Below are 50754 nucleotides of genomic sequence, written 5' to 3' on the forward strand. Positions count from 1 at the left end.
CCTTGAGCCCCCTGAAGGGTCGTTCGAGACCAGGACGTTGATAGGCTGGGTGTGGAAGCGCGGTAACGCGTTAAGCTGACCAGTACTAATTGCCCGTGAGGCTTGACCCTATAACTTTGACGAAGCAGTCAAAGACGAGAATTTGAAGTTGTTGCCCCAAGACGGCGACGCAATCAATAAAGCTGATAGACTCTGTGAATTGGCTCAACTGCTGAACGAAGCAGTTGGGCAAAAAGTTCAAGCCTGATGACCATAGCGAGGTGGTCCCACCCCTTCCCATCCCGAACAGGATCGTGAAACACCTCAGCGCCGATGATAGTGCGGATTCCCGTGTGAAAGTAGGACATCGTCAGGCTAATATCTGAAGCAAACGCCCCGACCAACATATGGTCGGGGCGTTTTGCTTTTGGGCTTGGAAATCCGTCAAAACGCTTCCGCAATTCAGGCACTGCATCAGGCGCCTGTGAGCACGGGATAGCGTTTCAGTCAGCGCCCCTCCTTGTCTTCGAATTCTGGTACCAGCGCTCGCCCGCGACCGCCGCTCGCCGCGTACGCCGGCAGCACCGTGCGCGCCACATCTTCCTGCATCCCGGCTTGGCACAGCGCCACGCAGGCGCCGCCCCAGCCTGCGCCAGTCATGCGCGCGCCGAACACGGCCGGGTGCTGCTGCAGCAGTTCCACCAAGCGGTCCACCTCGGGAACTGAGACCTCGTAGTCGTCGCGCAGGCTCGCGTGCGAGGCGTTCATCAGCGTGCCGAAGCCGCGTGCGTCGCAGCCCGCCGCGGCTGACAGCACGCGCTGGTTCTCACTCACCACATGCCGCGCGCGGCGGCGCAACGTCTCGTCGCCAAGCTGCTCCACGGCCGAAACGTATTCCACGTCGCGCAGTGCCGGCACCCCCAGCGCCGCGGCGGCGGCTTCGCACTCGGCCCGGCGCTGGTTGTAGCCACTGGTGGCCAGCGAGCGAGCGACGCCCGAGTCCATCACCAGCACCGAGCTGCCTTCGGGCAGCGGTATCAGCTGGCGGCGCAGCGTGCGCGTGTCCAGGAACAGCGCGCTGCGCGTGTCGGCCAGGCTGGACGCCATCTGGTCCATGATCCCGCAGCGCACGCCGGCATGCTCGATCTCCGCCCGCTGCGCCACCTGCGCGATGCGCACGTCGTCCAGGTCCAGCTCCAGCAGCTCGCGCAGCGCGCGCAGCACCGCGACCTCCAGCGCCGCGCTGGAGGACAGTCCCACCCCGATGGGCACGTCCGACGCCACCAGGATGTCCAGGGCCGGCACCTGGAAGCCCTCGTGCGCGGCCTCGATCAGCGTGCCGCTGACGTAGCGCGCGAAGGGGTTGTCCTCGCCCGCGGGCGCGTCAGTACCGGGTGCGAACTCCACCGTGCGGTCGTAGGCCACGGCATGCACCCGGCTCCTGGCGCCGGCGCTGCGCCGCATCGCCACGCGCGTGCTTTGCGGGATGGCGATGGGCAGCACGAAGCCATCGTTGTAGTCGGTGTGCTCGCCCAGCAGATTCACGCGGCCCGGGGCGCGCGCGTAGACCTCGGGGCGGCTGCCGAAGACGTCTTGGAAAGTGGTCATCAGAACCTCGCTTGCATTTGATGCAGCTTCGTCGCTTTGTCCTCCGGCAGCGCGTCCATGGCGAAGTAGCAGCCGGCGGCGCTCACACTACGCCGGGGATGTGGGTGGCGGAGATTTTCGTCGCCGCCGCGATGCGCTCGACCGGGATCTTGGGCGTGCGGTCGGCCGTCAGCAGCCCGTTGGCTTCCTGGAAGGTGTCGGCGAACTGCGTGTAGCAGAAGCCGCTGAACAGCGCCGTGTGGATGATGGTGTGCAGCAGCGCCTCGTACTGGCGCGCGAAAGTTTCCTCGTCCATGGCCGAGCTGTAGCCCCAGGTGGAAGTCACGCCGGCCTCGGGCTTCTTGATGAAGCGGATGCCGCCGAACTCCGTGAGCATGATCGGCTGGCCGCGGTGCGGATAGCCGTCCAGCGTGAGAATGCGCCCGCCGGGGCGGCGCCGGTCGAAGAGCTGGTCGGTCTTGTTCTCGCCGCCGTAGCGCAGGCGGATATGGTCGAGGTTGGCGTCGTAGTCGTGGATGCCGATGATGTCCGTGGCGCTCGATTCCCAGCCGTCGTTGCCGATCACCGGGCGCGTGGCGTCCAGCGTCTTGGTCAGGTGGTAGAGCGCCTCCACCGCGTGGCGGTGCTCGCGCACGGCGGTGAGGTCAGGCACGCCCCAGCTCTCGTTGAAGGGCACCCATACGATGACGCAGGGGTGGCTGTAGTCGCGGTCGATCGCCTCCGTCCACTCGCGGATGAGCCGCTTGATGGCAGTGCGCGTGAAGCGGTAGGGCGAGGGCATTTCCTCCCACACCAGCAGTCCCAGCCGGTCGGCCCAGTACAGGTAGCGCGGGTCCTCGATCTTCTGGTGCTTGCGCACGCCGTTGAAGCCCATGGCCTTGGCCAGCTCCACGTCGCGCTTGAGCGCCGCGTCGTTGGGCGCGGCCAGCAGCGTGTCGGGCCAGTAGCCCTGGTCCAGCACCAGGCGCAGGTTGTAGGGCCGGCCGTTGAGCATGAAACGGTCGCGCAGGATCGTGACGGTGCGCAGCGCGGTGTAGGAGGCGAACTCGTCGACAACCGTATCGCCGTGCAGCAGCCGGATGCGCGCGTCGATGAGCGTGGGCCGCTCGGGGCTCCACAGCAGCTCGTTGCGGTAGTCGTCGATGCCCGGGTCCGACAGCACCACGAAGCGGTCCACCTCGTGCTGCACCACGCGGTAGCGGTCGCGCGCCAGCAGCCGCTCGCCGTGGCTGAGCTCGACCTCGACCGAGAGGTCGTCTCCGAGCTCGTCGCCGACGATGCGGGCCTCGAAGCCGATCATGTAGCCCTCGACCTTCGGGGTCCAGCGGATCTTGTCGACGTAGACGCGCCCCACGCGCTCGATCCACACCGTCTGCCAGATGCCGGTGGTGCGCGGGTACCAGATGGAGTGCGGCTCCAGCTGCCAGTCCTGCTTGCCGCGCGGCTTGGTGAGCTCGTGCGGGTCGTCGATGACCTGCACCGTGATGCGCTGGCGGCCGTCGGCGGCGAGCATGCGCGTGATGTCGGCCGAGAAGGGCGTGTGGCCGCCCTCGTGCATGACGGCCAGGCGGCCGTTGACCCAGACACGGGCCTGGTAGTCCACGGCGCCGAAACGCAGGATCACGCGGTCGTTGCCGGGCGCGACGTCCACCTCGCGCTCGTACCAGCAGCTCTTGTGGAAGCCGCGGTCGCCGATGCCGCTGGCCGCGGACTCCGGCGGGTACGGCACCTGGATCTGCATTGGCCAATCGCTGATGTCGGTCGGCGAGGCGTAGCGGCCCTCGTCATCCCAGCAGAAGCGCCATGGGCCGTTGAGGGACTGCCATTGCTTGCGCTGCAGCTGCGGTCGGGGATAGCCGAAATCCACGGGATGCTTCTCCGTCTGGGCAGGAACTCGGGCCGCCCGGCTGGGCGGTGGCGGGTCCCGGTCGCGGCAAGCCTTATGCCCAGCTTCGTGGCGGCACCGGATCGGCACGCGCCGGGCACGGTGCCTGCCTACGCGGCGCAAGCCTTGCCGCAGTCTTCCAGCCTTCACAAGCGCACCATGCCGGCCCCGAACCTTATCGATCTCCTGCTGGGCCTCATCCTGCTGCTGGGCGCGTGGGGCGGCTGGCGTCGCGGCTTCATCGTGTCCGCGCTGGAGCTGGTGGCCCTGAGCGCGGCACTAGCGGCGGCGTTGTGGGGCTACGCGCGCGTGGCCCCGCTGCTGCAGCCCATGCTGGACGAGGTGTGGGCTCGGCCGCTGGCCTTCGTGCTGCTCTTCGTGGGGGTGCGGCTGCTGCTGGGGGGGCTGCTGATGCACCGGGCGCGGGCCCTGCCGGGGCAGGCGCATGTGCACCAGCTGAATCGCACGCTGGGCCTGCTGCCGGGGCTGGCCAACGGGCTGATCGACGCCACGCTGGCCGTGCTGTTGCTCCTGGCCCTGCCGCTGCCTGGCGACCTGGGCACGGCGGCGCGCGACAGCCCCCTGGCGCAGCGGCTGGCCTTGCCGGCGCAGTGGGTGGAGGCCCGGCTGGGACCGGTCTTCGACGAGGCCGCCGGCCGCACCTTCAACCTGCTGACGGTGCGGCCGGAATCGGACGAGCGCATCGAGCTGCCGTTCCGGGTGAGCGATCCGCGCCCGCGCCCCGAGCTGGAGGCGCGCATGCTGGAGCTGGTGAACCGGGAACGCGAGAAGGAAGGGCTGCGCCCGCTGCGCGCCGACCCCGAAGCTGCCGAGGTGGCGCGGGCCCACTCGCGCGACATGTTCGCCCGCGGCTACTTCTCGCACGTCGCGCCCGAAGGCGCTGACCCGTTCGACCGCATGCGCCGCGGCGGGTTGCGCTTCCTGCTGGCGGGGGAGAACCTCGCGCTGGCGCCGACGCTGGAGCTGGCCCACCGCGGGCTGATGAACTCGCCCGGCCACCGCGCCAACATCCTGCGCCCGGGTTTCGGGCGCGTGGGCATCGGCATCCTCGACGGCGGGCGCCGCGGACTCATGGTGACGCAGAACTTCAGGAACTGAAGGCCGTGCGTTGACAGTTGCCCGTACATCGACGCCACCGGCCGCGTTGCCGGCACCCGGGCGCACCGGGACAATGGTCCACATGCCTGCTTCATCCGCTCCCGTACTGATCGTGGTGGCCGTGGCGGCCGCGCTGCTGCAAGGCTGCGCCACCACGCCGGCGCCTTCCTCCTCTTCCAGGGCCGTGCCCGGCTCGCCGCGCGTGCTGCTGCCCTCGGCGGGCACTTCCAGACTCAGTGCCGATCAGGCGCGCGATGCCACGGTGTACGCGCTCGGCCTGGTCGGCACGCCGTACCGTTACGGCGGCAACACGCCGGAGTCGGGCTTCGACTGCAGCGGGCTCATCGCCCACGTGTACCACCATGCCGCTGGCGTGGCCTCGCCGCGTTCCACCGCCGGGCTGCAGAACTGGGGCAGCGACGTGCCGCTGGAAGAGCTGCGCAGCGGTGACCTGGTGCTCTTCGGTGCCTCGCGCACGGTCACGCATGCCGGGATATTCGTCGGCAACGACCGCTTCGTGCACGCACCCTCGACCGGCGGCCAGGTGCGCCTGGAGCGCTTCAGCATGCCGTACTGGTCGCAGCGCCTGCTGGCCGTGCGCCGGCCCTGAGACGGCGCAACCAAGGCTCTTTGACTGAAACCAGCTACAACATACACGCGACTGTCGGTCGTCCTGCCGAACCCTGACTAGCGACTCCCGAACTTGCCAAGATCCGGGGCCTGTTTTTCCTGATTTGCCCTTGTGCTTCCTTGCATGAGCGGACTGCGTTCGGGAAGAGGGGGATTGGGATCGATGGAAACTTGTATGTGGTTTTGCGTCGCCGGAACACTCTTCCGCCGGCATGCGACAGCAGCAAGTCGCCGAAGTCGGCAAAGCTACCGGTATGCGTCTGGAATCGGGCTCAGAGGCCCCAGTCGCGTGAGCTATCCTGCTTCGTTCCAATCCGAGAAGTTCCGGACATTCCATGCACATCGGCATCGCAGAAGACGACCCTGACCAGCAGGACCTCTTGCGCCTGTGGTTGGAGAGCGCGCAACACAGCGTCGCCGCTTACGGCACCGTGGCGCAGTACATCGAAGCGCTCAAGCGCGAACGCTTCGACATGCTGCTCATCGACTGGATGCTGCCCGACGGCACCGGCGCGGACCTGCTGCAATGGGCCCGCGGCAACCTGGGCTGGGAAACGCCCATCCTCGTGCTGACCGCGCGCGACGACGAGGAGACCGTGGTGGAGGCGCTGCAGGCCGGCGCGGACGACTACGTCGTCAAGCCGCCCAAGCCCGCAGAGCTGCTGGCGCGCGTGGCGGCGCTGGGGCGGCGCGTGCGCTCCAACGCGCTGCCGGTGCTGCGCCTGGGTGCCTTCGAGATCGACATCCAGCGCCAGCGCCTGTCCATCGACGGCGATCCCGTGGTGCTGACGCAGAAGGAATTCGACCTCAGCGCCTACCTGTTCCAAAACCCCGGCAAGCTGCTCTCGCGCGATCACCTGCTCAACAAGATCTGGGGCCTCAACGCCGAGGTCGATACCCGCACCGTGGACACCCACGTCAGCCGCCTGCGCAAGAAGCTCGGCCTGGACGGCAGCAAGGGCTGGAAGCTCGTGCCGGTGTACGGGGTGGGCTACCGCTTCGAGCGCATCGAGATCGCAGCCTGAAGCGGCCGCGCGCCTCAGCGCCTTGCGTCCGGGCTGGCTGTGTTCGACTCGGAATCGTTCCAGTCCGGGCGCACCAGCACCGCCTGGGCCGCCGCGACCCAGCGCCGCAGCTGCCGCGCCTCCTCGGCGTCGAGCTGCTCGAAATGAGCGCCCACGGTGCACTGCTGCGGACTGTGCGTGCGGCAGTACACCACCTTGAGCGCCGGCACGGCGATCGTCATCTCATCGAGCCGCAGCACCGCGTTGCGCACCACCGTGCCGGCGGGCAAGCAGCACTGCTCCAGTTCGAAGGCCACGCCCTCCTCGCTCAGGTTGCGCAGCCGGGGCGCCTTGCCCAGCTCCGGCAGCTCCAGCACGGCGTGGCCATGCTGGCCACCGAGCCCCGTGACACGGAAATGGCGCCGCGCCTGCACTTGCACGATCTCCCGCGGCAGCGGCGCCTGCAGCCGTCGGCCATGCCGCGTCGCCTCCTCCAGCGAGAACAGCAGCACGCCCTTGTCGGAGCAGGCCGTGGCGTGCAGCAGCGCCGGCATCGGGCCGGGCACGTCGTCCGCGCCGGTGGGCAGCAGCAGCGTCATGCCGTCCTCCTGGTCCCCCACCAGCCTGGCCGGCTGGTCGAAGGCGCCGGCCTCGTCCTGCAGCGACAGGATGCAGCCGCCGCGGGCGAGCCGCTGCAGCGCGCGGCGCACCTGGGCCTCGCCGCGAATCGTGTCCTCCTCGACCACGTCCACCGGCGCCTGGGACGGCGGCGCCCACAGGCGTCGAAGGGCGGCCCAGACATCATCGGTATTCATGCGGCGGATCTTGAAGTGCTGGCTGGCTTGATCACCTCAAAGGATACGACGGGCCAACCGCTGCAGAATGCCCGCCACGTCAGGCAACACGGTAGCCTTCGGACAAGGCCATGCCGTTGAGCGGGCAACCCGCATCGCTGCATCGCGGCGCCACGGGTCACAATCGCACCATGGACGAACTGGCCGAGCCGGGCGGGGCCCTGATGCCGCCCATTCCCCCGGACGATGCCGAGCGCCTGGCCGCGCTGTGGCGCACCGGACTGCTCGACTCCCCACCCGCCGAATGCTTCGACCGAATCACGCGCTCTGTGGCGGCGCTGCTGCGGGTGCCCATGGCCGCGGTGTCGCTGGTGGACCGCAATCGCCAGTGGTTCCTCTCCCGCGTGGGCCTGCCGCTCGCGCAGACGCCACGCGACATCGCTTTCTGCAGCCATGCCGTGGCCGAGCGCCGCCTGCTGCGTGTGTGCGACGCGCAGCTTGACCCGCGCTTCGCCCGCAACCCGCTGGTCACCGGCGAGCCGCATGTGCGCGCCTACCTGGCCGTGCCCCTGCTGGACGCCGCTGGCCACGCCCTGGGCACGCTGTGCGTGCTGGATCGCGAGCCGCGCGAGTTCGGTACCGAGGAGCAGCAGCTGCTGCAGCGCTACGGCAAGGCGCTGGAGCGGCTCATCCGGGGCTGAAGCCGCGCGGGTCTTCTCAGCAGGCGAGGGACTCCAGGAAGCGCAGCCCGTCCGGCGCTTCGACACAAGCCGAAGCAGCGCGCACCGCCAGGCGCTCGCCGTTCCTGAACTCGAAATGCGCCTCGACGGCGCCGGGCGAGGCGTAGGGCAACGGCAGCGAGCGCCGCGGCCCGGCCGTCTCCTCACACCATTGCACCTGCGCCAGTGGACCGATGCACGCCTGCAGCCGGCCGCCGTCCTCCCAGCACGCCCGCTCGAAATGCAATTCCAGGGCCGGCACATAGCCCTCGTCGGCGCCGGCACCTGCCGGACGGAGCAGGCGGCGCACATGCGCGGCTGAAAACCGCACGCACAAGCCATCGCCACGCACCGCGACGGCAGCCACTTCGGAATCGGCAAACACGAGCTCATGCAGGACCATGCCGGCACTCTACGCCCGGGCAGGACAAAACGACGGGGCCCCCCAGGAGAAAGCGACCGTGCGCGCCGCCCTCGGCGCTTGCTACCGTGCAGTCGCCGGAGCCCCTCGCGGCACGCAAGCTCCGGCACGGGACGCCAGGGCCGCGCGGCGCGCGCCCGTAGGGTTGAGCACGAAACGGGACCAGAAAGGAGAAGCAGCCGTCATGAGCAAGGACGTCATCCGACTCGGCGACCCGACCAGCCACGGCGGCGCGGTCGTCTCCGTCACCGCCCGGCACTTCACCGTGGACGGCCTGCCCGTGGCCCGCGTGGGCGACCGCTGCACCTGCCCCGTCAAGGGCCACGGCGTGTGCGTCATCGCCGAGGGTGATCCCAACTTCACCATCGGCGGACTGCCGGTGGCCCTCGACGGGCACCGCACCTCCTGCGGCGCCACGCTGCGCAGCACGGCGCGCGGCTTCGGGCGCGGCTGACCCCTTCAGCCAGCCGCCGGCAACGCCTCGCGCGGCGGTGCCACCCGGCGCCCGCGCAGCCACTGGCGCAGCGCCTTCATGGGCATGGGGGGCGCCAGCAGGGGGCCCTGCGCCTGGGCGCAGCCGGCCGCCCAGACCGCTTGCAGCGCCGCCTCGCTCTCCACGCCTTCGACCGACACGCGCAGGCCCAGGCTGTGCGCCAGGCCGGCACAGCAGGCCACGAGCGCCTGCCGGCTCGCATCGCCGTCGATGCCGGCCACGAGCGAGCGGTCGATCTTGATTTCCGAGAACGGCAGCTGCGACAACTGCAGCAGGCTGGAATGCGCGCTGCCAAAGCCGTCGATGCACAGCCTGAAGCCCAGCAGCCGGTAGCGCGAGACCGTCTCGATCAGCGTGCCCAGGTCCGAGGCCGCATCGCTTTCGGCCATCTCGATGGTGATGCCGGACGGGTCGATTCCGCTGTCGCGCACAACCTGCTGCAGCCCGGCGCAAAAGCCCGGCTTCGCGAGCACGTGCAACGGCACGTTGATGGAAGCGCACAGCGCCAGTCCCGCCTTCAGGCACCGTGCCAGGAACGCACAGGTCTGCCGCGCCTGCGCCAGCAGCGCTGCCTCCAGCAGGCGATGCCGCCGCAGCGCGGGCACGAGCTGGGCGTCGCCGAGCACCGTGCCGTCCGCGGCCTCGGCGCGCATGAGCGCCTCCACGCGCACCACCTCACGGCTGTCGATGCGCAGTTGTGGCTGCAACCAGGTCTGCAGCCGCTCCTGCTCGATCAGGGCCTGCAGCTGCCGCACCGTCAGCTCCGGCACCTCAGTCCGTGCGGGGTACATGACGGCTTGCCGATGCGCGCGCAGCGCCAGTGCGGCCTCGCCCTTGGCAGTGGGCTGTTGCACCCAGCCTGCCACCTGCAGGCCGCACGCCCGCGCCATGGCCTGTGCGCTGTGAAGCATGGCGCGCGGCTGGTGCGAGGAGAAGAACAGCGCCGGCGCATGCGCATCGCCCGCGAGCAGCCGCATCAGCTGGAACGCGTCGCCGTCTTCGAGGCCCAGGCTGCACACCAGCACGTCCGGCGGTGCCGCCTCGCAGTACAGGCGCAGCAGCAGCACCTGCACGCTGCCCGGCACCACTTCCACCTCCCAGCCCTCGGCGGCCAGCTCCGCCTTGAGCTGGCCGGCATGCCCGGCGTTACCCACCAGCACCCAGGCGCGGCCTGGCCGGGCCGCGGAGGACGCGTCTTCGTCAAAGGGGGCGAACATCAACACTAACTTGTCTTTCACCGCCAGGACGGCGGGTACTGCGTTCATCAAAAGCGTCAGGGCTCGGTGTCCCCCGTGCCGGCCGGCCCGACGCGGAAGGTCGAGGCAGAGGCCGTGGCGGCCACTTGTGCGCGCTGGGACGGCAACCGCAGCCGGGCCCGCGTGCCATGGCCGGGCTGCGACTCGATGTGCAGCGAGCCGCCCAGCAGCTCGGTGAGTTCCCGTGCCAGCGGCAGCCCAAGGCCCGGGCCCGGGCTATGGCTGCCCAGCGCGTCGTCCACCACGGCTTCGGCGGCCGAGCGCGTGAAGATGGTGGCGAGCTGCGCCGGCGCCATGCCGGTGCCGCTGTCCTCCACCAGGATCTGCACGCCGGCGTCCTCGGCCGAGAGCGAGACCCGGACGACGCCGTGCTCCGTGAATTTCAGCGCGTTGGTCACCAGGTGGTTGAGCAGCTGCAGCAGCCGCGAGCGGTCGGTGACGATGCTTTGCTCCGCATCACTGTCCACGTGCATTTCCAGCGCCAGGCCACGGCACTCGGCCGTGGGCTGGTGCACGCGGATCAGCTCCTGCAGCAGCGCGGGCAGCCCCACCGGCTCCAGCTGCAGCCCCAGGCGCCCGGACTCGATGCGGGCCAGCTCCATGAGCGTGCTCAGCAGCGCACGCAGGTGCTCGGCGTTGTGATGCACGATGGCGCCGAACTCGCGTGCCTCCGGGTCGGTGGAGGTGTCGCGGATGAGTTCGGCGTAGTTCAGTACCCCGTTGAGCGGCGTGCGCAGCTGGTGCGAGATGCTGCGCAGCAGGCGGCCCCGCATCTCGTTGGCTGCGGTCGCCTGCTGCTCGCTGCGGTGCAGCCGCTCCACCAGCGCCTGGCGCCGCCGCTCCGCGCGCAGCAGCAGCCCCATGAACGCCAGTAGCACGGCCGACAGCAGCGCCGCCACGGCAAACAGCTGCATCCGGCGCTCCCGGATCTCGCGCTCCAGCACGTCCAGGCGCAGGCCGCTGAAGGCCACCAGTCCGTAGGCATCGAGGGTGTGGAAGGCGTAGAGGCGGTCTTGGCCGTCGATGGGTGAGCGCGCGACTATCGTGCCGCTGCTCTGGCGCAGTGCCTCGCCCATCAGCGTGCTGCCACCGATGCTGTGGCCGATCTCGTGCTCTGTGCCCGCCGTGCGTGCACGCACCACCCCGTCGAAGCCCGCGAGCATCACGTCGCCGCCGGCATCCTCGGGCGTGCGTCTAAAGTCCGTGAACACCTCCGGCGCCAGCGATGCCACCACCACGCCCATGAAGCGCCCGTCATCGTCGGCCACGCGGCGGGTGATCTGGATGGAGGTCTTGCCCGAGATGCGGCCGACCACGGGACGGCTGATGACCAGCCGGTCGGCGCGGCCCTCGGTATGCACGCGAAAATGCTCGCGGTCGCGCAGGTTGACGCGCTGGAAAGGCTGCGACGCATCTACCACCTCCCCATCGGCGCCGGCCACGGTCAGCAGGTGGTTCTGCGCGTCGATGAGGTCACCGCGGCGCAGACTGGCGGCAATGTCGATCCGGGAGCCTTCGCGCTGGAACTCGCGGCGCACGAAGCGCAGCACCTGGTCCGCCCCCGCCAGCGTGAGCTCGGTGTGCGCGGAGAAGTTGCGTGCCAGATGCTCCATGCGTGAGCGGGCGCGCTCCATCACGGCCTGCGCCTGCGTGCCCGCTTCGATCACGGCCCAGGACCACACTCCCAGCACCAGGCAGATGAAGAAGCCGATCAGCGCGCTGCGGAACGACATCCGCACCCCTCTGCTCGGCACCTCCTTGCCCATCCCGGCCGCGACCGCGGTCGCGGCTGCCGGCGCAGACGCTGGCACGGAAACGCCGGCGGGGGAAAGCAGAACGGGAGCACTCACGGGTGGATACGGCGCGGCACCGGCATGGTCGGCACGGTGCGGTCAGCCAACGCGCGCCGGTGAGCTTGCGCAAGTCGTATCGCCGTGCCAGGAACTACAGGCCGGCGCCATGCCAGCCACTGGCAGGCACTGTAGAAAGGGAGGACGTAATAAATCGTTGCGAGACTGTGACGCCTGCACTTGCGCCGACGGCCGTGGCGCAGGGGTCGGGCGCTAGCGCCGGGACTTCATCGCAGGCTCCGGCGCGATCTGCCGGCACGGTCCGGGCGGACGCCGATGCGTCAGCCGCACGGTGTTGAGCCCGCGGTCGTGCAGGTGCTCCACCTTGTCGGTGGCCGAATGCATGATGTACATGCCGAAGCCGCCCTCCGGGTAGTGGTCGAGCTCACCCAGCGGCAACGGATCGGGCGCATCGAAGGCCTCGCCCAGGTGCACCAGCTCCACCACCAGCGTCTCCTCCTCGATGCGCACGACCAGCTCGATGGGCGTGTCGCTCGGCCGGCCACGGCCATGGCGCACGATGTTGGTGAAGGCCTCCACGCAGGCCACCACGAACAGCGACGCCTCCTCCTCGCCCAGCCCCGCCTGCCGCGCACGGAACTCCACCAGCCCGCGCACGTGATAGAGCGCCTCCAGCTCCGCCGGCAGCTCCCGCCGGCTGCGCAGCGGGTCGCCCAGCGTGCGCATGGCCAGCGCCATGGTCAGGTCGTCCTTGAACACCGCGCCCAGCTTGTGCAGCCGCTGGCGCAGCAGGTGCAGCAGCGCCGCGGGCGTGCGCACGAACTGCAGCAGCTCCGTCACCAGGGCCGTGATCTGCTCGCGTCCCATGCGGCTGCCATCGGGCAGCAACGCGTCCACGGCGCCGTCGGAGCACATGAACAGCGCCTCCTCGGGGCCGATGTCGATGGTGTCCTGCTGGAAGCTGTCCTCGTCGAGCACGCCCAGCGGCGGGTGCTGGTTGGACAGCAGCCGCAGCGAGCCCTGGGCCGACACCAGCATGGGCTCCTCGTGGCCGCAGCCCACCCAGGTCAGCTTGCCGGCGCGGCTGTCGATGCGCAGGTGGCACAGCGTCACGAAGGCTTCGAGCTGCTGCAGGTTGGGCGTGAGCGCGCGGCTGACCGCACCCACGATCTGTGCCGGCGAGGGCAGCTCGTCGCGGTGCTCGGGCCGGGCCATGAGCTCGGCCAGGCAGCGGCTGATCTGCATCTTGGTGGCCGCACCGATGAGCGCCGCGCTCACGCCCTTGCCCATGACGTCGCCCACGACGATGTCGATGCCGCGGTCGCCCAGCGGCAGGAATTCCACGAAGTCGCCGTCGATGCCCTGCGAGGCCTGGTTGAAGGTGCTCAGCCACAGCCCGGGCACGCGCTGGTCGGGCGGCTGCACCAGCAGCGTCTGCTGGATGCGCGCGCCGATGCGCAGCTCGCGCTGGCGCGCGCGCTCCAGCTCCTTGAGCGCCAGGCGCCGCGACGACACGTCTTCCACGATGCCCAGCATGAACGCGGGCTGGCCATCGGCCGCGCGCGCCAGCGAGGCGTTCAGGCGCACCCACACGTAGCGCCCGTCCTTGCGCCGGTAGCGCTTCTCCTGCGTGAGGCTGCCGATCTCGCCGTTGAACAGGCGCTGGATGTTGAGCAGGCTCGTGGCATGGTCGTCCGGATGCACCATCGCCTCGGCGTTGAGCGCCAGCATCTCGGCCTCGCTGAAGCCCAGCAGCGTGCACAGCGCCGCGTTCACGCGCAGCAGCCGCCCCTCGGGGCTGCGTTCGAGCATGCCCACGGCGGCCTGCTCGAAGGTGGCGCGGAAGCGCTCCTGGTTGCGCTCGATCTCGTCATGCGCGGCCAGCAACTTGCGCTGCGTCGCGCGCTCGCGCCGTATGCCGCGCTCGGCCACCAGGCCCAGCACCGTCAGCAGCAGGCACACGCACACGCCCACGACGCCGAAGATCATGGCGCGCTCCAGCCACTGCTGGCGCAGCTGCGCGTAGGGCTGTTCCACCAGCACCACCAGCGGCCAGTGGCGCGAGGTGCGGAACGCGCCCACGGCGACCTGGCCGTCGCTGCCCAGGTCGATGTAGCTGCCATGCTCGCGCCGCGGCAGCCACTGGCGGAAGGGCGGCAGCTGGGCCAGCGACTGTCCCGGGCGCAGCTCGGCCTCGTTGGTGCTGATGAGCTGGCCCTGCAGGTCCGTCACCAGCGGGCGCAGCGGGGTATCGGCCACGGCCAGGTCGTGCTGGGTAGCGAAGTAGTCGCCATTGAGCAGCGCCACCAGCCACAGCTCGCGCCCGTCCTCGCGATCGACGCGGCGCACCAGCGGCAGCGCCACCGCGCCCAGCGTCAGGGGCTGGCTCAGGCTGAGGTCACCCAGGTCGCGCACGGGCAGCAGCGGGCCCAGCCACTCGCGCGCCATGCCGCTGGCACCGGTGGTGCCGCTGCGCACCAGGCGCAGCAGATCGACGTGCCGCGTCAGGTCCGAGGCCGTGGAGCTGCTGAGGATGCGACCCTGCGTGTCCACCACCGAGAGGCTGCGCAGCGAGGGCTGCCCCGGCAGCTGCTCGCCCAGCAGCTGCGACACGGCATGCGCGTCGTACTCGGACGCGCGCAGCAGCGAGGACTCCGAGAGCACCCGCAGCGTGCCGCTGACGCTGCCGATGGTGCGCGTGGCGTGGCCCTCGATGACGCGGGCGTAGAGCTCGGCCTGCACCATGGCACCGCGGCGGAACTCGACGCGCTCGTACAAGGACAGCCCGAACACCACGCCCAGCACCAGCGTGCACAGCAGCCACACCGCCGCGCGCAACTGGCGCCGCCGTGCGCTGAGCATGCGCGCCGAGGCCGCCCACGAGGCGGGCTCGGCAGCGCCGCCGCCCAGCAGGAAACGCCAGCCGGACGCGGCGTCCTCCGCGTCGGCAAGGGGCGGCATATCGGCCTGCGGCGGCGGCGCCGGCGCCGGCCGGGCCGTGCGCGAACGGCCGCGGCGCGGAAGCAGGGAGCGCGGGGACAGAAGCACGCGCTTACCTGGTGATCACGATTTCGCCCAGGCCGTAGCGCCGCGCCGCAGCCGCCAGCCGCCCGTCGCGCTTGATCTGGGCCACGAAGCGGTCGACCTCGGCCAGCCACTCCTCGTCGCCGGGCTTGACGGCGTAGGCGTAAGGCAGCGGATGGAAGGACCGTGGTGGCATCACCAGGCGTGCCCAGTCGGCGTTGTCCAGCAGCCGGCGGCTGTAGGGGTAGTCGGTCATGAACACGTCCACGCGCCCGGATTCGAGCTCCTGCTCGCGCGTCTGTGGCGGCCGGATCACGACCAGCCGCGCCTGCTTGAGCGCCTCGGCCATCACCGGCTCCATGAAGGTGCCCGCCTGTACCGCCACCTTCACCCCAGGCTGGTCGATGTCGCTCCACTGCCGCACCGCACGGTGCGTGCGGGTGGTGACGCCGTAGATGTCGCTTTGCAGGTACGGCTGGGAAAACTTCAGCTCCTTGGCCCGCTGCGGCGTCACGCCCACGGCATGCATGGCGACGTCGCAGCGGTCGCCTGCGAGGTTGTCGACGAGCTTGGCGAAGGAGGACTCGACGTACTGCAGCTTCGCGCCCAGCGTGCGGGCGAGCTCGGCCGAAAGCTCGATGTCGATGCCCGAAAGCACGTCGCTGCGCGGGTCGCGGAACGTGATGCCGTAGTAGTCGGGCCAGATGCACACGCGCACCGTGCCGGTGGACTTCACGCGGTCCAGCACCACGCCGGCCGTGCAGGCCGCGGCACACAGGCTCAACGACAGCGCGACGCAGGCGCCTGGAAGACGTTGGAGATTCATCGGACGGGAAGGGCGGCGGCCCGGCGCCGTCCCGAGGGCGGCGCGGCGGCGAGGCTGCCGGCAGCGACGGCCGGCAACCTCTGACCATAGCCCAGATCGGCCGGGCCGCCGCCGCGGCCCAGGGCTCGCGCAACCTGCATCGAGTGCAAAGTTCACGCGGCGCAGGCAGCCTCCGGCACAGCCGCCTCAGGGCGGACCCGGCTGGAACAGGCTCAGCCGAACCCGGTACGCCACGGACTCGCCCGGCGCCAGCCACGCCATGCCCTTGCCCCGCGGCTCGTTCCACAGCGGCCCGAAGGGATCGGCCCAGTTGAGCTGCGGCTCCAGGACCACGAAGGCGCGATCGGGCGGCGCGAAGGTCTGGATGGCGCTGACCTGCGGCGAGGACGTGGCCACCCGCAGGCCGTAGCCCGCCTGCGCGTCGATCAGCTCCACCACGGTCTCGCCCGCCGGGGTCTTCTGCAGGTCCACGAAGCAGTCGTCCAGGTACAGCCCGCCCAGGGCCGCGCCCCCCGGCGCCGAGAAGTCGTAGGGCGTGCCGGCCACGGGCAGCAGCCGCCCGGTGGGCAGCACCTCGTCGTAGTCGTTCACCTCCAGGCGCGTGCGCGCCGGCAGGTACAGCCGTGCCTGCTCGCGCGCCCCACTGGGCAGCGCGAAGTAGGGGTGCCAGCCGATGCCCATCGGCTGCGCCTCCTCGCCCGCGTTCGTGGCGGTGATGTCGACCTCGAAGGCCGTGGCGCCCAGCCGCAACCGCAGCTCGACGTCCGTGTCCGAGGGCCAGGAGCCGCCGAAGTCCCCGGCGCGGATCACGGCGCGCGCGGTGTCGGCGTCCGCGCTGCTCAGGTGCTCCAGCTCGTCCACCGCCCGGTCCAGGATCAGCCCGTGGATCGCGTACTGCTCGGCCCCCGGGGCCTGGCCGCCCCCGTTCGCAAACAGGCGCCGCTCCTGGCCGGCGATGGTGGTGTCCAGGGTGCGGTCCGCCGCGGAGAAGCGGCCGCGGATGCGGTTGGCGAAGGGCAGCAGGAACGCGCCGCCGTACTTGAACGAGTTGTTGCCGCTGCGCCCGGGCGGCCCGCCATCGAGCGCGGCCCGCGCCTGCTCCAGCGGCGGCGCATGCAGCAGATCCACCTCGCCACGCCCCGGCAGTGCGGCGCGCAGCTGCCACACCATCAGGGCGCGCCCGGGCAGCAGCTCGGCCCGTGTGAAGCGGGGCGCCTCGGCCCCCGCGGATGCTTCGGCGCCGCCGGGGCTGCGCAGATGCAGCACGGCCAGCCCGTTCACGTCACTGGAATTGCCCACAGCCTCTCCTTCTCGGCAGCGTGATCCGAGCGGGCGGGGGCAAGCGCAGTGCCGCGGGCAGGCCGGCCTGCCGCCGCGCTCAGCTGAAGGAGGCGACGGCTTCGGCGCGGGTCTCGTGGATGCTGAAGACGCGGTGCATGCGCATGAGCTCGAACAGCGCACGCACGGTGCGTGACATTTCGCACAGCCGGAAGTCGCCCTTGCGGCCGTTGAGCTGGCGCAGGCAGGAGATGAGCGCGCCCAGCCCGGAGCTGTCCACGAACTTCACGCCCGCCATGTCGAGCACGACACGGGTGCGGTCCTGCATCAGGGACTGCACGGCATCGCGGAACTCGCGCACGTTGCTGGCGTCAAGGTTGTCCTCGCGCAGTTCGATGACCAGCACGTCATGGCCTTCGACTCGTCCGTTCAGTTCCATGGGGTAGAGGAATACTGCATTGGTAAGGGGTCAGGCGCCGTCGCAAGCGCATGCAGCCATTGTGACGCTCACGCCAGGGTGATACCCGCGGCCACGAGGCAGCCCCGCAGCCGCTCCAGCGCCTGCGCCAGGGCCACGGCGTCGCCGGCCGCCACGGCGTGCTCGCCCTCGCGCGCAGCCTGGCCCAGCGCATGCAGCCCGAAGCTGCCGGCCACGCCGGCGAGCTGGTGCAGCACGGCGGCCTGGGCGGCGGCATCGTGGGCCTCCTGGATGTCGCGCCAGCGTTGCGGCAACCCCGCCATGAAGCGCTCGCGCAGCCGCTCTAGCGCGGCCTGTACCGACGGCGGGGCTTCGCCCGGCTCAGGCAAGGACATGGCAGCCCCTACCGTGTTCCCAGTACGGCAGGATGTCCTTGGGCAGCGTCATGGGGTCGAAGGGCTTGACGATCAGCCCCGTGGCGCCGTGCTGCAGCAACTGCTCCAGTTCGTCGGGCATGGCCTTGGCCGTCATGAACACCACCGGCACGCCGCGCATGCTCGGCATCTCGCGCAGCGCGGCCAGGGTTTCGGGGCCGCTGAGGTCGGGCATCATCACGTCCAGCAGCACCAGGTCGGGCCGGAACACCGCCGCCTGCTGCAGCGCGTTGCGCCCGCCGGGGCACATGCACACCTCGTAGCCGCCCACGGCCGCCAGGCTGAATTCCAGAATCATGCGGATGTCGGCGTCGTCCTCGACGCACATCACGCGGCGCAGCTCGCTCATCGGGTGCCTCCCTCCTGCTTGCTCTGTCTATGTATGCGGCACCGGCGGTGCCGCGGCCTCGTCCACCGGGAACCAGATGCTGAAGGAGGCCCCGCTGTCCACTTCGTCGGCGGCAATGCGCCCACCCATGCGCTCCACCAGCATGCGCGTGATGTACAGGCCCAGGCCCGTGCCGCCCTGGGCACGGCGGTCGGTGCCGTCGGCCTGGGAGAACTTCTCGAACATGCGGGCGCGAAAGCGCGGGTCGATGCCCGGGCCGCGGTCGCGCACCGTCACGCGTGCGCCCTGCGGCGAGGTCCAGAGCTGCACCTGCACCGTCTCGCCCGCAGGCGAATGCTTGATGGCGTTGGACAGCAGGTTGGCCATCACCTGCTGGAAGCGGTCGGCATCGAGCCGCACCTCCACGGCCGCCGCGTCCAGGCCCTCGGCGGCGAGCTTGACGCCGGCGCGATCGGCATAGCCCTGGTTGGCCGTGAGCGCCTCGCGCAGCAGCGGCGCCAGCAGCTGCGGGCGCTGGTGCAGCACCAGGCGGTCGCCTTCGAGCTTGGTCAGGTCCAGGATGTCGTCGATGAGCCGGCTCAGCCGCGTGCCGTTGCGCCGCGCCACGTCCAGCAGCGACAGCGCCGGCGCGGGCAGCGCGCCGGCCGCGCCGCCGGCCAGCAGCCCCAGCGCGCCCAGCACCGAGGTCAGCGGCGTGCGCAGCTCGTGGCTGACGGTGGCCAGGAACTCGTCCTTCATGCGCTCGACCTGCCGTTGCTCGGTGAGGTCGCGCAGCACCAGCGTGAAATGCACGCGCCCGTGCTCGCGCCACTCGCTCAGGCCGACTTCAGCCTCGAACTCCTCGCCGCCGACGCGGCGCAGCCGGCACTCGCGCTGCGCCAGCAGCGCGTTGAGCTCCATGCCGAAGAGGGCGCTGCACGGCGCCCCGTTGTCCAGCGGCTCGCCCTGCAGGTCCGCCAGCGTGCGCGCGGCACGGTTGAACTCCTCCACCCGGCCGGCCGCGTCCAGCGTCAGCACGGGGTCGAGGATGTTGTCGAGGATGTCGCTCTGGCGCTGCGCCAGCGACGAGAGCTGGCCCTGCAGCGCCAGCACGTCGCCGTAGTGGCGCAGCTTGGCCTCCAGCAGGCCCGGGCTCACCGGGCGAGCCAGGAAGTCGTCCGCGCCGTTTTCCAGCGCGTGGATGAAGTGCTCCTCGCCCTGCAGCGAGGAGGTCACGATCACCGGCATCCAGCGCCCGCCGTCGAGCTCGCGCATGCGGCGCGTGACCTCGAAGCCGTCCATGTCGGGCATCAGCAGGTCGAGCAGCACCAGGTCCGGGCGACAGTGCTGCAGCTGCGCCAGCGCCGCCTCGCCGCTGTCGGCGCCCACCGCCACGTGGCCCAGCGTCACCACCAGGTCGCACAGCGAACGCCGCGACTCGGCGATGTCGTCGACAACGAGGATCTGCAATTGCATGGAAAATCTGGAACGTGCGGGCAAAACAGGCCCGGCCGGGGGGCCAGGATGGGGCGGCATCCTAGGCGGGCCCGGCGGCGCGGCACCGTGGCGCGCGCACATAAAGGCCATGTTTGACAAAGCTGTCACAACTCCGGGGCGCTTTTGGCCTCTAATGACATACATCGCAGGCCCCGGGCAGCGTCACTGAAGTGACCAAGCTCCCAACGGCTTGCAGCCCGTCACGCAGCTGGACAGATCCACCTGCCGGGCTCACCCGTTTTCCTCCCTGGCGCCCAACGGCGCTTTGCCCGCCCGATGATCCGACGATCATCGGGCGGTTTTTTCTGCCCCGCCCACGCGCGCCGGGTGCAGCCGCTGCCCCGCATCCCGGCTTTCAGCGCCGCGCGCTTAGCGCATCCCGGGCGCACGCCATTCGATCCAGATCAACAAGCATCGTCGCGAGCCTTGTCGCGATTGTTCGAATGCTCACATCCGCGCTACGCGCTAAGTCTTTGATTTGATTGTGTTTGCGGCCTGGCACGGCTCTGGCAATGGAAGGCTCACTTTCCGGCATCCCAGAGGCCCGTCATGTCCGACAGCACCACATTCGTTTCCATCGAGGGACTGAAGAAAGGCCGCAAGGCGCTCAGCGACGTCCAGGAAACTGCCGCCAGCGGTTGCGGCAGCACCGGTGGCTCCGGCAAGTCCAGCTGCGGCTCCTCCGCCGGCCCCGAGGACATGCCTGCGGAGATCTGGGACAAGATCAAGAACCACCCCTGCTACTCCGAAGAGGCCCACCACCACTTCGCCCGCATGCACGTGGCCGTGGCCCCGGCCTGCAACATCCAGTGCAACTACTGCAATCGCAAGTACGACTGCTCCAACGAGTCGCGCCCCGGCGTCGTCAGCCAGAAGCTCACCCCTGAGCAGGCCGTCAAGAAGGTGCTGGCCGTGGCCAGCGAGATTCCGCAGATGACCGTGCTGGGCATCGCCGGCCCCGGCGACGCGCTGGCCAACCCCAAGAAGACCTTCGACACCTTCCGCATGCTTGCGGAGAAGGCCCCCGACATCAAGCTGTGCCTCTCGACCAACGGCCTGGCGCTGCCGGAGATGGTCGATGAGATCTGCAAATACAACATCGACCACGTCACGATCACCATCAACATGGTCGATCCGGCCGTGGGCGAGAAGATCTATCCCTGGATCTTCTGGGATCACAAGCGCGTCACCGGCTATGAGGCCGCCCGCATCCTGCACGAGCAGCAGATGAAGGGCCTGGAGATGCTCACCGCGCGCGGCGTGCTCACCAAGATCAACTCCGTGCTCATCCCCGGCATCAATGACGAGCACCTGCTGGAGGTCAACCGCGAGGTCAAGAAGCGCGGCGCCTTCCTGCACAACATCATGCCGCTGATCTCCGAGCCTGAGCACGGCACGTACTTCGGCCTCAATGGCCAGCGCGGCCCCAGCGCGCAGGAACTCAAGGCCGTGCAGGACGCCTGCATGGGCGGCGCCAACCTCATGCGCCACTGCCGCCAGTGCCGTGCCGACGCCGTGGGCCTGCTCGGCGAGGACCGCTCCGACGAGTTCACGCTCGACAAGATCGAGCAGATGGAGATCGTCTACGACCTCGACAAGCGCCGCGCCTACCAGCAGTCGGTCGAGGCCGAACGCCAGGCCCAGCACGACGCCAAGGAGGCCGCGCTGGCCGCCAGCGCCCAGGACGACGGCGTCGATGCCGGCATGAAGGTGCTCATCGCCGTGGCCACCGAGGGCCATGGCAAGGTCAACCAGCACTTCGGCCACGCCACCGAGTTCCAGATCTACGAGGTCTCCAGGGCCCAGGCCACCTTCGTCGGCCACCGCCGCGTGGACCTGTACTGCCAGGGCGGCTTCGGCGAGGACGAGCAGCTGCCCTCCATCGTCAGCGCCATCAACGACTGCCACGCCGTGCTGGTATCCAAGATCGGCGCCTGCCCGCGCGACGAGCTCACCGCCGCCGGCATCGAGCCCGTGGACCAGTACGCGCACGAATTCATCGAGAAGGCGGCCCTGTCGTGGTTCGCCGAGTACCGCCAGCGCATCGCGCGCGGCGACATCACCCACCAGCCGCGCGGCGACGCGCGCATCCGCCAGGGCGCCTACACGGGCGGCGCCGAAGCCGCGGCCTGACCTCCACCAGCCCCGTTACCCAAGCAGGAGCTACACCATGGCCTACAAGATCATTGCTTCCCAGTGCTCCGGCTGCTCGGCCTGCGAGCCCGAGTGCCCCAACACGGCCATCCGCGAGAAGGGCGGCACGTTCATCATCGACCCGGCCAAGTGCACCGAGTGCGAAGGCCAGTACGACTCGCCGCAGTGCGTGGCGGTGTGCCCGGTGGACGGCTGCATCAAGAAGGTCTGAGGAGCAACCAAGATGATGCAACCCAACTTCTCCGTGTCGCCCGCGGCATTGAAATTCATGCGCCGCATGGTGCGCTTCTCCGAGACGCCCGCCGGCGGCTTTCGCCTGACGGTGGCGCCGGGCGGCTGCTCGGGCTACAGCGCCGAGTTCAGCGTGGAAGCCACGCCGCGCGACGGCGACGCTGAACAGTCGGTGGAAGGCCTGCGCATGTTCCTGCCCGCCGAGAGCCGCCTGCTGCTCGACGGCGTGACCATCGACCACGTGGACACGCCGCTGCAAAGCGGCTTCACCTTCGCCAACACCAAGGGCGGCGCCTGCGGCTGCAGCTCCAGCGGCGACGCGGTCACGCCACCGGCCGAGGCCAGCGTGTCGCTGTCCTCCATCAAGCGGATGTGACGATGGACGCGGCGGCCGACTTCGACACCGCGGTGCTGGGGCTGGCCATGCCGCCCGGCGTGGAGGAGGCGCTGGCCGAAGCCGGCCGCCGCCGCGCCGACCCCGTGGCGGCGATGGCCGCGCTGATGCGCGCGCAGTCCCTCGCGCCCGACCACCCGGCGGTACTGATCGCGCTGTACCGCCACCATTTCTTCGGCCACCGGCTGCATGCCGCGCGCGACATCGCGCGCCAAGCGCTGGTGGTCGGCGCGCGCGCGCTGCGGCTGCCCACCGTGTGGCGCCACGTGCGGCCTGAGCCGGTGCCCGGCGCGCGCCACGAGCCCGCCGCGCGCTTCTATCTGTTCGTCCTCAAGGGCTACGCCTACCTGAGCATGCGCCTGGGCGACGACGTGGAAGCGCGCGACGCGCTGGCGCTGCTGCGCGCGCTTGACCCGGACGACTGCGTGGGCGCGGCCCTGCTCGAAGGCGTGCGCCAGCGCGCGTTGCGGGGCGAGGCCGACGACGAAGACGACCCGGCCTCCGTGCCGGTAGCCACTGGCGCGGCCGCCTGGGCCCGCCTGGCACCCGCCTGAAGGAGGCTCCCGATGCACGGCCCAGTGACCACGACGCAGGGCGACATCCCGGCCATCGACTGGCAGGGCGCCCCCCTCACCGAAGCTACCTGCCGCGCCTGCGCGCATGCGGCGCTGCGCGAAAGCGGCGGCTGCGAGCCCGGGCGCTGCTGCATGCAGGATGCCTACGCGCGGCGCATCGACCGTTTCTTTCGCACCCATCCGCAGCTTGCCAACGAACACCTGGCGCATCCGTACTTCGAGGTGCGCGCCATCGCCGCGCGCCACGCGGAGCTGTTCCGCCTGCCCGCGCTGCTGGACGACCCGGACGAGACAGTGCGCATGCAACTGGCGCTGCGCGTGCCGCAGCGGCTGCTGCTGCGCATGGTGAACGACCCACACCGCGAAGTGCGCATCCGCGTAGCGCAGCGCATCGACGCCACGGCGCTGCCCTCGATGCTGCGCGACCCCGACTACCAGGTACGCCAGACCGTGGCGCGCCGCCTGCCCGAAGGGCTGTTGCCGCTGCTGATGCACGACGCGGACCTGCAGGTGCGCCTGGACGTGGCGCGCCGGGTGCAGATGCCCGCGCTGTGGCGCCTGGTCGAGGACCCGGCGCCGGAGGTGCGGCGCATCGTCGCCGAGCGGCTGCCCGCGCCGCTGCTGGACGCCCTGGCCGGCGATCCCGACTGGACCGTGCGCTGGGAGGCCGCCGGCCGTGCCCTGGGCCACGTGCTGGAGCGGCTGCTGGGCGACGAGGAACCCGAGGTGCGCGAGCGTGCCGCCGCGCGCCGTGCTGAACTGGAGTGCACCCATGGCTGACATTGCCCGTGACGACGACACCATCGAGATCGCGCTGCCGCCCCGCTTCCAGATGGGCGAGCGCGTCATCAGCCGCAGCGTGGTCCGCAACGACGGCACCTACGGCGGCAAGGACATCGGCGCGCTGCTGGTGAACCGCGGCGACGTGGGCTTCGTCCGCTCCATCGGCACCTTCCTGCAGCAGTTCTACATCTACGCCGTGGAGTTCCCCGAGACCGGCCACCAGGTGGGCATGCGCGCCAAGGAACTGTGCACGCTGGACAACCTGCCTGAAGAGGTGCTGGCGCAACTGGGCGAGCGTGTAGAGCAGCTGGAAAACCTTCGCTGAGAGGGCTCTGGCATGAATGCCGCCGCGACGCTTGGCCCCATCGAGGCGCCGCCGCGCAGCGACCGCGTGGTCGAGCTCGACGGCGCGCGCATCAGCCGCGCCATCCGCGCGCGCCGGCGCTACCGCTACGTGCAGCCGCGTGTGCAGCGCGAGGGCCTGGGCTGGCTGGTGGCCAGTCCCAATTGCTCGCGCAACATCGACCCGCACGGCGGCGAAATCCCCGTGGCCTGGCTGGTGCCGGCCAGCCAGGGCTGCTGGCTGCTGCACAAGCGCGACCACGCGCAGGGCTGCTGGGTGCTCAAGAGCGCCGGCGTGACGCTGGCCCAGGCGCTGCGCGAGCTGTGTGAGGACCCGCAACGCGAGTTTTGGCCCTGAGCCGCCACTCCCGCGTTCCAACAACGACAAAGCTTTCCCATCCCTGGAGCTGACCATGCCCCAACTTACCGTCCTGCCCTCCAACAAGGTGATCGAGGCCGCTGCCGGCCAGACGCTCCTGCAGGCGCTGCTCGCCGGCGGCGAGAGCCTGTCGAGCAAGTGCAACGGCCAGGCCAAGTGCGGCGCCTGCCACCTCTTCCTGAAGGAAGGCCGCAAGGGCGTCTCGCGCATGACGCCGACCGAAAACGCCAAGCTCGACACCATCGTGGGCGTGGGCAGCAAGTCGCGCCTGGCCTGCCAGGTCGTGCTCGGCGAGGAGCCGGTCACGGTGGAGCTGCTGGGCGCTCTGTCGGGCTTCTGACACCAGCCCGGCGGCAACACTGGAACGAGCCCGTTCGGACCGTCCAACGGCATCGGACCGAACGCCGAGTTGCTCAGTCCGCAGCGGCAGGCGGCACGTCTTGCCGGCGCGCCACGAGCTCGTCGTAACCCGTGGCCGCATCGGGCTCGCGCGTGAAGCGCCAGCCCGGCAACAGCGCCAGCAGCACCTCGGCCGTGGTGCGCACGCTGCATCCATATCCCAGGTGCCCGCCCAGCACGCGGCCCTGGGCATCCGACAGGCTGGCGTGCAGATGCGAGCCTTTCGTGCTGACGCTGCCCGACAGCGTCAGCACCTCCAGCGGCCCGGCCAGTACCAAGGTTTCAGCCGCACCCGCCAGGCGCAGCTGCGCCTCACTCAGGCTGCCAATACCGCCGAGCACGAAAGCGGCATCGCAACCTTGTTGTGCCACCGCAGCCTCCAGGGCCCTGCGCAAGTCCGCGCCCGGCTGCAGGCGCAGCGGCCAATACATCGACGCATCCATGCCCGCAGCGTAGCGCAGCCGCGCGGGCTCGCCTCAGAGGAAGGGAGCCACCAGGGCCTTGGTCTGCTGCGTCACCGCCCGCGCCACGTCGGGCACCAGGCGCTGGAGCCAGTGGCGGGGCAGGGCGCCGGCGCCGCAGCGCGCGCCGGCGAGCATGCCCACCAGCGCGGCGGTGGTGTCGGCATCCTCGCCGCGGTTGGCCGCGGCCACCACGGCCGCCTCGAAGTCGGCATGGGTGGTGAAGGCCCACAGCACCGTCTGCACCGTGTCCACCACGTAGGCGCTCGCGCGGCCGGGGTAGGGGTTGAAACGGAACACCGGATGCTCCGCCACCAGCCGTGCCGCGCGCTGCTCCAGGGCAGCGGCGTCCGCGCCCGCGAGCTGCAGCCGCAGCATGTGGCCCAGGCCCAGCGTCGCCGCGTCGGAGTGCGGATGGTTGTGCGTGATGTGCGCCTGGGCCAGCGAGATGTTCTTGAACGCCGCGTCGTCGTCCAGCGTGGCCAGGGCCGCCGGCAGGTTGCGCATGAGCGCCCCGTTGCCGGCGTCGCCCTCGTTGACCGGCGTGGACAACGCGCCATTGCGGATGTAGCGCTGGATGCCGCGGCGGCAGGTGTTGCCGCAGTCCACCGGGCGGCCGCGCCACCAGGCCACGAAGGCCTCGGCGATGAGCCGCGTGTCCCCCATCTTGTGCTGTCGTCGGCCTTCGAGCAGCGCGTTGCCCAGCGCCAGGCTCATGGTGGTGTCGTCCGTGACCTGGCCCGGGGCGAGGTTCAACCACCCGCCACCGGTGATGCACCGGTGCACGCCGCCCTGGTCGGCAAAGCGCAAGGCGATCTCGCGCGGCGTCATGAACTCCACCGTGGCCCCCAGCGCATCGCCCAGGGCCAAGCCCAGGTAGGCGCCCAGGGCGCGGTCAAGCAGCCCACCTGCCGGTCCGCCATCAAACGCCATAGCTGGCCTCCACTTCGTAATCGCCGCCCAACGCCAGGACTTCTGACTCACCCTGCAGCGAGCGCGTGGCCAGCAGCCCGGGCACGAGCAGCAGCTTGACGCGTGGCACGCGCGCATGCAGCAGCCAGTCGCCGAAACAGTCCGCCGTGTCCCGCGACAGGCTGAAGGACACGATGTTGTTGAGCCGCACGGTGCAGCGACGCTCGCGCAGCGAGCCTTCGATCGTCTGCTCCTCGCAGCGGGTGCTGCCGCGCCACAGCGGCACGTGTGTGCCCGGGCCCAGCAGCTGGAAGCGCCACAGCATCCACTGGCAGAACTCGAACAACAGGTCGAGCTGCTGGTAGATGTTGTTGTTGTGGTAGCGGCTGGTGCTCTTCTCTTCCAAGTACGCCACCCAGGCCGGCGAGGGAAAGCGCTGCAGCGGCGCCTTGTGGAAGGTGGGCACCAGGCCGAAGCGGCTTTCCACCCAGCCCTTGAGCACCGCGCCGGCGGGGCCGTTGGCATCCATGCCCCAGCCCTGCAGCAGCTTGAGGTAGCTCGCCTTCCAGCGCCGGTTCTCGGACGAGGGCGCCCGGCCGGCGGGCTTGGCCAGGCCAAAGACCAGCTCCATGTAATGCTCGAATACCTCGCGGGCCTCGTCGGCATGGCCGCACTGGTCCAGCAACGCAAAAAGGCCCGCGCTCGATGCACGGGCCCCTGCAATGCGCAGCCGGCGCGGATGGGCATTGAATTCGACGCCGCCCAGCAGCGGCGCCGGTATGCCGACCAGGTTGGTCCCATACCAGCGGGCCGGGTCGGACTCTCCCGTCAGCACGGCGTCCTGCGCAAGAGCCGGCGGGAAAGCCACGCGGGCCTCAGACCGGACGGTTCTCGTTCGGGTTGCGCACCGGGCCCATGCGCTGCAGGCCTTCCTCGTAGGTCATGGGCTCGAAGCTGCCCTTGAACTTCAGCGCCGCGTCGGCCACGGCGTCGGTCTTGCCGGCGGTGTCGAGCTTCTTGAGGTCTCCCTTCTCCAGGTACAGCAGCTCCAGCAGCTCGTTGTAGACCGTGGCCTCGTCGATCGGCAGCACGTAGAACGTGGCACCGTTGTAGGCCACCTGGTACTTTTTGAGCAGGTCGATGTTGTTGCAGAACAGGAAGTACTTGCCCTCGGCGCTGAGCTGCTCGCCCAGCACTTCCGCCACGTCCTTGAGGTGCTCGAAGCTCAGCAGGTAGCCGGCGAAGAACGGCAGCTTCGCATTGCCCTTCTCGGCCATGGCGATGACCTGGTCGCAGGACAGCTCGGGCGGACGGGCCTCGTCGGCCAGCTTCGGGGCGAAGCGCAGCGCCAGCTCGCCGCGGAAGCCCACCCGGCCGGCCTTCTTGGTGGCGGCCTTGAGCACGGGATTCAGCAGACGGCCCTGGGCCTCCAGGGGTGCCAGGGCGGTGTCGGCCAGGGCGGCAACGACGGGGGATTCGGCAACGGTAGCGGTCATCGAGGACTCCAGTGGGTTGAGGTCGAAACTTGTTTACAGGCCTTGCGCAACGTCAAGCGCACCACAAAGCCCTCGCAAGCACCCATGCAACCCCCGTACCACCACGCCAATGCCTCAACCCGCCTGGATAGCGCCCCTGGCCACGGAGCAAACACACCATAGCGACAAGGGCGCCCCCGGGCTTTGTCGCCTTTCCGACATTCAGGCACCGCCATGACGCGCAGCACATGGACGAAAAAACCCGCCACGCCAGGCGTTTCCCTCTGCAGACGCTGTGCGGACGGGATATGGCACGGCCATTGCGTAAGGCTGGTTGCGCGGACCCCGTGCCAGTCCCCCAAGGCGCTGCAGAAGAAGACCACAGGCACCCAAGGCTGCATTGAGATCGCGACGACCCGCAGAGATTCGTCACTTCTCGTTCAAACACTGGAGCATATCCATGGCAAAGCTTCGTCAGATCGCCTTCTACGGCAAGGGTGGCATCGGCAAGTCCACCACCTCCCAAAACACGCTGGCCGCGCTGGCCGAGATGGGTCAGAAGATCCTGATCGTCGGCTGCGACCCCAAGGCCGACTCCACCCGGCTGATCCTGCACGCCAAGGCCCAGGACACCATCCTGTCGCTGGCCGCCGAAGCCGGCTCGGTGGAGGACCTGGAGATCGAGGACGTCATGAAGATCGGCTTCCGCGACATCCGCTGCGTGGAATCCGGTGGCCCGGAGCCCGGCGTGGGCTGCGCCGGCCGCGGCGTGATCACCTCGATCAACTTCCTGGAAGAGAACGGCGCCTATGAAGGCGTGGACTACGTCTCCTACGACGTGCTGGGCGACGTGGTGTGCGGCGGCTTCGCCATGCCCATCCGCGAGAACAAGGCCCAGGAAATCTACATCGTCATGTCCGGCGAGATGATGGCCATGTACGCGGCCAACAACATCTCCAAGGGCATCCTGAAGTACGCCAACAGCGGCGGCGTGCGCCTGGGCGGCCTGGTGTGCAACGAGCGCAAGACCGACAAGGAGCTGGAGCTGGCCGACTCGCTGGCCAAGAAGCTCGGCACCACGCTCATCCACTTCGTGCCGCGCGACAACATCGTGCAGCACGCCGAGCTGCGCCGCATGACCGTCATCGAGTACGCACCGGACTCCAAGCAGGCCGGCGAGTACCGCACCCTGGCGCAGAAGGTGCACGCCAACGCCGGCAACGGCGTGATCCCCTCGCCCATCACCATGGACGAGCTCGAAGACCTGCTCATGGAGCACGGGATCATGCAGGCCATCGACGAGAGCCAGGTCGGCAAGACCGCCTCCGAGCTCGCCGCCTGATAGGCCGCAGGGGCACGCGCCAAGCCCCGATTGAGGGCCGGGGCGTGCCCCTTGCAAAACAACAAGATTTCCCGCTGCTGCCGCAACCACACCGCCGAATCCACTGCTGACGGAGAGTCCCGCATGAGCATGACCGTTGAAGAGCGCAAGGCCGCCAACAAGGCCTTGATCGATGAAGTCCTGAAGGCCTATCCCGAGAAGATGGCCAAGCGCCGGGCCAAGCACCTCAACAACTACGAGGAGGGCAAGCCCGACTGCGGCGTCAAGTCCAACATCAAGAGCCTGCCCGGCGTCATGACGATCCGCGGCTGCGCCTACGCCGGCTCCAAGGGCGTGGTGTGGGGCCCCATCAAGGACATGGTGCACATCTCCCACGGCCCCGTGGGCTGCGGCCAGTACTCCTGGAGCTCGCGGCGCAACTACTACATCGGCGTCACCGGCGTGGACACCTTCGTGACCATGCAGTTCACCTCCGACTTCCAGGAAAAGGACATCGTCTTCGGCGGCGACAAGAAGCTCGACAAGATCATCGACGAGATCCAGGAGCTGTTCCCGCTGAACAAGGGCATCTCCATCCAGAGCGAGTGCCCCATCGGGCTCATCGGCGACGACATCGAGGCGGTGTCCAAGAAGAAGAGCAAGGAGCACGGCAACCACACCATCGTGCCCGTGCGCTGCGAGGGCTTCCGCGGCGTGAGCCAGTCGCTGGGCCACCACCTGGCCAACGATGCGATTCGGGATTGGGTTTTCGACGGCACCACCAAGAAGGAGCACAAGTTCGTCTCCACGCCGTACGACGTCACCATCATCGGCGACTACAACATCGGCGGCGACGCCTGGAGCAGCCGCATCCTGCTCGAAGAGATCGGGCTGCGCGTGATCGCCCAGTGGTCGGGCGACGGCACCATCGCCGAGCTGGAGAACACCCCGAAGGCCAAGCTCAACCTCATCCACTGCTACCGCTCGATGAACTACATCAGCCGGCACATGGAAGAGAAGTACGGCATCCCCTGGGTCGAGTACAACTTCTTCGGCCCCACCAAGATCGCCGAGAGCCTGCGCAACATCGCCAGCCACTTCGACGACACCATCAAGGCCAACGCCGAGGCCGTCATCGCCAAGTACCAGCCCATGGTCGACGCCGTGCTGGCCAAGTACAAGCCCCGCCTGCAAGGCAAGACCGTCATGCTGTACGTCGGCGGCCTGCGCCCGCGCCACGTCATCGGCGCCTACGAGGACCTGGGCATGGAGATCGTCGGCACGGGCTACGAGTTCGCCCACAACGACGACTACCAGCGCACCACGCACTACATCAAGGACTCCACGCTCATCTACGACGACGTCACGGGCTACGAGTTCGAGAAGTTCGCCGAAGGCCTGCAGCCCGACCTCGTGGGCTCGGGCATCAAGGAAAAGTACGTCTTCCAGAAGATGGGCGTGCCCTTCCGCCAGATGCACTCCTGGGACTACTCCGGCCCCTACCACGGCTACGACGGCTTCGCCATCTTCGCCCGCGACATGGACATGGCCATCAGCTCGCCGGTGTGGAAGCTCACGCAGGCGCCGTGGAAAAAAGCTGCCTGAGCAACAACTCCGTCATGCCCGCGTAGGCGGGCATCCACGAGCTCCGGGACGCCGCCCGACCCGCGTGGACACCCGCCTTCGCGGGTGTGACGGAATCCATTGAGTTCACGTCACAGGAGAGATTCAAATGCCCCAAAACGCAGACAAGATCAAGGACCACGAGCTGCTGTTCCGCGAGCCGGAGTACCAGGAGCTGTTCGCCAGCAAGAAGGCCAACTTCGAGTTCAACCACTCCGAGGTCAAGATCGCCGAGATCCGCGACTGGACCAAGTCCAAGGAGTACAAGGACAAGAACTTCGCCCGCGAGGCCCTCGTGGTCAACCCGGCCAAGGCCTGCCAGCCCCTGGGCGCGGTCTTCGTCGCCAACGGCTTCGCCAAGACGCTCTCGTTCGTGCACGGCTCCCAAGGCTGCGTGGCCTACTACCGCAGCCACTTCTCCCGCCACTTCAAGGAACCCACCTCCTGCGTGAGCTCCTCCATGACGGAAGACGCAGCCGTCTTCGGCGGCCTCAACAACATGATCGACGGCCTGGCCAACGCCTACAACCTCTACAAGCCCGAGATGATCGCCGTCTCGACCACTTGCATGGCCGAGGTCATCGGCGACGACCTCGACGCCTTCATCAAGAACTCCAAGCAAAAGGGCTCCGTCCCGGCCGAGTTCGACGTGCCCTTCGCCCACACCCCCGCCTTCGTCGGCAGCCACGTCACCGGCTACGACAACGCGCTGCTGGGCGTGCTCAAGCACTTCTGGGACGGCAAGGCCGGCACCACCACCCCGCTCACACGCACCCCCGACGACAGCATCAACTTCATCGGCGGCTTCGACGGCTTCGTCGTGGGCAACATGAAGGAAGTGCGCCGCATCTTCGACCTCTTCGGCGTCAAGGTGAACATCCTCTGCGACCCCTCCGAGGTCTGGAACACGCCCACCGACGGCGAGTTCCGCATGTACGAAGGCGGCACCACCAAGGCCGAAGTCGAGGCCGCCCTCAACGCCAAGGCAACAATCGTCTTCCAGGAATACTGCTGCGAGAAGACGGCCAAGTACATCGCCGAGAAGGGCCAGGAAGTCGTCGTGCTCAACGCCCCCGTGGGCGTCACCGGCACCGACCGCTTCATCATGGCCATCGCCCGCCTCACCGGCAAGCCCGTGCCCGCCCAGCTCGAAAAGGAGCGCGGCCAGCTCGTGGACGCCCTGGCCGACAGCCAGACCCACCTGCACGGCAAGCGCTACGCCCTCTACGGCGACCCCGACCAGCTCATCGGCTACACCGAGTTCCTGCTGGAGCTCGGCGCCGAGCCCGCCCACATCCTGGCCACCAACGGCGGCAATGACTGGGCCGACAAGGTCCAGGCCGTCCTCGACGCCTCGCCCTACGGCGCCGGCTGCAAGGTCTACCCCAAGCGCGACCTGTGGCACATGAGGAGCCTGCTCAACACCGAGCCCGTGGACTTCCTCATCGGCAACACCTACGGCAAGTACCTCGAGCGCGACTGCGGCACCCCGCTCATCCGCCTGGTCTTCCCCATCTTCGACCGCCACCACTACCACCGCTTCCCCACCTGGGGCTACGACGGCGGCCTGCGCCTGCTCACGATGCTGCTCGACGAGTTCTTCGAAACCCTCGACGCCAACACCATCGTCCCCGGGAAGACCGACTACAGCTACGACATCATCCGCTGATCTCCAGCGGCTTCCCGGCCCGCACGGCACGGTCTTCACGACCAGGCCCTGCGGGCTTTTCTTTTGGCCTCTCAAACAAGGAGACTTCCATGGCCAACGTGACTTTCTCGTCCCCGAGCATGAAGAAGGACATGACGGTGTATGCCGTTGCGGGCGATACCCAGACGCTGCTTGCCGTCGCGCAGGCGCACAAGGTGCCCGTGCACTTCGAGTGCGAAAACGGCGAATGCGGCTCCTGCGCGGTGCAGGTCACCGTGCTGTCGAACAAGACGCCCTGCGCCGTGGCGCTGACCGAAAAGGAAAAGGCCGTGCTGCGCCTCTCGGGCAAGATCACGGCCGAGCAGATCGCCAAGGCTGAAACCGATGACCTGCCGCCGCCCTACCGGCTGGCCTGCCAGTTCATCGTGCGCAACGAAGACGTCCTGGTGAAGTTCTGAGCCATGCGCCGCAAGGCGCGCACGACTTCAAGGGTGGCGCAGCGCGCCACCCGCTTTCCCATTCGTCACAACCACCCCGCCTTCCTGAAGCGCCGGTACAGCAGCACGCAGGTCAGCAGGATGGTGCCCAGCGCCAGCGGGTAGCCGTACTTCCACTTCAGCTCCGGCATGTGCTCGAAGTTCATGCCCCAGATGCCGGCGAAGGCGGTGGCCGCGGCAAAGATGCCGGCCCACGCGGCGAGCTGCTTGGTGATCTCCGACTCCTCGATGGTTACCATGGAGAGGTTGACCTGGATCGCCGTGCCGATGGTCTCGCGCAGCGTGTCGAGGCTGGCGTTGATGCGCAGCAGGTGGTCGTACACGTCGCGGAAATACTCGCGGTTGCCCTCGCACACCGCTGGCACCCGGCCACGCCAGAGCTTGCTCACCGCCTCCAGCAGCGGCGTCACGGCATGGCGCACGGTCATGATGCGCTGCTTGAGGTTGTAGAGCTGGCGGATGTTCTGGCGCGCCGAGCCGGACTCGAAGATCTGCGCCTCCAGCGCCTCCAGCTCGGTCTCCATCATGTCGATGAGCGGGAAGTAGCGGTCCACCACCGCGTCCAGCAGCCCGTAGAGAACGAAGCCCGCACCATGCCGAAGCAGGTGGGGCTCCTGTTCGGCGCGCTGGCGCACCCCGAGCAGGCTGTGGCGGCTGCGGTTGCGCACCGACAGCACGAAATTCCGGCCCACGAAGGCGTCCACCTCGCCGAGCTGCAGCTCGTCCAGCGCGTTGATCTCCACGGTGTGCATCACCACGAAGAGCTGGTCGCCGTACTCCTCCACCTTGGGCCGCTGCTGGCCGTGGCTCGCATCCTCCACCGCCAGGTCGTGCAGCCCGAATTCGTGCTGCATGGTGGCCAGCTCCTCGTCGCTGGCGTCGCGCAGCGCGACCCACACGAAGCAGTCCGGCCGCTGGACATAGCGGCTGATGTCCTCGACCGGGATGTCGGAGAGCTTTTTTCCCTCCTGATAGACGACGCAGTTGATGAGCATGGCGGCAAGCTTCCTGGGCAACCCGACATTCTTGCGCATCGTGAAAGTCGACCCTTCCGGAAAGGGTCCTGCAGCGGGCCGGCCGCGCTCGCGCCGGCGCATGTCGCGATTGTCGAGAACCATCCAAGCCTCTGCCGCCAAACCCTTGGCGCACGGCCGGTTTGTTCCAGATCATGCAGTGCGAGCCCTGGCATCGAACCTGCATAGGCCCCTGCGCACGCCCAGGAGAACCCATGTTGCCCAGCCTAAAGGACAAGATTGCACAGGTCTTCGACGAGCCCGGTTGTGATCACAACCAAGGCAAGGACGAGAAGGCGCGCAAGAAAGGCTGCACCAAGCAGCTCACCCCCGGCGCCGCCGCGGGCGGCTGCGCCTTCGACGGCGCCAAGATCGCGCTGCAGCCCATCGTGGACGTGGCCCACCTGGTACACGGCCCCATCGCCTGCGAGGGCAATGCCTGGGACAACCGGCACAGCGCCTCCTCGGGCTCGGAGATGTACCGGCTGGGCTTCACCACCGACATCAACGAGCTCGACGTCATCTACGGCGCCGAGAAGCGGCTGTACAAGGCCATCCGCCAGATCCTGGACGAAAAGGACCCGGCCGCGGTCTTCGTCTACCAGACCTGCGTCACCGGCCTCATCGGCGACGACATCGAGGCCGTGTGCAAGCGCGCCAGCGAGAAGTTCGGCAAGCCGGTGATCCCGGTCAACGCCCCGGGCTTCGCCGGCCCGAAGAACCTGGGCAACAAGCTCGGCGCCGAGGCCCTGCTGGACTACGTGATCGGCACCGTTGAGCCCGAAACGACGACGCCCTACGACATCAACATCATCGGCGAGTACAACCTCTCCGGCGAGCTCTGGCAGGTCAAGCCGCTGCTCGAAGCCTTGGGCATCCGCGTGCTGAGCTGCATCTCGGGCGACGGCCGCTACCGCGAGGTGGCCAGCGCGCACCGCGCCAAGGCCAACATGATGGTGTGCTCGAAGTCGATGATCAACGTCGCCACGCGCATGCAGCAGCGCTGGAACATCCCGTACTTCGAAGGCTCCTTCTACGGCATCTCGGACATGAGCACCACGCTGCGCGAGATCGCGCGGCTGCTGGTGGAACAGGGTGCCGATGCCGAGCTCAAGGACCGCACCGAGGCGCTGATCGCGGTGGAGGAGGCGCGTGCCTACGAGCGCATCCGCGCCTACCGCCAGCGCCTCACGGGCAAGAAGGTGCTGCTGATCACCGGCGGCGTGAAGAGCTGGTCGGTGGTCTCGGCGCTGCAGGAAGCCGGCCTGGAAGTGGTGGGCACCAGCGTCAAGAAGAGCACCAGGGAAGACAAGGAAAAGATCAGGGAGATCATGGGCGACGACGCGCACATGATCGACGACCTGAGCCCGCGCGAGATGTACGCCATGCTGCGCGACGCCAAGGCCGACATCATGCTCAGCGGCGGCCGCAGCCAGTTCGTGGCCCTCAAGGCGCGCATGCCCTGGATGGACATCAACCAGGAGCGCCACCACGCCTTCGCCGGCTACGAGGGCATGGTCACCATGATCGCCGAGATCGACAAGGCGCTCTTCAACCCCGTGTGGCAGCAGGTGCGCGCTCCTGCGCCCTGGGAAGACACGGCGGAAGCCGCGCTGCCGGTCTGAAGCCCCGCCAACACTGGAGCACGCCATGGCACTGGTCACCGAATCCAAGAAAGCCGCCGCCGTCAACCCGCTCAAGATGAGCCAGCCGCTGGGCGCGAGCTACGCCTTCATGGGCCTGGCCTCGTGCATGCCCGTGATGCACGGCTCGCAGGGCTGCACCTCCTTCGGCCTGGTGCTGCTGGTGCGCCACTTCAAGGAGGCCATCCCGCTGCAGACCACGGCGATGAACGAGGCCACCACCATCATGGGCGGCTACGACAACCTGGAGAAGGCGCTGCTGAACATCCGCTCGCGCGCCAAGCCCAAGCTGATCGCCATCTGCTCCACCGGCCTGACCGAGACCAAGGGCGATGACGTCGAGGCCTTCATCCGCCTGGCACAGGCCAAGCACCCGGAGCTCAAGGACACGGCCGTGGTGTACGCCTCCACGCCCGACTACGTGGGCGCCTTCCAAGACGGCTGGGCCGCGGCCGCGACGGCACTGGTGTCGAGCCTGCCGCGCGAGAACGAGCCCAAGGTGGCGGGCAAGCTGGCGGTGCTGCCGGGCTGCCACGTCACGCCGGGCGACATCGAGGAGCTGCACGAGATCATCGAATCCTTCGGGCTGCAGCCGGTGTTCGCGCCGGACGTGTCGGGCTCGCTGGACGGACACATCCCGGAGGCCTGGCTGGGCCACACGCTGGGCGGCACCACGCTGGAAGACCTGCAGGCCCTGGGCGGCGCGGAACACGCCATCGCCATCGGCGAGCAGATGCGCCCGGCCGCCGAGGCGCTGCAGGCGCGCTGCGGCGTGCCGTTCACGCTGTTCGACCGCCTCACCGGGCTGACGGCCTCCGACGCGCTGGTGAAATTCCTCGGCCAGCTCAGCGGGCAGCCGGCGGCCGCGAAGCTGCGGCGCCAGCGCAGCCAGCTCGTGGACGCGATGCTGGACGGCCACTTCCACTTCGGCAACGTCAAGGTGGCGCTGGGCGCGGAGCCCGACCTGCTGTGGTCCGCTGGCAGTTTCCTCGCCGAGATGGGTGCGGAGCTGACCGTGTGCGTGACCACCACCAAGTCGCCGCTGCTGGAGCGCATGCCCACGGCCGAGGTGCACATCGGCGACCTGGAGGACCTGGAGCGCAGCGCGCAGGCCACGGGTTGCGACCTGTTGATGACGCACTCGCATGGCCGCCAGGCCGCGCATCGCCTGAACAAGCCGCTGTTCCGGCTCGGCATCCCGACGTTCGACCGCATCGGCAACTCGCACATCTGCCATGTCGGCTACCGCGGCAGCCGCAACTTCGTCTACGAGGTCGGCAATCTCCTGATGGACCAGATTCACCATGCAAGCCCCGACGACTGGCCGCTTACGCCTGCGGCCCGGGCCGCGGCCGCCGGTCTGGCGCAGCCTGCCGCACCGAGCGACGACGTTGCCGAGATCGGCCTTTGAACCGTACCGAACCCCAGAGGAGTACCCGCCCATGAAAGTTGCCTTTGCCACCCAGGACCAGCAGCGCGTGGACGCGCACTTCGGCTGGGCTAAGCACCTGGCCGTCTACGAGGTGACGGCCGACGGCTGCACCTTCGTCGAGGACTTCGCCTTCGGCGACAACCTGGCCGAGGACGGCGACGAGGACAAGCTCGCGCCCAAGCTGGCCGCCATCGGCGACTGCGCCATCGTCTACGTGGCCGCCATCGGCGGCTCGGCCGCGGCCCGCGTCGTGGCCAGCGGCATCCACCCGGTGAAAGTCACCGGCCCGGACCCGATCAAGGAGATCCTTGAAAAGCTCCAGGTGGTGCTCAAGGGAACGCCGCCGCCGTGGCTGCGCAAGGCACTGCTCAAGGGCAAGGAAAAGACCTTCGATTTCGACGAGGAAGAGGTGAACCAATGAGCGAAGTGCAGGAGCAAGGCGCCGATGAAGCGCTGTTGCAGGACCGCTTCATCCGCGAGCTGATCAAGCAGCTGCGCGCGCAGGACACGCACGGCACCTGGGAGGGCAAGAGCGACCTGAAGCTGCTGGAGCCCTACATCATCACGGCCGAGCAGCGGCGCCAGATGCCGATGATGGGCGACCCGGACCCCGAGACGCTGTGGCGGCTGGACCTGTTCCACAACGCCATCGGCCTGGCCATCGAGCGTGCCACGGGCTGCATGGTCGCGCCCATGATGAAGATGAGCCACGAGGGCTTCGGCCGCGCGGTGCTCACCACGGGCCGCCTCATCGTCGTCAACCGCTACCTGCGCGACGTGCACCGCTTCTTCGGCTATGCCTCGCTGCAGAAACTGGCCGAAGCGGGCAACAAGCTCGTGGACGAAGGCATTTCGATGATCGAACAGTACAAGGAGGTAGCAACCTATGGCTGACATCGACGCCCTGAAGGCCGACGTCAAGAAGCTCAACGCCAAGGCCACGCAGGCCAAGATGGACCTGCACGACCTCAGCGAGGAGCTGCCCACCAACTGGGAGCGCATCCCCGAGGTGGCCCGCATCGCGCACGAGGCGCACGAGGCCCTGGTGGCCGCGCGCGCCAGGCTCGCCGCCGCGCAGGCAGCGGCTTGAAACAGCCGGCCTGGCCGGAAGAGGAATCCGTTCGGGCTGAGCTTGTCGAAGCCCCGCCGCCCGAGAGGTTGCGGACGCTTCTACAAGCTCAGGGCGAACCGACCAAGCAACAACAGAGACTGTCATGAGCAATTTCAGCGTCACCATGCCTTCGGGCGAAAGCTGGACCCCGAACTTCGTCGAGTCCATCAACGAGGAAAAGTGCATCGGCTGCGGCCGCTGCTTCCGCGTCTGCCCGCGCGGCGTGCTGGAGCTCATCGGCCTGGACGAGGACGGCGAGCGCATCGGACTGGACCCGGACGGCGACGATGACGAGGAATACGAGAAGAAGGTGATGACCATCGCCCACAAGGAGCTGTGCATCGGCTGCACGGCCTGCTCCAAGATCTGTCCGAAGAAGTGCTACACGCACGCTCCGGCGGCGGTGTGACCATGCTGGCCCAGCAGCGCTTCCTCCCCCAGCCTCTGCCGCTGGCCATGGCCCGGCGCGCCTCGCGTGACGACGAGGTGCAGGACGTGGTGGCACTGCTGCTGGACCATTCGGATACTCAGGCCGGCACGCCGGCCGAGATCGCGCACATGGCCGAGACCATCGCGGTGGCCTGCCTGGGCGACAACCACCTGTGGCAGGACCTGCAGCTGGCCAACCGCGCCGAGCTCTCGGCGTTGATGAAACACTGGTTCCCGACGCTGGTCGCACGCAACGTCGCGGACATGAAGTGGAAGAAGTTCCTCTACAAGCAGCTGTGCGAGCGCGAGGAGATCTTCGTGTGCAAGGCGCCGAGCTGCGCCGTGTGCAACGACCAGCCGGTGTGCTTCGGCCCGGAAACCTGACCCGGCCCCGCGGTCGCTGCGCCGTGCCGTGCCGTCGGCACAGAGCATTACGTGGCGGCAAACGCCGTGGCGCTGTGGCCTGTTTCGTTCCCCATGCAAAAAAAGCCGCCCGAAGGCGGCCTGAAGCTCCCGTGGCGGCCGGCCGTCGCCTCGGCCGGCCAGACCTCAGAACGGTTGCGGACGCAGCGTGGCGTCGGTGCTCGGCGGCAGGATGGGCAGCGCGAACTTGGGCTGCTCGCCGGTGAGCGTCTTGAGGAAGGCCACGATCTGCGCGTTCTCCGCGGCCGTGAAGGTGCGGCCGAGCTGCAGCCGGCCCATGGTGTCCACGGCCTGCGTCAGCGTGGCGGCCTCGCCGTCGTGGAAGTAGGGGTAGGTGAGTTCCACGTTGCGCAGCGTGGGCACCTTGAAGTTGAAGCGGTCGGCGTCCTTGCCCGTCACGGCCACGCGGCCCTCGGCCGGGCTGCTGGCCGTGTACGGCGCCACCACTCCCATCTTCTGGAACGAGTTGCCACCTACGGCCGGGCCGTTGTGGCAGGCGGTGCAGCCGCTTTCCTTGAACAGCTTGTAGCCCGCGAGTTCGTCCTTGGCGAGCGCGTCCTTCTTGCCCATGAGCCACTGGTCGAAGCGCGAGTTGGGCGTGACCAGCGTCTCCTCGAAGGCGGCGATGGCCTTGGTGACGCCGTCGATGGTGACGGCATCGCTCTTGAACACCTTCCTGAACTCGGCCTGGTAGGCCGGGATGGAGGAGAGCACGCCCACCGCCAGCTCATGCGTAAAGGCCATTTCGCCGGGGTTGGCGACGGGGCCGCCGGCCTGGTCCTTCAGCGTCTTGGCCCGGCCGTCCCAGAACTGCGCGAGGTTGAAGCTGGCGTTCAGCACCGTGGGCGCGTTGATGGGGCCCTTCTGCCAGTTGTGGCCGATGGAGGTCTTGAGGTTGTCGGTGCCGCCCATGCTGAGGTTGTGGCACGAGTTGCAGGAGATGAAGCCCGACTTGGACAGGCGGGGATCGAAGTACAGCTTCTTGCCCAGCTCCACCAGCGCGGGATCGGCCGGCTTGGCCGCCTTGATCGGCTGAATGGGCTCGCCGCCTGCCGCACCCGCGGCCTGCGCGGCGCCGGCGAAGACGAATGCAATGGCAAGAGCGAGGGGCTTGAAGGTACTGCTCATGGTGATCTCCGTGATCGTTTTGTTTCCAACACAACATTCAGAGGCGGCATCCGCTGATGTGGTGAGCACTCCATGGAAGGAACGAAGCCATTACATCACCAGCCGGTACACCGTCCCATGACGGGCATCAACGTCCGGCGGTTCAATGGGGACGCAACTGACCTGCGTCAAAACCTCACCACGGCGGGGATATGCGTGGCGCGCATCGGTGCGCCGCCGCACGCCGGCAGTGCGCGCCAGCGGGAGCAGCCCGAGCGGAGATCCCGGGCGCGTCGCAGACCCTACAAACCCGACACCTGCCGCATGGCGCAGACCGCGCCTGGACCGGTCGCGACCCCATCTGGAGCGATAAGTCTTTGATGCAACGCAACTTTCAGCACTGACTCAGGGTTGGCACGGTCCATGCGATGAGCCAGGCAACGCAGCAGGGGAACTCACTTATGGACAGCGCCAAGCCGATCTACCTGGACTACGCAGCCACCACGCCGGTTGACCCGCGGGTGGTGCAGCAGATGGTCCCCTACCTCTACCAGCAGTTCGGCAATCCAGCCTCGCGCAGCCATGCCTACGGCTGGGCCGCAGAAGAGGCCGTGGAGATCGCCCGCGAGCACGTGGCCGCGCTCATCAACGCCGACCCGCGCGAGATCGTGTGGACCTCCGGCGCCACCGAGTCCAACAACCTCGCCATCAAGGGCGCGGCGCAGTTCCACCGCAGCCGCGGCAAGCACCTCGTCACCGTCAAGACCGAGCACAAGGCGGTGCTGGACACGATGCGCGAGCTGGAGCGTGAAGGTTTCGAAGTCACCTATATGGACGTCCAGGAGGACGGCCTACTGGACCTCGCCGCGCTGGAGGCGGCGCTGCGCCCGGACACGATCCTGGTGTCGGTGATGTGGGTGAACAACGAGATCGGCGTGGTCCAGGACATCCCCGCCATCGTCGCCATGTGCCGCGCCCGCGGCATCCTGTGCCACGTGGACGCGGCGCAGGCCAGTGGCAAGGTCGAGATCGACCTGCAGGCCGTGCCGGTGGACCTGCTGAGCCTGTCGGCCCACAAGACCTACGGCCCCAAGGGCATCGGCGCGCTGTACGTGCGCCGCAAGCCGCGCGTGCGCATCGAGGCGCAGATCCACGGCGGCGGCCACGAGCGCGGCATGCGCTCGGGCACGCTGCCCACGCACCAGATCGTCGGCATGGGCGAGGCCTACCGGCTGGCCAAGGAGAGCATGGGCCGCGAGAACGAGCGCATCCGCGCGCTGCGCGACCGGCTGCTGGCGGGCCTGCAGGACATCCCGGCCGTGCGCGTCAACGGCAGCCTCGAAAAGCGCGTGCCGCACAACCTCAACATCAGCTTCGAGTTCGTCGAGGGCGAGTCGCTGCTCATGGGCATCAAGGGCGTGGCGGTGTCCTCGGGCTCGGCCTGCACCTCCGCCAGCCTGGAGCCCAGCTACGTGCTGCGCGCGCTGGGCATGTCGGACGAGGTGGCGCACAGCTCGATCCGCTTCTCCGTGGGCCGCTTCACGACCGACGCCGAGATCGATGCCGCCGTCGCGCAGGTGCGCGCCACCGTGGAGCGGCTGCGGTCCTTGAGCCCGCTGTGGGAGCTGCACCAGGCCGGCATCGACCTCAACACCATCCAGTGGGCCGAGCACTGAGCCCGCGCCCACCGCAAACGCACACCGACCAGACCAGGAGCACGTCACATGGCATACAGCGACAAGGTCATCGACCACTACGAGAACCCGCGCAACGTCGGCAGCCTGGAGGCTGACGACAGCGTCGGCACCGGCATGGTGGGCGCGCCGGCCTGCGGCGACGTAATGAAGCTGCAGATCAAGGTGAACCCCGACACCGGCGTGATCGAGGACGCCAAGTTCAAGACCTACGGCTGCGGCTCGGCCATCGCGTCGAGCTCGCTGGTCACGGAGTGGGTCAAGGGCCGCACGCTGGAGCAGGCGCTGGCGATCAAGAACACCGCCATTGCCGAGGAGCTGGCGCTGCCGCCGGTGAAGATCCACTGCTCGATCCTGGCCGAGGACGCCATCAAGGCGGCCGTGGCCGACTACCGCGCGCGCCGCGCGCCCGTCACCGAGCAAGTCGCCTGCGCCAGCAGCAAAGACTGATTCCCGCTCCCGTCCCCGTTCCACACCGTCCACACCCAGGAGAGAACACCATGGCCTGCCAATCCCAGCCCAATGCCGCCGGCAGCTGCAGCACCAACGCCGCCCCCCCGGTGCCCGTCGAGCTGCCCGAGGGCGCCGAGCCCATCAGCCTCACCGAAGCCGTGGTGAGCAAGGTTTCCGAGATGCTGGCCGAGGAGGGCGACCCCGCGCTGCAGCTGCGTATCTTCGTCACCGGCGGCGGCTGCTCGGGCTTCCAGTACGGCTTCGCCTTCGACGACGAGCGCAAGGAAGATGACTTCCGCATCGAGCGCGACGGCGTCAAGGTGGTGGTCGACGCCATGAGCATGCAGTACCTGGTGGGCGCGGAGATCGACTACGAGGACAAGCTCGAAGGCGCCCGCTTCGTCATCAAGAACCCCAACGCCTCCAGCACCTGCGGCTGCGGCAGCTCGTTCTCCGTCTGACTCTTCACCACATCGGCGTCCCTCGCAGGCCGCGCCCACCGTGGGCTGCGTGCATGCGGGGATGCGAATGACATCAGAAAGGCAAAAGCCATGTCCCTCAGCGTGACCCCCAAAGCCGCCAACCAGATCCGCAAGGCGCTTGCGCAGCGCGGCGGCGGGCTGGGCCTGCGCCTGGCGGTGAAGACCAGCGGCTGCTCCGGCTACGCCTACGCGCTGGAGTTCGCCGACGAGGCCGGCAACGACGACCTGCGCTTCGACAGCGAGGGGGTGACGCTGCTGGTGGACGCGGCCAGCCTGCCCATGATCGACGGCACCCAGCTCGACTGGGTGCGCGAAGGCCTCAACGAGGGCTTCAAGTTCAACAACCCCAACGCCGCCGCCACCTGCGGGTGCGGCGAGAGCTTCGCGGTCTGAGGAGGCGCTGCCATGGCCCTGCTGCAAATCGCTGAACCCGGTCGCAGCGCTGCCCCGCACCAGCACCGTCTGGCCGTGGGCATCGACCTCGGCACCACCAACTCGCTGGTGGCCACCGTGCGCAGCGGGATGCCGCAGGTGCTCTCCGACGCGCAAGGGCGCGGCCTGCTGCCTTCCGTGGTGCACTACGGCGCCTTCGGCGGCCTGCTCGTCGGGCACGAGGCCCAGGCCATGGCCGCCTCGGACCCGCTCAACACCATCGCGTCGGCCAAGCGCCTGATCGGGCGCCGCCTGGCCGACGTGCAGCAGAACATGCTGCCCTACGCGCTGGAGGCGCTGTCCGACACCGCGGTGGGCGTGGCGACGCGCCAGGGCGTCAAGAGCCCGGTGGAAGTGGGCGCGCAGGTGCTGCGCGCCCTCAAGGAACGTGCCGAAGCCACGCTGGACGGCACGCTGGTGGGCGCGGTGATCACGGTGCCGGCCTACTTCGACGACGCGCAGCGCCAGGCCACCAAGGACGCCGCCCAGCAGGCCGGCCTGCACGTGCTGCGCCTGCTCAACGAGCCTACCGCCGCGGCCGTGGCCTACGGGCTGGACAAGGGCAGCGAAGGCACCTACGTCGTCTACGACCTGGGCGGCGGCACCTTCGACGTCTCGGTGCTGCGGCTGCAGCGCGGCGTGTTCGAGGTGATCGCCACCAACGGCGACGCCATGCTTGGCGGCGACGACTTCGACCACCGCCTGGCCGAGCATTTCATGGCCGCCACCGGCGGCGGCTGGGGCCAGGAGACCGGCGCGCTGCTGGCCGCCGCGCGCAAGGCCAAGGAAGCGCTGAGCGAGCACGGGTCGGTCGAGATGCGTTGCCGCCGCAACGACGGCCGCGAGGAGGTGCTGACGCTCACCCGCGCCGCCTTCGACGACCTCACGCGGCCGCTGGTGGAGCGCACGCTGGGCCCCGTCAAGCGCGCGCTGCGCGACTCGAAGCTGCGTGCGTACGAGGTGGACGGCGTGGTCCTGGTCGGCGGCTCCACCCGGCTGCTGCAGGTGCGCGCCGAGATCGGGAAGCTCTTCGGCAAGCCGCCGCTGACGGACATCGATCCCGACCAGGCGGTGGCGCTGGGCGCGGCGATCCAGGCCGACCAGCTCGCGGGCAACCGCAGCGGCGACGGGCTGCTGCTGCTGGACGTGAGCCCGCTGTCGCTGGGCATCGAGACCATGGGCGGGCTGGTGGAGAAGATCATCCCGCGCAACAGCAGCGTGCCGGTGGCGCGCGCGCAGGACTTCACGACCTTCAAGGACGGCCAGACGGCGCTGGCGCTGCACGTGGTGCAGGGCGAGCGCGAGCTGGTGTCGGAGTGCCGCTCGCTGGCGCGCTTCACCCTGCGCGGCATCCCGCCGATGGCCGCCGGGGCCGCCCGCATCCGCGTGAGCTTCCAGATCGACGCCGACGGGCTGCTGTCGGTCAGCGCCGTCGAGCAGCTCTCCGGGGTGCAGGCGCACGTGGAGGTCAAGCCCAGCTACGGGCTGGCGACCGAGACCGTGACCGGGATGCTCAAGGACGCCATGGGCGCCGCCGCGGACGACAGCGCCGCGCGCATGCTGCGCGAGGCGCAGATCGACGCGCGGCGGCTGCTGGATGCGACCGAGGCCGCACTGCGCGAGGACAGCGAGGCGCTGCTGCAGCCGCAGGAGCGACAGGAGATCCTGGCGGGCATGCAGGCCGTGGCCGACGTGCTGGCCGAGTCCGCCGCCATCGAGGGCACGGCGGAGGACTGGCGGCGGCTGCGCGACGCGCTGCGCAGCACCTCCACGGCGCTCAACACCATCACCACGCCCTTTGCCGGGCGCCGCATGGACGTGCGCATCCGCCAGGCCCTCTCCGGCCAGCGCATGGACCAGCTCGCCGCCGCCTGAAGGAGCGCCATGAGCACCGAAGCCAAGGACGCCGCCGCCCCCGCGGCGGCCGCCGTGCCGCTCACGCACATCCGCGTGCTGCCGCATCCCGACCTGTGCCCGGAGGGCAAGGTCTTCGAGGCCAAGCCCGGCCGCAAGCTCGTGGACGCGATGCTGGACAACGGCATCGAGATCGAGCACGCGTGCGAGAAGGTGGGCGCCTGCGCCACGTGCCACGTGCACGTGCGCGAGGGCGCCCAGTTCCTGGCGCCGGCCGACGACGAGGAAGAGGACCAGCTCGACGACGCCTGGGGCCTGGACGCGCAGTCGCGCCTGTCGTGCTGCGTGAAGGTGAAGGGCGCGGAGCTGGTGATCGAGCTGCCGAAGTTCACGCGCAACCACGCGCGGGAGCGCTGAAAACAGCGGGCCTTCGCCTTGCCGGGAAGCTCCAGGCCTCACCTGGAGCTTCGCCATGTCCGCCACCCCCCGCTCGCCGCAGCGCACCGCCCAGCACGCGGCGCTGAACATGTTCCTGGGCACCTGGCACGCCACGGGCAGCTCCTACGGGGGGTCGAGGCAGACGCGGGAAGCGCCCCGCGCGGCGCCCTCGGCCTGGACCAGCACGCACACGGCCTACTGGCACACGGGCGGCTTCTTCCTCATGCAGGACGAGCGCGCCATCGTGGACGGCGGCCCCTTCGACACGCTGAGCATCCTGGGGGTGGACCCCGAAACCGACCGCTGCTTCGTGCGCAGTTTCGAGAACCACGGCTTCCAGCGCCTCTACGCATTGCGCCAGGAAGGCCGCGTGTGGACGCTCAGCGGCCCGCTGGAGCGGGCGCGCATCGAGTTCAGCGACGGCGGCCGCACGCAGAACATCCATTGGGAGTGGCGTCCCGACGACGGCTGGCTGCCGCTGTGCGACCGGGTGGCGGTGCGGGTGGACTGAAGGCTTACATGCACTCGTCCTCCAGCTTCTCCAGCAGCGCCATGCCCTCGGCGTCGCCCTTGGCCTCGAACAGCTCGCGCACGGGGTTCACGAAGCTGGAGAGCAGCAGCAGGTCGTCGAAGCGCGGGCCCAGCGTGGCGTTGCGGCGCTTGTGGAAGTAGGTCCAGAACGCGTCCATGGGCTCGCCGCCCAGCGTGTAGCGGTCGATCAGCGCCATCACGCGGCGCGTGTTGCCTTCGCAGTCGATGCCCTGGAAGGAGACGTAGCGGTCGGTGGCGGCGGCCTGGGAGTCACGGCAGAGGCAGGTCATGGCAAAGCACCAGTGGGGTTGAGACGCTGCCAAGGCTAGGGGCCGGGCACCGGGTGCGTCTGTCGTCCAGCGGACGTTTTGCAGCCGGCCGGTGCCGCCGGCTCGCGCGCCGCGCCTTCGCTCAGCCAGGCCTCCAGCCGCGCCAGGTCCGGGATGAGCAGCTGCTGCCGGCCCTGGCGCAGCACGAGGCCCTCGCGCTGCATCTCGCCCAGCACGGCCGACACCGTCTGCCGCCTGGAGCCCAGCAGCAGCGCCACGTCGGTGAGCGACATGCGCAGCGGCACGATCCAGGCGGCCGCGGCGCCGTCCCGCGGCGGCGCGATGCTGCCGCGCCGGCGGGCGCTGTCGATGAGAAAGTGCCCCAGGCGCTGGCGCGCGTCCCTGAAGGCCAGGTTCTCGACGATGGCGATGGTGTTGCCCAGCAGCGTGCCCAGCGTGCGCATGATGGTCGCCACCGCCGAGGGCGCCTGCGCCAGCCGCTGCGAGAAGCGCCGCGCCTCGATGAAGCTCAGCACCGTGGGCTCCACCGCCACCACGAAGGTGGGCGTGTGCGTGGTGAACAGGTCGCCCGGCTCCAGGAAGGCCAGCGTGAGCTCGCGCTGCTCGTCGGCCAGGTAGATGCGCACCCGGCCGCTGCGCACGACGAAGACGCGGTTGGCCTCGCCGCCCGGCGTGCTCACCAGCTGACTGCGCGCATAGCGGCGCGGCGTGAACTCGGCCAGGAATTCCGCCCCGGCGGGCGAATCGAGGAACTGCACGAAGTCGCGAGGGTTCATGCGCCACGATGCGCAACATTCGGGCCGCCACGCCGCGCTTGACGCAAGGCAAGCGCACGGCCACGGCAGGCGTGCGCCCTGTAGGTAAGGCGACAAAACACACATCCGCGAGAAGTGCCGCGCAGGGCACGAAAAGCCTTTCCTCACGGGGACTTGCAGCGCACGGCCGACATGGCACGGGGCTTGCGAACCTACCGGCCACGAAGCCCGGAGCCCCCATGAAGCCACTCAGTTTCGTCCTCAACGACACCACCCTGCGCGACGGCGAGCAGACGGCGGGCGTGGCGTTCACCGACATGGAAAAGCTCGCCATCGCCAGTGCGCTGGACGAGGCCGGCGTGCCGGAGATGGAAGTGGGCATCCCGGCGATGGGCGCGCAGGAGGTCGACCTCATCCGCGCCATCGTCGCCAGCGTCAAGCGCGCGCGCACCATGGTGTGGGCGCGCATGGCACGGCCGGACCTGGAGGCCGCGCTGCGTTGCGGCGCGCACATCGTCCACATGTCGGTGGCGGTGTCGGACCAGCAGATCCACGCCAAGCTGCGCCGCGACCGCGCCTGGGTGCTGGCCACCATCGCCGAGTTCGTGGACCGCGCCCGCGACGCCGGTGCGACGGTGAGCGTGGGCTTCGAAGACGCCTCGCGCGCGAACCCGGCCTTCCTCTGCCACGCGGCGCGGGTGGCGCAGGCGCACGGCGCGATCCGCGTGCGCTACGCCGACACGCTGGGCGTGCTGGACCCGTTCGGTACCTGCGAGCGCATCGCGCAGCTGCGCGCCGAGACGGACCTGGAGATCGAGATCCACGCCCACGACGACCTGGGCCTGGCCACCGCCAACACGCTGGCCGCGCTGCGCGCCGGCGCCACGCATGCCAGCACCACGGTCAACGGCCTGGGCGAGCGCGCGGGCAACGCCGCGCTGGAGGAGGTTGCCATGGCCGCACGCCACATCCACGGCGTCGATTGCGGCGTGGACACGACGCGGCTGCCGCTGCTGTCGCAGCTGGTGGCGCAGGCCGCCAACCGGCCGGTGGCCGCGGGCAAGAGCATCGTGGGCGCGGCCGTGTTCCGCCACGAGTCGGGCATCCACGTCGATGGCCTGCTCAAGGACCGCGGCAACTACGAAGCCTTCGCGCCCGAGGAGCTGGGCCGCACGCACGAGCTGGTGCTGGGCAAGCACTCGGGTTCGCATGGCGTGCGCGCCGCCTGCGCACGGCTGGGGCTGGTGCTTGGCGAAGGCCAGGCCGAACAGCTGCTCTCCGACATCCGCCACCTTGCCGTCACGCGCAAGCAGCCCCTGACCGACGCCGACCTGCGCAACCTCGTCCTCAACACCGCCACGCGCCAGTCCCTGGCCGCCTGAACAGACCACCCCCGGGAGACCCCATGGATTCGCTCACCCAGCGCCTCAAAGCCCTCTCCAGCGCGGAAGACTTCCTGCATTTCTTCGGCGTGCCTTTCGAGGAGCGCACCGTGCACGTCAACCGGCTGCACATCCTCAAGCGCTTCTACCAGTACCTGCACAAGGCCGAGGGCCTGTCCGGCCTGGACGAGGTGGAGCTGTTCCGCCGCTACCGCGAGCTGCTGGTGCAGGCGTACCAGGACTTCGTGAACTCCACCCCGGCCAAGGAGAAGGTGTTCAAGGTGTTCCAGGACACCGACGGCACGCAGCACGTGCAGCTGAGCTCGCTGCGCGACAGCTTGGCCGAGCGCCGCGCCGCGCGCGCCGCGGGTTGATTCAACCTCAACAGGTTCCCCGTTCGGGCTGAGCTTGTCGAAGCCCTGCCACCCAGTCCGGCCACCGGCCCTTCGACAGGCTCAGGGCGAACGGAATTCAAAGGAGATCGTTGCCATGCACATCGTCGTCTGCATCAAGCAGGTGCCGGATTCGGCGCAGATTCGCGTCCACCCGGTCACCAACACCATCATGCGCCAGGGGGTGCCGGCCATCGTCAACCCCTACGACTTGTTCGCGCTGGAAGAGGCACTGCGCCTGAAGGACCAGTTCGGCGGCCGGGTGACGGTGATCTGCATGGGACCGCCGCAGGCCGAGGACGCGCTGCGCAAGTGCGTGAGCTTCGGCGCCACGGACGCGATCCTGGTCACGGACCGCTCCTTCGCCGGCGCCGATACGCTGGCCACGAGCTACGCGCTGGCCGCGGCGATCCGCAAGATCAGCCAGGACCAGCAGGTGGACCTGGTGTTCACCGGCAAGCAGACCATCGACGGCGACACCGCGCAGGTGGGCCCGGGCATCGCCAAGCGGCTGGGCATGAACCTGCTGACCTACGTCAGCCGGATCGTGGAAGTCGACCTGGACAAGCGCCGCATCAAGGTCGAGCGCCGCGCCGAAGGCGGCGTGCAGCTGCTCGACACCACGCTGCCCTCGCTCATCACCATGCTCGAAGGCACCAACGAGATGCGCTTCGCCACCATGGACGACATGCTGCGCGCGGGCCGTTGCGCGGTGCGCCGCTGGAACAAGGACGACGCCGGCATCGAGGACATCACCAAGATCGGCCTCAAGGGCTCGCCCACGGTGGTGAGCAAGGTGTTCGGCCCCACGCCGCGCAGCGAGAAGGCCGACATGATGGTTGTGGCCGACACCAGCGTGAACGACGTCTGCCTGAACCTGCTGCAAAAGATCTTCACCACGCACCCGACGCTCGAAGAAGAGACCGTCGAGCGCCTGAGCGCCTGAGTGCCCGAGCCCCGGAGAAAAGACCATGAGCGAAGCTGCCAAGCCCGCCGCCCGGCCCACCGCCGCCCGCGGCCGCAACACCGAGCTGCCCGAACACCTGAAGTCCTACAAGGGCATCTGGGTGTTCGTCGAGCATGACCGTGGCCACGTCAACCCGGTGAGCTGGGAGCTGATGGGCGAAGCCCGCAAGCTCGCCGACAAGCTCGGCGTGGACGTCAGCGGCGTGGTCATGGGCGGCCCCGACGAGACGCTGGATGCCTTTGCCAAGGAAGCCTACGTCTATGGCGCCGACCACTGCTACATCATGCGCGACCCGGTGCTCAAGGGTTACCGCAACGAGCCGTTCACCAAGGGCCTGACGGACCTGGTCAACAAGTACCAGCCCGAGATCCTGCTGCTGGGCGCCACCACCATGGGCCGCGACCTCGCCGGCTCGGTGGCCACGACGCTGGGCACGGGCCTGACCGCCGACTGCACCGAGCTCAACATCGACGGCCGCGCGCTGGCCGCCACGCGCCCGACCTTCGGCGGCTCGCTGCTGTGCACGATCATGACGCTGGCCTACCGCCCGCAAATGGCCACCGTGCGTCCGCGCGTGATGCGCATGCCCAGGCGCGACGAGAGCCGCACCGGCGACATCATCGAGATGGCGCTGGGCATGGTGGAGATCGACATCGTCACCAAGCTGCTGAGCTTCATTCCCGACGCCGAGCGCAACACCGTCAACCTGGCCTACGCGGACATCATCGTCTCCGGCGGCAAGGGCCTGAAGAACGGCGACAACTTCAAGCTGGTGTGGGAGCTGGCCCGAGTGCTGGGCGCCGAGGTGGGCGCCACGCGCGCCGCGGTGCAGGCCGGCTGGGCCGAGAACGAACGCCAGGTCGGCCAGACCGGCAAGACGGTGCGCCCGCGCCTGTACATCGCCGCGGGCATTTCCGGCGCGATCCAGCACCGCGTGGGCATGGAAGGCTCGGACGTGATCGTGGCAATCAACACCGACCCCAACGCGCCCATCTTCGACTTCGCGCACTACGGCATCGTCGGCAACGCGATGCAGGTGCTGCCCGTGCTGACCCAGGCGTTCCGCGCGCACCTGGACAAGCGCATCCGCAAGGTCGCCTGAGGAGCATCGACATGGCCAAGCACGCCAAGGAAAAGTTCGATGCGATCGTGGTGGGCGCGGGTGCCTCGGGCAACGCCGCGGCCTACACGATGGCCAAGGCAGGGCT

General features: G+C 69.0%; 56 protein-coding genes and 2 rRNA genes. 37 read left to right on the forward strand and 21 right to left on the reverse strand.

Features of this window, described 5'->3' with window-relative positions:
• Together H537_RS0132460 and rrf are read left to right on the forward strand one after the other, a co-directional pair.
• Window positions 1-110: ribosomal RNA gene (locus tag H537_RS0132460) — 23S ribosomal RNA — on the forward strand; the annotation flags it as partial.
• A gap of 132 nt (window positions 111-242) precedes the next feature.
• Window positions 243-355, forward strand: a 5S ribosomal RNA gene (gene rrf, locus H537_RS0132465).
• Between the two features lie 131 nt (window positions 356-486).
• Here rrf and galK read toward each other — a convergent pair.
• Together galK and H537_RS0132480 are read right to left on the reverse strand one after the other, a co-directional pair.
• Window positions 487-1587 carry a galactokinase gene (galK, locus tag H537_RS0132470; RefSeq protein WP_029001211.1) on the reverse strand — a complete coding sequence of 367 codons (1101 nt, stop codon included), beginning with the start codon at window positions 1585-1587 and terminating at the stop codon, window positions 487-489.
• Window positions 1588-1669: 82 nt separating this feature from the next.
• Complete coding sequence (locus tag H537_RS0132480) at window positions 1670-3454, reverse strand: glycoside hydrolase family 2 protein (protein WP_029001212.1); 1785 nt, start codon at window positions 3452-3454, stop codon at window positions 1670-1672.
• A 177-nt stretch (window positions 3455-3631) separates the two neighbouring features.
• Between H537_RS0132480 and H537_RS0132485 the strand changes: the two genes are divergently transcribed.
• From H537_RS0132485 to H537_RS0132495, 3 genes are all read left to right on the forward strand, one after another.
• Entirely contained in the window at window positions 3632-4591 is a 960-nt protein-coding gene (locus tag H537_RS0132485; RefSeq protein WP_029001213.1) for a CvpA family protein, read from the forward strand.
• 82 nt (window positions 4592-4673) lie between these two features.
• On the forward strand, window positions 4674-5201 hold the full coding sequence (locus H537_RS0132490; protein WP_029001214.1) for a C40 family peptidase: 528 nt from the start codon (window positions 4674-4676) through the stop codon (window positions 5199-5201).
• Between the two features lie 355 nt (window positions 5202-5556).
• Complete coding sequence (locus tag H537_RS0132495) at window positions 5557-6246, forward strand: response regulator transcription factor (protein ID WP_029001215.1); 690 nt, start codon at window positions 5557-5559, stop codon at window positions 6244-6246.
• Window positions 6247-6260: 14 nt separating this feature from the next.
• On the opposite strand, the gene H537_RS0132500 is transcribed toward H537_RS0132495, so the two are convergent.
• The gene (locus H537_RS0132500; protein WP_029001216.1) at window positions 6261-7040 is read right to left on the reverse strand and encodes a PilZ domain-containing protein; all 780 of its coding nucleotides are present in this window, start codon (window positions 7038-7040) and stop codon (window positions 6261-6263) included.
• Between the two features lie 170 nt (window positions 7041-7210).
• Here H537_RS0132500 and H537_RS46810 point away from each other — a divergent pair, with 170 nt between their 5' ends.
• Complete coding sequence (locus H537_RS46810; protein WP_238446893.1) at window positions 7211-7720, forward strand: GAF domain-containing protein; 510 nt, start codon at window positions 7211-7213, stop codon at window positions 7718-7720.
• A 16-nt stretch (window positions 7721-7736) separates the two neighbouring features.
• On the opposite strand, the gene H537_RS0132510 is transcribed toward H537_RS46810, so the two are convergent.
• A complete protein-coding gene (locus tag H537_RS0132510; protein WP_029001217.1) occupies window positions 7737-8141 on the reverse strand; it encodes a hypothetical protein in 405 nt (134 codons plus the stop codon).
• 202 nt (window positions 8142-8343) lie between these two features.
• Here H537_RS0132510 and H537_RS0132515 point away from each other — a divergent pair, with 202 nt between their 5' ends.
• The gene (locus H537_RS0132515) at window positions 8344-8613 is read left to right on the forward strand and encodes a PAAR domain-containing protein (RefSeq protein ID WP_029001218.1); all 270 of its coding nucleotides are present in this window, start codon (window positions 8344-8346) and stop codon (window positions 8611-8613) included.
• Between the two features lie 5 nt (window positions 8614-8618).
• Here the strand turns inward: H537_RS0132515 and H537_RS49930 are convergent, their stop codons facing one another.
• The 9 genes from H537_RS49930 to H537_RS56625 all read right to left on the reverse strand — a co-directional run bounded on the left by H537_RS49930 (window position 8619) and on the right by H537_RS56625 (window position 19503).
• On the reverse strand, window positions 8619-9869 hold the full coding sequence (locus tag H537_RS49930; protein WP_051243966.1) for an EAL domain-containing response regulator: 1251 nt from the start codon (window positions 9867-9869) through the stop codon (window positions 8619-8621).
• Between the two features lie 56 nt (window positions 9870-9925).
• Window positions 9926-11641, reverse strand: coding sequence for a sensor histidine kinase (locus H537_RS0132525; RefSeq protein WP_029001219.1), 1716 nt, complete (start codon window positions 11639-11641; stop codon window positions 9926-9928).
• A 330-nt stretch (window positions 11642-11971) separates the two neighbouring features.
• The gene (locus tag H537_RS0132530) at window positions 11972-14680 is read right to left on the reverse strand and encodes a SpoIIE family protein phosphatase (protein WP_029001220.1); all 2709 of its coding nucleotides are present in this window, start codon (window positions 14678-14680) and stop codon (window positions 11972-11974) included.
• A gap of 91 nt (window positions 14681-14771) precedes the next feature.
• Entirely contained in the window at window positions 14772-15569 is a 798-nt protein-coding gene (locus H537_RS46820) for an ABC transporter substrate-binding protein (RefSeq protein ID WP_043461084.1), read from the reverse strand.
• 186 nt (window positions 15570-15755) lie between these two features.
• Window positions 15756-16868: an aldose 1-epimerase gene (locus H537_RS49935; protein ID WP_051243969.1), complete on the reverse strand. Its 1113-nt coding sequence runs from the start codon at window positions 16866-16868 to the stop codon at window positions 15756-15758.
• A gap of 79 nt (window positions 16869-16947) precedes the next feature.
• Window positions 16948-17286 (reverse strand): STAS domain-containing protein, encoded by a 339-nt coding sequence (locus H537_RS0132545; protein WP_043461086.1) that lies wholly within the window; start codon window positions 17284-17286, stop codon window positions 16948-16950.
• A 68-nt stretch (window positions 17287-17354) separates the two neighbouring features.
• On the reverse strand, window positions 17355-17660 hold the full coding sequence (locus H537_RS0132550) for an Hpt domain-containing protein (protein ID WP_029001222.1): 306 nt from the start codon (window positions 17658-17660) through the stop codon (window positions 17355-17357).
• Window positions 17647-18048 carry a response regulator gene (locus H537_RS0132555; protein WP_029001223.1) on the reverse strand — a complete coding sequence of 134 codons (402 nt, stop codon included), beginning with the start codon at window positions 18046-18048 and terminating at the stop codon, window positions 17647-17649. Before H537_RS0132555 ends, H537_RS0132550 begins: the two co-directional genes overlap by 14 nt.
• Window positions 18049-18075: 27 nt before the next feature.
• Window positions 18076-19503, reverse strand: coding sequence for a hybrid sensor histidine kinase/response regulator (locus H537_RS56625; RefSeq protein ID WP_169517136.1), 1428 nt, complete (start codon window positions 19501-19503; stop codon window positions 18076-18078).
• Window positions 19504-20073: 570 nt separating this feature from the next.
• Here H537_RS56625 and nifB point away from each other — a divergent pair.
• From nifB to H537_RS0132600, 8 genes are read left to right on the forward strand one after another with little or no spacing between them, the layout of a single operon-like run.
• Complete coding sequence (nifB, locus tag H537_RS0132565) at window positions 20074-21657, forward strand: nitrogenase cofactor biosynthesis protein NifB (RefSeq protein ID WP_029001224.1); 1584 nt, start codon at window positions 20074-20076, stop codon at window positions 21655-21657.
• 37 nt (window positions 21658-21694) lie between these two features.
• Window positions 21695-21889, forward strand: a complete 195-nt coding sequence (locus H537_RS0132570) for a 4Fe-4S binding protein (RefSeq protein WP_029001225.1) — start codon at window positions 21695-21697, stop codon at window positions 21887-21889.
• A 15-nt stretch (window positions 21890-21904) separates the two neighbouring features.
• Window positions 21905-22285, forward strand: a complete 381-nt coding sequence (locus H537_RS0132575) for a HesB/IscA family protein (RefSeq protein ID WP_029001226.1) — start codon at window positions 21905-21907, stop codon at window positions 22283-22285.
• A gap of 2 nt (window positions 22286-22287) precedes the next feature.
• Entirely contained in the window at window positions 22288-22857 is a 570-nt protein-coding gene (locus tag H537_RS0132580) for a hypothetical protein (RefSeq protein ID WP_029001227.1), read from the forward strand.
• A gap of 12 nt (window positions 22858-22869) precedes the next feature.
• Window positions 22870-23658: a 4Fe4S-binding leucine-rich repeat protein gene (locus H537_RS0132585; RefSeq protein WP_029001228.1), complete on the forward strand. Its 789-nt coding sequence runs from the start codon at window positions 22870-22872 to the stop codon at window positions 23656-23658.
• Window positions 23651-23986 carry a nitrogen fixation protein NifZ gene (locus tag H537_RS0132590; protein ID WP_029001229.1) on the forward strand — a complete coding sequence of 112 codons (336 nt, stop codon included), beginning with the start codon at window positions 23651-23653 and terminating at the stop codon, window positions 23984-23986. Before H537_RS0132585 ends, H537_RS0132590 begins: the two co-directional genes overlap by 8 nt.
• Window positions 23987-23998: 12 nt before the next feature.
• Complete coding sequence (locus H537_RS0132595; protein WP_029001230.1) at window positions 23999-24361, forward strand: DUF3024 domain-containing protein; 363 nt, start codon at window positions 23999-24001, stop codon at window positions 24359-24361.
• A gap of 55 nt (window positions 24362-24416) precedes the next feature.
• Complete coding sequence (locus tag H537_RS0132600; protein WP_029001231.1) at window positions 24417-24722, forward strand: 2Fe-2S iron-sulfur cluster-binding protein; 306 nt, start codon at window positions 24417-24419, stop codon at window positions 24720-24722.
• A gap of 73 nt (window positions 24723-24795) precedes the next feature.
• Here the strand turns inward: H537_RS0132600 and H537_RS0132605 are convergent, their stop codons facing one another.
• From H537_RS0132605 to H537_RS0132620, 4 genes are read right to left on the reverse strand one after another with little or no spacing between them, the layout of a single operon-like run.
• Window positions 24796-25212: a PPC domain-containing DNA-binding protein gene (locus H537_RS0132605; RefSeq protein ID WP_051243977.1), complete on the reverse strand. Its 417-nt coding sequence runs from the start codon at window positions 25210-25212 to the stop codon at window positions 24796-24798.
• Between the two features lie 45 nt (window positions 25213-25257).
• Window positions 25258-26175 (reverse strand): ADP-ribosyl-[dinitrogen reductase] hydrolase, encoded by a 918-nt coding sequence (gene draG, locus H537_RS0132610; RefSeq protein WP_029001233.1) that lies wholly within the window; start codon window positions 26173-26175, stop codon window positions 25258-25260.
• Window positions 26165-27022: an NAD(+)--dinitrogen-reductase ADP-D-ribosyltransferase gene (locus tag H537_RS0132615; protein ID WP_238446894.1), complete on the reverse strand. Its 858-nt coding sequence runs from the start codon at window positions 27020-27022 to the stop codon at window positions 26165-26167. Before H537_RS0132615 ends, draG begins: the two co-directional genes overlap by 11 nt.
• Before the next feature lie 7 nt (window positions 27023-27029).
• Window positions 27030-27650 (reverse strand): hypothetical protein, encoded by a 621-nt coding sequence (locus H537_RS0132620; RefSeq protein WP_051243980.1) that lies wholly within the window; start codon window positions 27648-27650, stop codon window positions 27030-27032.
• Between the two features lie 439 nt (window positions 27651-28089).
• Here H537_RS0132620 and nifH point away from each other — a divergent pair, with 439 nt between their 5' ends.
• The 4 genes from nifH to H537_RS0132640 all read left to right on the forward strand — a co-directional run bounded on the left by nifH (window position 28090) and on the right by H537_RS0132640 (window position 32679).
• The gene (nifH, locus tag H537_RS0132625; RefSeq protein ID WP_029001236.1) at window positions 28090-28971 is read left to right on the forward strand and encodes a nitrogenase iron protein; all 882 of its coding nucleotides are present in this window, start codon (window positions 28090-28092) and stop codon (window positions 28969-28971) included.
• A 123-nt stretch (window positions 28972-29094) separates the two neighbouring features.
• The gene (gene nifD, locus H537_RS0132630) at window positions 29095-30555 is read left to right on the forward strand and encodes a nitrogenase molybdenum-iron protein alpha chain (protein WP_029001237.1); all 1461 of its coding nucleotides are present in this window, start codon (window positions 29095-29097) and stop codon (window positions 30553-30555) included.
• 127 nt (window positions 30556-30682) lie between these two features.
• Window positions 30683-32242: a nitrogenase molybdenum-iron protein subunit beta gene (gene nifK / locus H537_RS0132635; RefSeq protein WP_029001238.1), complete on the forward strand. Its 1560-nt coding sequence runs from the start codon at window positions 30683-30685 to the stop codon at window positions 32240-32242.
• A gap of 89 nt (window positions 32243-32331) precedes the next feature.
• Window positions 32332-32679, forward strand: coding sequence for a 2Fe-2S iron-sulfur cluster-binding protein (locus H537_RS0132640; RefSeq protein ID WP_029001239.1), 348 nt, complete (start codon window positions 32332-32334; stop codon window positions 32677-32679).
• Between the two features lie 65 nt (window positions 32680-32744).
• Here H537_RS0132640 and corA read toward each other — a convergent pair whose 3' ends face one another.
• Complete coding sequence (corA, locus tag H537_RS0132645; protein ID WP_029001240.1) at window positions 32745-33713, reverse strand: magnesium/cobalt transporter CorA; 969 nt, start codon at window positions 33711-33713, stop codon at window positions 32745-32747.
• Window positions 33714-33946: 233 nt separating this feature from the next.
• On the opposite strand from corA, the gene nifE reads away from it, so the two are divergent.
• The 7 genes from nifE to H537_RS0132680 all read left to right on the forward strand — a co-directional run bounded on the left by nifE (window position 33947) and on the right by H537_RS0132680 (window position 38730).
• On the forward strand, window positions 33947-35356 hold the full coding sequence (gene nifE / locus H537_RS0132650; protein WP_029001241.1) for a nitrogenase iron-molybdenum cofactor biosynthesis protein NifE: 1410 nt from the start codon (window positions 33947-33949) through the stop codon (window positions 35354-35356).
• A gap of 25 nt (window positions 35357-35381) precedes the next feature.
• A complete protein-coding gene (nifN, locus tag H537_RS46835; protein WP_043461089.1) occupies window positions 35382-36785 on the forward strand; it encodes a nitrogenase iron-molybdenum cofactor biosynthesis protein NifN in 1404 nt (467 codons plus the stop codon).
• 31 nt (window positions 36786-36816) lie between these two features.
• Window positions 36817-37227 (forward strand): nitrogen fixation protein NifX, encoded by a 411-nt coding sequence (gene nifX / locus H537_RS0132660; protein WP_029001242.1) that lies wholly within the window; start codon window positions 36817-36819, stop codon window positions 37225-37227.
• Window positions 37224-37700 carry a NifX-associated nitrogen fixation protein gene (locus tag H537_RS0132665; protein WP_029001243.1) on the forward strand — a complete coding sequence of 159 codons (477 nt, stop codon included), beginning with the start codon at window positions 37224-37226 and terminating at the stop codon, window positions 37698-37700. Before nifX ends, H537_RS0132665 begins: the two co-directional genes overlap by 4 nt.
• Entirely contained in the window at window positions 37693-37896 is a 204-nt protein-coding gene (locus H537_RS0132670) for a CCE_0567 family metalloprotein (protein WP_029001244.1), read from the forward strand. Before H537_RS0132665 ends, H537_RS0132670 begins: the two co-directional genes overlap by 8 nt.
• Window positions 37897-38020: 124 nt before the next feature.
• Window positions 38021-38326 carry a ferredoxin III, nif-specific gene (gene fdxB, locus H537_RS0132675; protein ID WP_029001245.1) on the forward strand — a complete coding sequence of 102 codons (306 nt, stop codon included), beginning with the start codon at window positions 38021-38023 and terminating at the stop codon, window positions 38324-38326.
• Window positions 38327-38328: 2 nt separating this feature from the next.
• Complete coding sequence (locus H537_RS0132680) at window positions 38329-38730, forward strand: nitrogen fixation protein NifQ (RefSeq protein WP_084151124.1); 402 nt, start codon at window positions 38329-38331, stop codon at window positions 38728-38730.
• Window positions 38731-38895: 165 nt separating this feature from the next.
• Here H537_RS0132680 and H537_RS0132685 read toward each other — a convergent pair whose 3' ends face one another.
• On the reverse strand, window positions 38896-39897 hold the full coding sequence (locus tag H537_RS0132685; protein WP_029001247.1) for a cytochrome-c peroxidase: 1002 nt from the start codon (window positions 39895-39897) through the stop codon (window positions 38896-38898).
• A gap of 440 nt (window positions 39898-40337) precedes the next feature.
• Between H537_RS0132685 and H537_RS0132690 the strand changes: the two genes are divergently transcribed.
• From H537_RS0132690 to H537_RS0132720, 7 genes are all read left to right on the forward strand, one after another.
• Complete coding sequence (locus H537_RS0132690) at window positions 40338-41552, forward strand: IscS subfamily cysteine desulfurase (RefSeq protein WP_029001248.1); 1215 nt, start codon at window positions 40338-40340, stop codon at window positions 41550-41552.
• A 48-nt stretch (window positions 41553-41600) separates the two neighbouring features.
• A complete protein-coding gene (iscU, locus tag H537_RS0132695) occupies window positions 41601-42020 on the forward strand; it encodes a Fe-S cluster assembly scaffold IscU (RefSeq protein WP_029001249.1) in 420 nt (139 codons plus the stop codon).
• Window positions 42021-42070: 50 nt separating this feature from the next.
• On the forward strand, window positions 42071-42484 hold the full coding sequence (gene erpA / locus H537_RS0132700) for an iron-sulfur cluster insertion protein ErpA (RefSeq protein WP_084151125.1): 414 nt from the start codon (window positions 42071-42073) through the stop codon (window positions 42482-42484).
• Between the two features lie 90 nt (window positions 42485-42574).
• Window positions 42575-42898 (forward strand): HesB/IscA family protein, encoded by a 324-nt coding sequence (locus H537_RS0132705; RefSeq protein WP_029001251.1) that lies wholly within the window; start codon window positions 42575-42577, stop codon window positions 42896-42898.
• Window positions 42899-42910: 12 nt separating this feature from the next.
• Complete coding sequence (gene hscA, locus H537_RS0132710) at window positions 42911-44812, forward strand: Fe-S protein assembly chaperone HscA (protein WP_029001252.1); 1902 nt, start codon at window positions 42911-42913, stop codon at window positions 44810-44812.
• Window positions 44813-44821: 9 nt separating this feature from the next.
• Window positions 44822-45208: an ISC system 2Fe-2S type ferredoxin gene (fdx, locus tag H537_RS0132715; protein ID WP_051243983.1), complete on the forward strand. Its 387-nt coding sequence runs from the start codon at window positions 44822-44824 to the stop codon at window positions 45206-45208.
• A gap of 55 nt (window positions 45209-45263) precedes the next feature.
• The gene (locus H537_RS0132720; RefSeq protein WP_029001254.1) at window positions 45264-45740 is read left to right on the forward strand and encodes a DUF1579 family protein; all 477 of its coding nucleotides are present in this window, start codon (window positions 45264-45266) and stop codon (window positions 45738-45740) included.
• Between the two features lie 4 nt (window positions 45741-45744).
• Here the strand turns inward: H537_RS0132720 and cowN are convergent, their stop codons facing one another.
• Both cowN and H537_RS0132730 read right to left on the reverse strand, forming a co-directional pair.
• Window positions 45745-46050 (reverse strand): N(2)-fixation sustaining protein CowN, encoded by a 306-nt coding sequence (gene cowN, locus H537_RS0132725; RefSeq protein ID WP_029001255.1) that lies wholly within the window; start codon window positions 46048-46050, stop codon window positions 45745-45747.
• A gap of 35 nt (window positions 46051-46085) precedes the next feature.
• Window positions 46086-46826: a Crp/Fnr family transcriptional regulator gene (locus tag H537_RS0132730; protein WP_029001256.1), complete on the reverse strand. Its 741-nt coding sequence runs from the start codon at window positions 46824-46826 to the stop codon at window positions 46086-46088.
• 218 nt (window positions 46827-47044) lie between these two features.
• Between H537_RS0132730 and nifV the strand changes: the two genes are divergently transcribed.
• From nifV to H537_RS0132750, 4 genes are all read left to right on the forward strand, one after another.
• Complete coding sequence (nifV, locus tag H537_RS46840; RefSeq protein ID WP_043461093.1) at window positions 47045-48187, forward strand: homocitrate synthase; 1143 nt, start codon at window positions 47045-47047, stop codon at window positions 48185-48187.
• 23 nt (window positions 48188-48210) lie between these two features.
• Entirely contained in the window at window positions 48211-48561 is a 351-nt protein-coding gene (nifW, locus tag H537_RS0132740) for a nitrogenase stabilizing/protective protein NifW (protein WP_029001257.1), read from the forward strand.
• Between the two features lie 115 nt (window positions 48562-48676).
• Window positions 48677-49525: an electron transfer flavoprotein subunit beta/FixA family protein gene (locus tag H537_RS0132745; protein ID WP_029001258.1), complete on the forward strand. Its 849-nt coding sequence runs from the start codon at window positions 48677-48679 to the stop codon at window positions 49523-49525.
• Window positions 49526-49550: 25 nt separating this feature from the next.
• Window positions 49551-50648: an electron transfer flavoprotein subunit alpha/FixB family protein gene (locus H537_RS0132750; protein WP_029001259.1), complete on the forward strand. Its 1098-nt coding sequence runs from the start codon at window positions 49551-49553 to the stop codon at window positions 50646-50648.
• Window positions 50649-50754 lie beyond the last annotated feature (106 nt).

It is taken from the genome of Azohydromonas australica DSM 1124 (assembly GCF_000430725.1).
Lineage (GTDB): Bacteria > Pseudomonadota > Gammaproteobacteria > Burkholderiales > Burkholderiaceae_C > Azohydromonas > Azohydromonas australica.

Bases quoted from the DNA above. Each gene is read 5' to 3' on its own strand.
- H537_RS0132665 (WP_029001243.1), top strand. From the start codon at position 37,224: ATGAGCGAAGTGCAGGAGCAAGGCGCCGATGAAGCGCTGTTGCAGGAC.
- H537_RS0132585 (WP_029001228.1), top strand. From the start codon at position 22,870: ATGCACGGCCCAGTGACCACGACGCAGGGCGACATCCCGGCCATCGAC.
- H537_RS0132670 (WP_029001244.1), top strand. From the start codon at position 37,693: ATGGCTGACATCGACGCCCTGAAGGCCGACGTCAAGAAGCTCAACGCC.
- H537_RS0132580 (WP_029001227.1), top strand. From the start codon at position 22,288: ATGGACGCGGCGGCCGACTTCGACACCGCGGTGCTGGGGCTGGCCATG.
- cowN (WP_029001255.1), bottom strand. From the start codon at position 46,050: ATGACCTGCCTCTGCCGTGACTCCCAGGCCGCCGCCACCGACCGCTAC.
- H537_RS0132490 (WP_029001214.1), top strand. From the start codon at position 4,674: ATGCCTGCTTCATCCGCTCCCGTACTGATCGTGGTGGCCGTGGCGGCC.
- H537_RS0132515 (WP_029001218.1), top strand. From the start codon at position 8,344: ATGAGCAAGGACGTCATCCGACTCGGCGACCCGACCAGCCACGGCGGC.
- H537_RS0132705 (WP_029001251.1), top strand. From the start codon at position 42,575: ATGTCCCTCAGCGTGACCCCCAAAGCCGCCAACCAGATCCGCAAGGCG.
- fdxB (WP_029001245.1), top strand. From the start codon at position 38,021: ATGAGCAATTTCAGCGTCACCATGCCTTCGGGCGAAAGCTGGACCCCG.
- H537_RS0132495 (WP_029001215.1), top strand. From the start codon at position 5,557: ATGCACATCGGCATCGCAGAAGACGACCCTGACCAGCAGGACCTCTTG.
- H537_RS0132530 (WP_029001220.1), bottom strand. From the start codon at position 14,680: ATGCCGCCCCTTGCCGACGCGGAGGACGCCGCGTCCGGCTGGCGTTTC.
- nifN (WP_043461089.1), top strand. From the start codon at position 35,382: ATGGCACTGGTCACCGAATCCAAGAAAGCCGCCGCCGTCAACCCGCTC.
- nifB (WP_029001224.1), top strand. From the start codon at position 20,074: ATGTCCGACAGCACCACATTCGTTTCCATCGAGGGACTGAAGAAAGGC.
- H537_RS0132485 (WP_029001213.1), top strand. From the start codon at position 3,632: ATGCCGGCCCCGAACCTTATCGATCTCCTGCTGGGCCTCATCCTGCTG.
- H537_RS49930 (WP_051243966.1), bottom strand. From the start codon at position 9,869: ATGTTCGCCCCCTTTGACGAAGACGCGTCCTCCGCGGCCCGGCCAGGC.
- H537_RS0132680 (WP_084151124.1), top strand. From the start codon at position 38,329: ATGCTGGCCCAGCAGCGCTTCCTCCCCCAGCCTCTGCCGCTGGCCATG.
- H537_RS0132690 (WP_029001248.1), top strand. From the start codon at position 40,338: ATGGACAGCGCCAAGCCGATCTACCTGGACTACGCAGCCACCACGCCG.
- galK (WP_029001211.1), bottom strand. From the start codon at position 1,587: ATGACCACTTTCCAAGACGTCTTCGGCAGCCGCCCCGAGGTCTACGCG.
- draG (WP_029001233.1), bottom strand. From the start codon at position 26,175: ATGGCGTTTGATGGCGGACCGGCAGGTGGGCTGCTTGACCGCGCCCTG.
- fdx (WP_051243983.1), top strand. From the start codon at position 44,822: ATGAGCACCGAAGCCAAGGACGCCGCCGCCCCCGCGGCGGCCGCCGTG.
- H537_RS0132685 (WP_029001247.1), bottom strand. From the start codon at position 39,897: ATGAGCAGTACCTTCAAGCCCCTCGCTCTTGCCATTGCATTCGTCTTC.
- H537_RS0132500 (WP_029001216.1), bottom strand. From the start codon at position 7,040: ATGAATACCGATGATGTCTGGGCCGCCCTTCGACGCCTGTGGGCGCCG.
- H537_RS0132570 (WP_029001225.1), top strand. From the start codon at position 21,695: ATGGCCTACAAGATCATTGCTTCCCAGTGCTCCGGCTGCTCGGCCTGC.
- nifW (WP_029001257.1), top strand. From the start codon at position 48,211: ATGGATTCGCTCACCCAGCGCCTCAAAGCCCTCTCCAGCGCGGAAGAC.
- H537_RS0132555 (WP_029001223.1), bottom strand. From the start codon at position 18,048: ATGAGCGAGCTGCGCCGCGTGATGTGCGTCGAGGACGACGCCGACATC.
- H537_RS46810 (WP_238446893.1), top strand. From the start codon at position 7,211: ATGGACGAACTGGCCGAGCCGGGCGGGGCCCTGATGCCGCCCATTCCC.
- H537_RS0132750 (WP_029001259.1), top strand. From the start codon at position 49,551: ATGAGCGAAGCTGCCAAGCCCGCCGCCCGGCCCACCGCCGCCCGCGGC.
- H537_RS0132605 (WP_051243977.1), bottom strand. From the start codon at position 25,212: ATGTATTGGCCGCTGCGCCTGCAGCCGGGCGCGGACTTGCGCAGGGCC.
- H537_RS56625 (WP_169517136.1), bottom strand. From the start codon at position 19,503: ATGCAATTGCAGATCCTCGTTGTCGACGACATCGCCGAGTCGCGGCGT.
- hscA (WP_029001252.1), top strand. From the start codon at position 42,911: ATGGCCCTGCTGCAAATCGCTGAACCCGGTCGCAGCGCTGCCCCGCAC.
- H537_RS46820 (WP_043461084.1), bottom strand. From the start codon at position 15,569: ATGAATCTCCAACGTCTTCCAGGCGCCTGCGTCGCGCTGTCGTTGAGC.
- H537_RS0132590 (WP_029001229.1), top strand. From the start codon at position 23,651: ATGGCTGACATTGCCCGTGACGACGACACCATCGAGATCGCGCTGCCG.
- H537_RS0132550 (WP_029001222.1), bottom strand. From the start codon at position 17,660: ATGTCCTTGCCTGAGCCGGGCGAAGCCCCGCCGTCGGTACAGGCCGCG.
- H537_RS0132595 (WP_029001230.1), top strand. From the start codon at position 23,999: ATGAATGCCGCCGCGACGCTTGGCCCCATCGAGGCGCCGCCGCGCAGC.
- nifX (WP_029001242.1), top strand. From the start codon at position 36,817: ATGAAAGTTGCCTTTGCCACCCAGGACCAGCAGCGCGTGGACGCGCAC.
- H537_RS0132600 (WP_029001231.1), top strand. From the start codon at position 24,417: ATGCCCCAACTTACCGTCCTGCCCTCCAACAAGGTGATCGAGGCCGCT.
- H537_RS0132575 (WP_029001226.1), top strand. From the start codon at position 21,905: ATGCAACCCAACTTCTCCGTGTCGCCCGCGGCATTGAAATTCATGCGC.
- H537_RS0132620 (WP_051243980.1), bottom strand. From the start codon at position 27,650: ATGACCGCTACCGTTGCCGAATCCCCCGTCGTTGCCGCCCTGGCCGAC.
- iscU (WP_029001249.1), top strand. From the start codon at position 41,601: ATGGCATACAGCGACAAGGTCATCGACCACTACGAGAACCCGCGCAAC.
- nifV (WP_043461093.1), top strand. From the start codon at position 47,045: ATGAAGCCACTCAGTTTCGTCCTCAACGACACCACCCTGCGCGACGGC.
- H537_RS0132730 (WP_029001256.1), bottom strand. From the start codon at position 46,826: ATGAACCCTCGCGACTTCGTGCAGTTCCTCGATTCGCCCGCCGGGGCG.
- H537_RS0132640 (WP_029001239.1), top strand. From the start codon at position 32,332: ATGGCCAACGTGACTTTCTCGTCCCCGAGCATGAAGAAGGACATGACG.
- erpA (WP_084151125.1), top strand. From the start codon at position 42,071: ATGGCCTGCCAATCCCAGCCCAATGCCGCCGGCAGCTGCAGCACCAAC.
- H537_RS0132545 (WP_043461086.1), bottom strand. From the start codon at position 17,286: ATGGAACTGAACGGACGAGTCGAAGGCCATGACGTGCTGGTCATCGAA.
- nifD (WP_029001237.1), top strand. From the start codon at position 29,095: ATGAGCATGACCGTTGAAGAGCGCAAGGCCGCCAACAAGGCCTTGATC.
- corA (WP_029001240.1), bottom strand. From the start codon at position 33,713: ATGCTCATCAACTGCGTCGTCTATCAGGAGGGAAAAAAGCTCTCCGAC.
- H537_RS0132525 (WP_029001219.1), bottom strand. From the start codon at position 11,641: ATGTCGTTCCGCAGCGCGCTGATCGGCTTCTTCATCTGCCTGGTGCTG.
- H537_RS0132510 (WP_029001217.1), bottom strand. From the start codon at position 8,141: ATGGTCCTGCATGAGCTCGTGTTTGCCGATTCCGAAGTGGCTGCCGTC.
- nifE (WP_029001241.1), top strand. From the start codon at position 33,947: ATGTTGCCCAGCCTAAAGGACAAGATTGCACAGGTCTTCGACGAGCCC.
- nifH (WP_029001236.1), top strand. From the start codon at position 28,090: ATGGCAAAGCTTCGTCAGATCGCCTTCTACGGCAAGGGTGGCATCGGC.
- H537_RS0132720 (WP_029001254.1), top strand. From the start codon at position 45,264: ATGTCCGCCACCCCCCGCTCGCCGCAGCGCACCGCCCAGCACGCGGCG.
- H537_RS0132745 (WP_029001258.1), top strand. From the start codon at position 48,677: ATGCACATCGTCGTCTGCATCAAGCAGGTGCCGGATTCGGCGCAGATT.
- nifK (WP_029001238.1), top strand. From the start codon at position 30,683: ATGCCCCAAAACGCAGACAAGATCAAGGACCACGAGCTGCTGTTCCGC.